Raw genomic sequence first — 57,671 nt, 5'->3', positions numbered from 1 at the left:
ACATTTTAATGAACGTTGAATGTAACCAAACTACGCTTAATGAATTAGAAGAATTATTCCGTTACAACGATGCTATTCTTCGTAACGTTATTATTCGTCGTGAAAACGCAATCACTGAAGAGTCTTTATTGGCTAAGAGTGCTGAAGAAAAACGTGCGCGTAAAGCTCAACGTGAAGAAGCACAACAAGCTCAAGACTCTGCTGAAGCATAAGGAGAACATCAATGGCACGTTTCTACCGTCGTCGTAAGTTCTGCCGCTTTACAGCTGAGAACGTTACATATATCGACTATAAAGATATCGATACTTTAAAACAGTACATCACTGAAAACGGCAAGATTGTTCCTAGCCGTATTACAGGTACTAAAGCTCGTTACCAACGTCAATTAGCTCTTGCTATCAAACAAGCTCGCTACTTAGCGTTGATTCCTTACACTGACAATCATAAGTGAGGTTGAGCTGTGGATATTATCTTATTACAACGCATTAAGAACCTTGGCAAATTAGGTGATAAAGTTTCAGTTAAAGCTGGTTACGGCCGCAACTACTTAATCCCTCAAGGTAAAGCAGTTGCTGCTACTGAAGCTAACACTGCTGCATTTGAAGCTCGTCGTGCTGAACTTGAGAAGCAAGAAGCTGAAGTACTAGCTGCTGCTCAAGCACGTGCTGACCAATTGAACGAAGTAAATATCGTAATCACTGCGAAAGCTGGTGACGAAGGTAAACTATTTGGTTCTATCGGTACTCGTGACATCGCTGACGCGTTGACAAATGCTGGTCTTGAAGTTGACCGTGCTGAAGTTCGTTTACCGAACGGTGCACTTCGTCACACTGGCGAATTCAACATCGCAATCCAATTGCACCATGATGTTGTTGCTGAAGTTCTCGTTACTATCGTATCTGAGTAATTTTATGCAAAGAAAAAGAGCATGCATCTGCATGCTCTTTTTTTATCCCTAATAATTATAAAATTTTATTTAGCAAGCTGAAATTTGGACTTAGTTTTTCATTTGTTATCGATATTATTTGTTGCACTGTCTTGATTGTGCATTTTGCATTAAGATAAGTCTCCCCTTTTCATTTTCGTAATTATTGTAAATCAAGGTTTTATATGTCTCAGGCGACTGCCAAAAAAAATACGAATAACACTGAGTTAGATTTGCTAAAGAGCGAATCTTCAGCACTCAAAGAGTTTCGTACGCCTCCGCACAATCTTGCTATTGAACAGGCTGTTCTTGCCGCACTCATGACAGTAGCTGAGTCATTCGAACAGGTCAGCGATATATTAACCGAGAATGATTTTTACGCGACTCGACATAAATATATTTTTAGAGCAATTGAAAAACTTTCTAAAGAAAGTTCACCTTATGATGCCGTATTGGTCAATGATTGGTTAATCAAACAGAACCTGCTTGATGCGATTGGTGGTGAAGAATATTTAATGCAATTGATGGCGGATTCTCCATCAAGCTTTTATAACCTTGAAACTTATGCCAATAAAATACGTGAATTTGCAACTTTGAGAAATATGATCAAAGTTGGTAATGAAATTCTACAAAATGCTTATGACACGAAAGGCCGAGAAGTCAGTGAAATTTTAGATTTAGCAGAGACCAGTATCTTTTCTTTGGCTGAACAACACAATAACAATGCTAAAGCTCAAGGACCAAAAGCAATTAATACCGTTGTCGCAGATGTATTCGATAAACTCAACGAATTATCACAACTTGATGGGAATATTACAGGTCTTACCACAGGATTTGTGGAGCTTGATAATAAAACATCAGGTATGCAAGCTGGAGATATGATCGTCGTTGCTGCCCGTCCATCAATGGGTAAAACAACTTTCGCAATGAATTTAGTCGAAAGTGTGCTATTCAATTGCAACCTTCCTGCTCTCGTATTCTCCATGGAGATGCCTGCTGACTCTATTGCCATGCGTTTAATTTCCTCGTTTGGTAAAGTGCATCAAGGACATTTGCGATCTGGCAAATTAGATGGCGAAGAATGGAACAAGGTCACAGGAACGATTCTTCAACTGCAAGAGAAGCATCTCTATATTGATGATTCTTCTGCCCTTCCACCGACTGAAATGCGCGCACGTGCAAGACGTATAGCCAAACAACACGGTGGTAAACTGGGTTGCATCATGGTCGATTACCTGCAGTTAATGAAAGTACCAGGTATGGGTGATAACCGTGTGGGTGAAATTGGTGAAATTTCTCGAAGCTTGAAAGCATTGGCGAAAGAGATGCATTGCCCTGTGATTGCACTTTCGCAGCTTAACCGCTCACTCGAAAACCGTCCAAATAAACGTCCTGTGATGTCAGACTTACGTGAATCAGGAGCAATTGAGCAGGATGCCGATTTGATCATGTTCATTTACCGTGATGAGGTATATAACAAAGAATCTAAAGAGGCAGGAACTGCCGAAATCATTATCGGTAAACAACGTAATGGTCCAATTGGTACCGTTCGACTCGCTTTTGAAGGTCAATATACGCGTTTCAGTAATCTATCACCTGAATATTATGCGCAAAACCAAGAAGAAGAGTAATTTTGCTTTGATAAATTCGTAGTTGAGAACCCACGAATTGATCTGACCACAATTATCTTTTTTTATTTTAAAAGATTTAACCTTTCCACATGCCTCTAGGAGTAAATTAGAGTGCGCCAAGCAACGGTTTGTATTGACACACACGCATTGCAATACAATTTAAATCGCGTGAAACAAATTGCACCAAACTCTAAAGTTGTAAGTATGGTGAAGGCAAATGCTTATGGTCATGGCGTTTCAGACTGTTTAGCCGCATTGAGCCAGTCTGATGCTTTTGGCGTTGCATGTTTAGAAGAAGCACTTGAAATACGTGAATTAGGTTTTAAACAATCTATCACATTAATTGAAGGTGTTTTTTCTGAAGATGAAATGCAAATTGCGATTGACCAACATATTGAAGTAATCGTTCATCATCATCAACAACTGCAGTGGTTGTTGCAAGTTAAAGATGCTTATATCGCCCGAAATCTAAAAGTATGGGTTAAACTAAATAGCGGAATGAACCGCTTAGGCTTCAAAATTGATGTAATCAAATCGATTATTCATCAATTAAAAAATGAAGGTTTTACCTGTGTACTTGCAATGCATTTTGCTAATGCAGATGTTGATCACCCTTTAAATGAACAACAAATATCTCAATTTCTTGAAGTAAAACAAGATTGTGCACCAATTTTAGCTTCGTGTTGTAATTCAGCAGCAATTTATAAATACCCTGAATTGCATTTTGACTATGTTCGTCCTGGTATTATGCTGTACGGCGCAACGCCATTTGCAGATCGTGGCGTCCACGCTCTAGATTTAAAACCTGTCATGACATTCAGTGCTGAGATTATTGCACTTAATGCCATTCAATCAGGTGAAGCTGTAGGTTATGGCTCAACCTTTGTTGCACAGCGACCTATGCAATTAGCAATTGTCTCGATCGGATATGGTGATGGGTATCCAAGAACTTTTATTCGTGAGAATTCGGTTTCACTAGATGGTCAATTAACCCCAGTGATTGGCAGAGTTGCCATGGATATGATTGCCATAGATGTCACTGATCTCAACGCGAAAATTGGTGATCCAGTAGAATTATGGGGTAAACATCGTTTAGTGGATGATGTTGCTGAAGCGAATGGTACGATTGGTTATGAGTTGTTATGTCGATTAAGCCAACGTCCGAAGCGTCTCAAAATGTAATGAGCAAATTAAATCAACGTAATGCTAAACAGCATTACGTTGTAGTTCATTAAAATCCGTATCCTGAGCGCGTGTCAAAAATCGAATTAAATAATCAGCTTGATCTTGTGTAAACTGTGTAGGCGTAAATTGACTAAATCCCATATCTATTAAAGCCTGCTTCACTGGACTTTGTCGTCCTACAAACTTCATAGACCATTCTTGAAATTGTTTTTTTTCAATATTTTTTCGCTGGAATAGGCGAATTTGATGATGGCGTTTATCCTTGTGAAGCTTTTGCAACAATATATCTAGTGTGGTTTCATCACCCTCTAGACATTGAAAATAGTGCCCATCTGCATAATATAGCGCTCCAGAAATTTTATGCTCAAAATTGAAATGACGGGCTTCATTCAAGATTTCACGAACATCAATCAATAAGCGACTTGCATCTGCAGTCGACACACTCGCATAACTGAACTGTTGCATTGCTTCCCCTAATTTTTATAGTAATGATTTAATATTCAATGCAACTCAATTTAATCTAAACTCAATCATAAAGCAAAATTATTGCCAATAGTCTTCTGTTGGCCGTGGCAAACCGTTCAATCCTTGACGCAAAGTATCTGACCAAAGTTTACTAATTGATGAGAAATATGGATCATCATCATGAATACGTTTAGACAATGGAATTGCAAAACTATCTTTTTTATAAATACATGCATCTAGTGGTAAGCCCACAGAAACATTAGATCTAAGGGTTGAATCAAATGAAATTAAACCGCATCTTAATGCTTCATCTAATTCAGTATTGTAATTTAATGCACGATCTAAAATTGGTTTACCGTATTTACTTTCCCCAATCTGAAAAAAGGGCGTATCTGACGTCGCATTGATAAAATTACCCTGAGGATAAATATTATATAACTGAATATCCTCCCCTTGAATTTGACCAGAAAGTAAAATCGTACAGTGATAATTACTTTGCTCTAGTTGATCAGTAGTCACATCCATAATGACACGCTTTAAAGTATGACCAACCAATTCAGCCATCTCGAACATGCTATTCACACTATACAAATTAGGTTCGTGTTTTAAATCTAGCTGATTCTGTAAATGTCCTATAACGGCTTGTGTCGTCGCCAAATTACCCGCAGTTTGTATACTGATAAAACGCTCACCCTCAACACCGAAAAGATAGAGTTTACGAAAGACAGAGATATGATCTACACCTGCATTTGTTCGCGTGTCACTGATACAAATTAAGCCATCACGTAAACGCATAGCACAACAATAGGTCATTGAAATCTCTCTTCTAAATTTTGTTCTAACACGGTAATACCTGAACGATGGTCGTCATACTCTCCACGCCACCAGCCTCTCGCACACCTCTGATAGGTGCAACGTCCCAATAATCACGCCCTAATGCAATATAAATGTGTGAACTTGGCGTATAGAGCTGATTGCTAACATCAAATGTATACCAAACTCCATCTATATAAGCTTCAGCCCAAGCATGGCTCGCCAAATGACTCATTTCTGGAACGTAAAGATATCCAGAAACATAACGCGCAGGAATATTTAACTCTCTACACATACCTACAAATACATGAGTATGATCCTGACATACCCCTTGTTGATGATGGAATGCATCTATTGCCGTAGTATTCACTTGAGTAGAATCTGAAATATATGGCATATGCTCAAGCAATGCATAACTTAAATGTTTTAATTCATCACGAGTCTTTTTACTCACATGCTGAGCTGCAAAAGCTTTCATTTCAGCATCACATTGAGTCGCTGGGGTAATTTGTAGAAAAATACCGACTGGCACTTCTGACTCAATAGCTTGTTCTGAAACTGTATCGATTTCAATAATGCCCTGCGCCATAATACTTAAATTTTGATATGCATAGCGTTGAGTCGAAGTGATCCAAATATTATTAAAGGCATCTTTTGCTTCGACCGTATGACCAGGAATACTCACTGACCAAGCATCTACTTTTTGGTGAGCATTACATTGAGGACACATTCGTATATATTGGATACTATTTTTTGCCGTTTCCGTATATTGATAATGGGTTTGATGATTAATCATCAATTTCATGCATCCACCTCAAATAAACATTGCACCTGATCATTCAATTGGTAAAAGCTATTAGCATTTGGATGCGCTAAAAGATGTTGCCAAGCCTCATCTAAGCTGTCCCATCCTTTAGACTTCAACAGTTCAATCACAACACTTAAAGAATTGATTGTAGAATTAACATCCTGATTCAATCTTATTTCACGATCAAGATTTTCGAAATATTGTCCTAGACTAAAAAACAGAAAAATGTCTTCATTTTCAGCTTCTAGAATATCGCTACACTCATCAACAACAGTACAAATTAATCCTGCATTTTGTGTCGCTGTATCCACCATCTGTTTTAATTCTGAATAAGCCTGAACTGACAATACACCACGTAAATCTTGAATATTATTTTTCACATATTCAAATTGTTGAAAAAAAGAAGCTGGCTGATCATTACTCAGAATCAGCTCATTGAGCGAACACGCATTAAAAGCAGGTAAGCAAAAAGCATGGGCATACTGCAATGCTTGAACATCATCTTGAAATGGAAACTGACCACATAAATGTTGAATACGAGATAAATAACGGCCAACCCAGTAAATATTTTGCGCATTGCTGTTTAATATAATCATGACAAGCTCCTGGTTGTATATTTATGAATGTAGCGGATCTATAACCCACGTATCTTTAATGCCACCACCCTGTGACGAATTTACAACTAATGACCCTTCTTGCATCGCAACTCGGGTTAAACCTCCCGGCACGATTTCTGTACGATACGGTGAACTTAAAATAAACGGTCTTAAATCAATATGGCGTTCAGCGATGCCGAATTCAGTTAAAGTGGGAGCGACTGAAAGCGCTAAAGTTGGTTGTGCAATGTAAGCATGCGGCTGTGCAATTAACTTTAATCTAAATTGTTCAATTTCTTGTTCGGTCGCTTTAGGACCAATTAACATGCCATAACCGCCTGAACCTTGCGCCTCTTTAACCACTAACTTTTCTAAATTACAAAGTACATAATCGAGTTCTTCACGTTCACGACATTGGTAAGTCGGTACGTTATTTAAAATTGGCTTCTGGTTTAGATAGTAATTAATCATTTTATCGACATAAGGATAGATTGATTTGTCATCTGCTACCCCCGTGCCAGGCGCATTCGCAATCACGACATTGTGTTGTAAGTAAGCAGACATTAGGCCAGGTACACCTAATGTACTGTCTGGCATAAAACACAATGGATCAAGAAATCCATCATCTAGGCGTCGGTAAATTATATCGACTTGTTTTTTACCCCAAACGGTTTTGGCATAGACCTTAGCATTTTCAACGAATAAATCCTGACCTGTAACTAGAGGAACATCCATCTCACGTGCGAGGAAACAATGCTCATAATATGCACTGTTATATCGGCCGGGTGTAAGCACCACGATAAATGGTTTATCTACTTCAGCATTTTCCTCGAGTATTTGTCTTAAAAGTTGAGGATATTGCTCTACACCTTGTAAATTTGATGACTTACAAAGTTCGGGCATCATTTTTTCACTAATTTTTCGACTTTCCAACATATAAGACACGCCTGATGGTGTTCTTAAATTGTCTTCTAGTACGAAGAAGTCACCTTGCTGATCACGAATAATGTCGATTCCGCTAATTTGACTATAAACTTTACCTTTCAATGAATGTTTATACATCAATGGTTGGTATGCCTCATGAGTGAGCACTTGCAGCTCAGGCACTAAACCATCTTTTAAAATCGCCTGATTATGGTAAATATCATCTAAAAAAAAGTTCAATGCTTGCACCCTTTGTGCACAGCCTTGCTCTATTTTGTGCCATTGTTGTTTGGCAATTACACGTGGAATTAAGTCATAAGGAATAATACGATCTGTACCCTCAGCACCACCATAGACTGTAAATGTAATGCCCTGATAGAGGAAATGTTCCTTCGCTTGATGATTTAATGATTTCAGCTCATCCAAGCTTCTTTCACATAACCAATTTTCGATTTTGCTAGATGCCTCTAAGCCAATCGTTTTATCATCTAAAAGTTCATTATAAAATTCAGATTTAAGTTGATCGAACAAGTACGCAGTGCTGTTTTGTTTAACTTCGATCTGCATAGATTTTTCAAAAGCTTCGACGGTATGATCAGCCTTAAAATTTGCGAGAATTGAAGTGGTATCTTTTTCCTCTTTTAGCATACATACCTCTTAATTGTTATCAATTGTAAACAAAATTAAGCAATTTCAATGCCAAAAATTTACCTATTCATCTATTAATGCCCCATTTTTGAAGCATTCACAACGAAAAATGGCCTAAAGATGTATCGAAATATAGTCAATAGCTTCACTTTCCATGCTTGCTTATCTCTTAAAGATTTTTTATTGTGTGTTTGAAAAATATTTTCTCTTTATTCATTAGTTGATTATGTCCTCTCAAGAAAAAGAAACATCGAATAGCTTATATCGACAGTGGCAAATTCTTTCACGTTTAACCACTGGCAAATGGATGGGTACACGAGAGTTGCAAGAGACCCTGCAAAGAGAAGGTATTGAAATCAGTTTAAGAACCATTCAACGTGATTTAAATCAAATTTCTCAAAGATTTCCTATTGAGAGTAATAAAACTGTACCACAAGGTTGGCGTTGGCGATCAGATGCCCCAATTCAAAGCTTGCCGCATATGACCAGCTCACAAGCGGTCACCTTTATGATGGTTGAAGAGCATTTGAAGCATTTGCTTCCTCCAAGTTTAATTGAGGAGATGAACCCTTGGTTCGAGCTTGCAAAACGCAGCTTATCTACACAAAACAACGTACGTCAGTGGATTAACCGTGTCCGTATTGTCCCTGCAAGCCAGCCCTTGATCCCTCCTGTTGTAGAGAAACATGCGCAGCAAGCCATTTATGAAGGTCTATTACAAGATAAACAGATCGAATGCATATATCGTGCGCGTGGACCTGAAAGTGAAGAACGTGGTTATACCTTAAACCCGCTCGCATTGGTTCAAAAGGGTTCAATCATTTATTTGATTTGTACTCGACATGACAAATCAGAAGTTCAAACCTTTGCTTTACATCGCTTTAAATCTGCAAAAGTTCTAGAACAACGCGCCTTACACCCTGTTGACTTTGATATTGATGCTTACATTGAATCTGGTGCGCTCGGCTTTAGAGTTGATTTCAATAAACCCACTGAGCTCGTTCCACTCGAACTCTTTATGAATAAAGCTGATGCACTTTACTTTTCCGAAAGCCAACTCAGTAAAGATCAATCCATTACACAAGTATCCGATGATCTCTTTAAAGTGGTGGCTAATGTGCCATTTACTTCACAATTGGTTTGGTGGCTCAGAAGCTTCGGCAAAAAAATCATTCGTATAGAACCGCTCGATGTATTTAACGCCGTTCATGAAATTGAAAATTAAAAAAGAGCCAAATTGGCTCTGAAGATTTTTTATTATCATATTTTCAGTATTGCGCTGATTTCTTATTGTGTTGAGTTTAAATACGTGAACTAAACTCCCCTTTAGCCCACGTACACTTTTCAATGTCGTTGGATTATGATTTACATCGTGCAGCATGCAATTTCATAACCATTATAACGAATACGCTTCATCGTCATGGCCTTTCCTCTTTGTTGTGAACGTAGAATCAATATAACGACATCAACTTGGATTGAGAAATAATCATAATTTCTTTATTAATCTCTATTCTTGTTAAACGTAAATAATAAATTATTTATCTTATTTATGAATAAATCGTTATATGAGGATCAAAAAACCCGCATCAAGCGGGTTTTTTGGACTGCAACAGGCTTAAGCAGATTTTTTAGTTTGTGCATTCTTACGAATCGTAATCATCACCAATTGAACAGCAGCAGGTGTAACGCCCGGAATACGACTTGCTTGAGCGAGAGTTTCAGGGCGAACTTCTTTGAGTTTCAAAGTAATTTCACGAGATAAACCAGATACCACGTCATAATTAAAATCAGCTGGAATCTTAGTCTCTTCTAAGCGCTTCATTTGCGCAACATCCTGATGCTGACGGTTGATATAACCTTCGTATTTCACCGCAATCTCAATTTGGTCACCCACTTGAGCAGAAACATCAGAACCAGTAAGTTCCGCAATTTGAGCAAAAGTAATGTTTGGACGTTTCAATAAATCAATTGCTGAACATTCTTTAGAAAGATCCGCACCTGTCATTTCAACGAATTTTTTACCCATTGGATTGTTTGGTGCAGCCCAAAGATGTTGCAAACGACCTGTTTCACGCTCAACCGCTTCCATTTTTTCACAATATGCTGCCCAACGCTCGTCATCCACAAGACCCATTTCACGACCGATTGGCGTCAAACGTTGGTCTGCGTTATCTTCACGAAGCATCAAACGGTATTCCGCACGTGAGGTAAACATACGGTACGGTTCTTTCGTACCTAAAGTGATTAAGTCATCAACCAATACACCCATGTACGCTTCATCACGCTTCGGTGTCCATTGCTCTTGATCCCACGCACGGCGTGCAGCGTTCAGGCCTGCAAGTAATCCTTGTGCACCTGCTTCTTCATAACCAGTCGTACCGTTGATTTGACCAGCGAAGTACAAGTTATTAATCGCTTTAGTTTCTAAAGTAAATTTCAACGCTTGTGGATTGAAATAATCATACTCAATGGCATAACCCGGACGAAGAATGTGCGCATTTTCCATACCACGGATTGAGCGTACTAACTCGAACTGCACATCAAACGGTAAAGATGTAGAAATACCATTTGGATAAAGTTCATGTGTATCTAGGCCTTCAGGCTCTAAGAATACTTGATGAGAATCTTTATCGGCAAATTTATGAATTTTATCTTCGATTGACGGACAGTAACGTGGACCTACACCTTCAATCACACCAGTATACATCGGTGAACGGTCTAGGCCGCCACGGATAATCTCATGTGTTTTTTCATTGGTATGCGTGATGTAGCAGTTGACTTGCTCTGGGTGCATAGATGCATCACCCATAAATGACATCGTTGGTGATGGGAAGTCACCCGGCTGTGGTGTCATGACAGAGAAATCTACAGAACGTGCATCAATACGTGGTGGCGTACCTGTTTTTAAACGACCGACTGGCAATTGAAGCTCACGTAAACGGTGCGCTAAAGAAATTGAAGGTGGATCACCTGCACGACCGCCGCTTGATTTCTCAAGACCAACATGAATCACGCCACCCAAGAATGTCCCAGCGGTTAACACGACTGTTTTCGCATCAAAGCGAATCCCCATTTGTGTTACCACACCTTTAACGGTATCGCCGTCAACAATGAGGTCATCTGCTGCTTGTTGGAAAATATCAAGATTGGCTTGGTTTTCTAATGTTTCGCGAATAGCCGCTTTATAACGTACACGGTCAGCCTGCGCACGCGTTGCACGAACTGCAGCACCTTTACGTGAGTTCAGAATACGGAACTGAATACCACCCTTGTCTGCTGCGAGTGCCATCGCACCACCTAAGGCATCAATTTCGCGAACGAGGTGTGATTTACCAATACCACCAATCGCTGGGTTACAGCTCATCTGCCCTAAAGTCTCAATATTATGAGTTAAGAGTAAAGTCTGTCGACCCATACGTGCCGCAGCAAGCGCTGCTTCTGTACCAGCGTGTCCGCCACCGATAACAATGACATCGTAAACTTTAGGATAATGCATAGTGGTATATGAGGAGATAAAAATAATGACAGAAAATTATAGCAAATTTTGTTTGCCTTGAGACAATCGAGAACAATTTAATTCTAATTTTTTTGAAGTCCAATAATATAAACCATATTGATATTAAAATTTATAAATTTTGCAGATTTAAGTGATTTTTTAACAATTTAGAAAATTTATTTACAGCATTGCCCTTCCATTGATTTGACTATTTTTTCAACATATTCCTGTCATATTTTTTAACAAGAGTATACGAACATGAAAGTCCAGTTATTTACGATGTCAATGTTATGTTGTTTGGGTCTAAGCGTAAGTAGTATGAGTATTGCGAATGACAAAGTTGATAATGCCTATAATGCCAAACAATTCCAAAGCGTATGTAAGGGTAAAAGCGAAGGCGATGCTGTCAGCTTCCCGTATAAAGGAATCATTTGGAATGGTACTTGCCAAACTCAATTTTTCCCTACCCAAAGTAAAGATTTGAAAGGCAATGAAGAGCAGCTTAATTCAGCTTGTAAGTCTGATGCAGCGAGTGTTTCCGTGAATATTGAAGGTCAAGAATATAAAGGCAAATGTGCACTCGGATATGCGCCACCGATGCCAAAAGCGTCTTAACCTATTTTTTTAAATTCGACCGTTTATGCAACCAATTGAAAAATTGGTTGCTTTTATTTATTGATAACGATAAAACCAAATTAAAAATAACGATCTATTTATAAATAACACAACAAAATTCAGGATGAATTTATGGACACAGGGATCCTTACAATTTTTTTACCTTTAGCACTTGCAATTGTGATGGCGGGTTTAGGACTTGAACTCACTGTTCAAGATTTTCTACGCGTTCGTAAACACCCTAAAGCAGTGCTCATCGCATTATTTTCCCAACTCGTCATTTTGGTTGGCGTTGCATTTATTATATGTAAAATACTCAATCTATCGCCTTACTTGGCTGTCGGCTTAGTGTTGCTTGCTGCCTCACCTGGGGGGGCGACAGCCAATCTGTTTAGCTATTTATATAAAGGTGATGTTGCCCTCAACATCACCTTGACTGCGATTAATGCCATTATTGCTGCAGTGACCTTGCCGCTTATCGTGAATTTTGCAATCACACATTTCATTCAGGATTCAACTCAAATTGGTCTACAATTTAGTAAAATTTTACAAGTGTTCGCCATTATTCTTATTCCAGTTGCCCTCGGTATGTTTGTGCGCTACAAATTTCCAAATGTTGCAACTAAACTAGAAAAACCTGTGCGTATTTTTGCCGTTGTATTCTTAGTGTTAATTATTGTCGGTGCAGTACTTTCTGAACGTGCCAACATTATGAATTATCTTGCTCAAATTGGTTTGGCAACAGCGTTATTTTGTATCGCAAGTCTTAGCGTTGGTTATTTTCTACCACGCTTCTTTGGTGTACCGAGCTTTCAAGCAAGAGCGTGTGCTTTTGAAATTGGTATCCATAACAGTACTTTGGCCATGGCGATTGCAATCACGATAATGAATAGCAGCGAAATTGCGATGCCAGCAGCTGTTTATTCAATCTTTATGTATATCTTCGCTGCTATTTTCGGCATGTTGCTGAATCGTTTTGCACCATTAGACCATCCGGCTGAGTTAACTCGAAACCACTCATAAATTAACTGATATTAATTGAGTTAACCAACTCATCTTAAAGGCACTGTAATCTTGCCTTTATTTATGCTTCAGGTTTTATCTGCATTCTTAAAGCGAATACAGTACAATGCTAACTCTCGTATTGCATATTTAGGTTTTTTTACTGTGAAGTGGTTACAAATCCATATTACTGTCGATCAAGCACAAGTTGATTTTACTGAAACATTATTATTATCTCTTGGTGCAGTCAGTGTGACGCTAGATGATGCAGAAGATCAAGCGTTATTAGAACCACTTCCAGGTGAGACTCCGCTTTGGAACAAAGTCATCGTAACGGGTATTTACGCTCAAGAAGATGATGAAGAAATCGATGTCGTCGCACTAGAAACTTTCATTAAAGACCAGATGCCTGAAGCGCCTTTACGTTCTGAGTTTATCGAAGATCAAGAGTGGGAACGCACTTGGATGGATGCATATGAGCCAATTCAAATTGGTGAAAAATATTGGATCGTACCTGAGTGGATGGAAGCACCTGAAGCGGATGCGGTCAATATTAAATTAGATCCAGGATTAGCTTTTGGTACGGGTAATCATGCTTCAACATTCCTCTGCCTACAATGGTTGGGTAAAACCGATGTAAAAGACAAAATCGTCATCGATTACGGTTGTGGTTCTGGCATTCTAGGTGTTGCTGCCCTATTGCTTGGTGCAAAAAAAGTATATGCGACGGATATTGATCCTCAAGCTGTACTCGCTACACAACAAAATGCTGAATTAAATGGCGTGCTCGAAAATTTATATGTCGGCTTACCTGAAGAATTTAATCAAGCACTTGGTGAGCAAAAGGCAGATGTATTTGTCGCAAATATTCTTGCTGGCCCACTGATGGCGCTTGCTGAGGAGTTTTCAACACTCATTCAACCTGAAGGTGAATTCGCACTAGCCGGTATTATTGAAGAGCAAGTTGATGATGTTTCTCGTGTTTATGCTGATTTTTTTGATATATTAGACAAAGAAAAGCGTGATGAAAATTGGTACCGTCTTTCTGGGAAACGCCATAAATAAGTAGAGCTTAATTTAAGATATGAGTGATAAACAAACCCGCTGCCCAAATTGCTCCACAATTTACAAGGTATCAGTCACCCAGTTAACTGTTGCCGAGGGTATGGTTTGTTGTCCTAAATGTTCTGCTGAGTTTAATGCGCTTCTACATCTATTCAATCCTCAACCGAAAGTGATTGAACCTTTAATCACAGAAGCCCAAGACAGTACAGCACCATCTGAAGATGTGATTGAACCTAAACAAGAACAACACCTATTGGATATTTTCGATCGTAAAGTTGCAAATTCAAACATAACTTTGCGTACGTATTTAAATAACTTAAATACGTTCAATCATGATCCGATTACCAACTACCCTTCTTTAAATCTTTCATCATCAATCCATGCCAATAGCCAATCGAAACCAAGAACTAGGCTTTATATTGCGACATGGGCGATCGTAAATACAATTTTAGCGTTATTACTGGTTTTTCAATTTTTATGGTTTAACCCAAATGTATTGCAACGCTCACCTGCGCTAAATCAAGCATTTATATCAGCATGTAACTTATTTAATTGTGACACGCTTGATGAACGCTATACCCATATAAAAGTACAAGACCTCAATATTGAGTCAACATCAGCGATCTCCACTGTTTTTTCAGGTCACTTGGTGAACCAATATAGCAAAGGGCTAAAACTGCCTCTGTTGAAAATAAGCATTTTTCAACAAGGTAAATTGATTTCATCCTCTATTAAAGCACCCAATGAATATTTAATAGAAAGTTTGCATGGAATTACACGAATTCCTCAAGACAGTCCATTTGGTTTCAAATTTAGTATAAATTTTTCTCAATCTGAGTTTGACAATTATAAATTGGAAGTTATACGACCATAAGATCAAAAAAAACGATAAAAAAATTAAAAAAAATGTAGTTTTCTTGCTCACTTTTTCATAGACAATGGTATGATACGCGCCACGAAAGCTTTGTACCGCAAACTCCTCGCAATTTCTCAAAATAAATACAGTTCTGTTCATGTGCTTAATTTTTTTATTCAGCGCATCAGGGATGTTTTTTGTTTTATGTGGAACCGTAACAAATATTAAACTATTGTTACGCTTATTTTTCACTCAATTGCTCTAGTTGTGGCAAGCTAATTGTTCTTGTTTTAGAGTCGACCGTTTTAGGACCTAAAACGGAGCTCGTTTTTTTTATTTTGACCACAAAATCACTTTTACCCTAAGTGATTATTGATTCTCGGATTAACTCGCATGAATAGCAAATCTCCTATTTTTACTGCACAATCTGATGTCGCTCTTCGTATTCACGTAGATCGCGCAGTTCGCCATTATTTTGCACAATTGCAAGGCGAGCAACCATCTCAAGTTTATGACATGGTTTTAGCAGAAATGGAGAAACCTCTTTTATCTGTAGTGTTAGAATATACACGTGGCAACCAGACTCGCGCTGCTGAGATTCTAGGCCTTAACCGTGGTACTTTACGTAAAAAGTTGAAAGCTCACGGTTTAATGAGTGAATAAATGATAAAATGCTTGCGGCTTCCGCGGGCATTTTTTTTACCTGCTATTTAGCTTTTTTGTTTTAATTCTTGATAACTGTGACTAAATCATGACTATTAAACGCGCATTAATCTCTGTTTCTGATAAAACAGGCATTGTTGAATTTGCCCAAGACCTTGTTGCTCTAGGGGTAGAAATTTTATCTACTGGCGGTACTTATAAGTTGTTACGTGACAACAATATTGCTGTAGTCGAAGTTTCAGAGCACACTGGTTTCCCAGAGATGATGGACGGACGTGTAAAAACACTTCATCCGAAAATCCACGGTGGTATCTTGGCTCGTCGTGGTCTAGATGAAGCTGTGATGGCTGAACACAACATCGATGCGATCGATTTAGTTGTGGTAAACCTTTATCCATTTGCTGCAACTGTTGCAAAACCTAACTGCTCACTTGCTGATGCAATCGAAAATATCGACATCGGTGGTCCAACGATGGTTCGTGCTGCTGCGAAAAACCATGCAGCTGTTGGTATCGTTGTAAATGCATCTGACTATGCGACTGTAGTTGCTGAGCTTAAAGCTGAAGGCTTACTTTCTTATGCAACTCGTTTTGACTTAGCAGTTAAAGCATTTGAACATACTGCTCAGTACGACGGTATGATCGCATCTTACTTAGGCGCTCGCGTTGGTAAAGAAGAAGGTCAAGCTGATCAATTTGCACGTACATTCAATACGCAATTAAATAAAGCACAAGATTTACGTTACGGTGAAAACCCACACCAATCTGCTGCATTCTATGTTGACCCTGCTGCAACTGAAGCATCTGTTTCTACTGCTAAACAGTTACAAGGTAAAGAACTCTCTTATAACAACATCGCGGACACTGACGCAGCTTTAGAGTGTGTTAAATCATTCGCTAAACCTGCATGTGTAATCGTAAAACACGCAAACCCATGTGGCGTTGCAGTCTCTTTAGAAGGCATTAAAGCTGCATATGATTTAGCTTATGCAACTGACCCAGAATCTGCATTCGGTGGCATCATTGCATTCAACCGTGAATTAGACGTTGCAACTGCACAAGCTATTGTTGATCGTCAATTTGTTGAAGTGATCATTGCACCAAGCGTTGCTGAAGGCGTATTAGAAGTTACTGGTGCGAAGAAAAACGTACGTGTACTTGTATGTGGCGAATTACCAGCAATTGACGAACGTGCTCCACAAATGGACTACAAACGTGTAAACGGCGGTTTACTCGTTCAAGATCAAGACTTAGGTATGATTACTAAAGATGATCTTAAAGTTGTGACAAAACGTGCCCCAACTGAACAAGAAATTGATGACATGATCTTTGCTTGGAAAGTTGCGAAATACGTTAAATCAAACGCGATTGTTTATGCTAAAAACCGTCAAACGATTGGTGTGGGCGCAGGTCAAATGAGCCGCGTAAACTCTGCTCGTATTGCTGCGATCAAAGCTGAACATGCAGGCTTAGTCGTTGAAGGTGCAGTAATGGCATCTGACGCATTCTTCCCATTCCGTGATGGTATTGATAACGCTGCTAAAGCAGGTATCAAATGTATCATCCAACCGGGTGGTTCAATGCGAGATGAAGAAACGATTGCTGCTGCTGACGAAGCAGGTATTGCAATGGTGTTCACTGGCATGCGTCATTTCCGTCATTAATTAATGGTTCGTGTCATGATGACTTCTCATAAGTCACCTATAACACTGATAAGAGATTTTTAATCTTGCCTAAAGTCCTCTTCTATTCATTTAGTTGAGGACTTTATGTCATTTTCGATTCATGGAGTATGAACCGATGAATATTTTAGTTTTGGGTAATGGCGGTCGTGAACATGCGTTAGCATGGAAAATCGCTCAAGATGAAAAAGTAGCTAAAGTTTTCGTTGCACCGGGTAATGCGGGCACAGCAACTGAACCAAAATGTGAAAATGTAGCACTTAACATTTTAGATAACCCTGCCATTATCGACTTTGCAAAAAATAATGCCGTGGACCTGATTGTTGTCGGTCCTGAAGCACCGCTTGTAAATGGTGTAGTCGATGCTTGTCGCGCTGCAGGTGTGAAAATTTGGGGTCCTACCCAATTTGCAGCGCAATTAGAAGGCTCTAAAGCATTTGCGAAGCACTTCCTGAAACGTCACAACATCCCAACGGCTTTCTATGACGTGTTCACAGAAGTCGATGCTGCTAAGGCATTTGTTGAGAAAAATGGTGCGCCGATCGTGATCAAAGCTGATGGTCTTGCTGCTGGTAAAGGCGTGATCGTTGCGATGACCAATCAAGAAGCATTCGATGCAATTGATGACATGCTTGCAGGCAACAAATTTGGTGATGCCGGTTCACGCGTTGTCATCGAAGAGTTCTTGGCAGGTGAAGAAGCATCTTTCATTTGTATGATTGATGGCGACAACATTTTACCTATGGCTACGTCACAAGATCATAAACGTATCTTTGAAGGTGACCAAGGTCCTAACACGGGCGGTATGGGTGCTTACTCTCCTGCTCCTGTGGTAACGGCTGAAGTTTTTGAAAAAACCATGAATGAAGTGATGCGTCCTACTGTTGAAGGTATGAAAAAAGACGGTCACGTTTATACAGGTTTCTTGTACGCAGGCTTGATGATTGATGAACAAGGTCAACCTAAAGTAATCGAGTTTAACTGTCGTTTTGGTGACCCTGAAACTCAACCGATTATGATGCGTTTAAAATCATCTTTAGTTGATTTAGTTGAAGCAGGTATTGAAGGTAAACTTCCTGCAGAAGCTGAATGGGATGAGCGTAAAACGGTTGGTATCGTACTTGCGTCACGTGGCTACCCTGAAACGTCTAGCAATGGCGATGTGATTTCTGGTTTAGATACGGAAATGGCAGATGCGAAAGTGTTCCATGCAGGTACGAAAGCCAATGAGAATGGTGACATCGTCACTGCTGGTGGTCGTGTACTTTGCGTGACTGCACTTGGCAAAACCATTGGTGAAGCACAAGCAAAAGCTTTAGAGCTTTGCCAAAAAGTAACGTTTGACGGCGTTCAATACCGTAAAGATATTGGTTACCGCGCGATTGCTCGTGAAAATGCTTAATACAGTTTAAGTATTAAAAACCCCGCTTTGTGCGGGGTTTTTAATTAATTTCTTAAAGTTCAATTGATGTTTTATCATCTAATTCATCAAGATAATGATTGACTGATTTTCTAAAATCTAATGGTTTAGCAATATATGGAATTGGGGCATTAGAACCACCAGTTCCTCTAACAATAATTGAACCAAAATTAAATATGCGACCTAGGATACCTTGATCTACACCAAGACTCTCTACACGATTGATTTTAAGTTCAATTGTATTACGGCGAATTAACCCAGTTTTAGCAATAATCCTTCTATTCGTTATAGCTAGCTCTGTGGTCCATACGTTAATAATAGCTACTAAAATAAAAATTAGACCAATTCCAGCCATAGGTAACAATAATACCCCTATAATAATATAGCCAATTTGAGACATCCAAGACACATGTGCCCTTTCTAATATTTTTTCGTCTCTAGCTAGATTAGACTCAATGTAACTACCCATCACTACCTCATAATTATAAATTGTGCTTAATATTAGGATTTATTGAAAATATTTATATTGCTTGCAACAATATCTAACATTCCAATTCATTTCAACAAATACACAATAATTAATAAATAGTTAAATCATAATCTAAAGTAGTCCTTAAACCCTTAGAAACAGCTTTTCCTTATTCCTGATTTACTTTAGGATGCAGCTTTACCATCATCTTAGAATATCCACGAACAAAATTAGACTGAACAATCTCAGGTGTTTCAAGCACTTCAATTCTGTCATAACGTTTGAGAATCTCCTCCCAAAGAATAGTCAATTGCATCTCAGCCAAACGACTACCCATACAGCGATGAATTCCATAACCAAATGATAGATGTTTTTTCACATTTTCACGATCAATACGAAATTCATCCGCATTTTCAAACACAGTTTCATCACGGTTAGCAGACGCATACCACATAACAACTTTGTCACCTTTGCGGATATACTGACCTTTATAAATTAGATCTTGAGTCGCTACACGGCGCATATACGCCAATGGTGTCTGCCAACGAATAATCTCACTAACCATATTAGGCAACAGATCAGGATTATTCTTCAGCTTGTCTAATTCCTGAGGGAACAAATGCATTGCATAAACCCCGCCCGACATCGAGTTACGAGTCGTATCATTCCCGCCTACGATTAATAATGCCAAATTCCCCAGAAACTCTAATGGCCGCTGAATCAGATCCTTTGTTTCATCACTCCGAATAAGCATACTCATCAAGTCAAAGCTTGAAGCCTCACCTGCTTCTATACGTGCAGCCTTATCATGCCAAAGTTGTGACAAATCTCTCACCATCTCTTTTAGACCATCAAAAGTATTTTCAATGGTCATCGTGCCGCCTGTCGTACCTGGGGATGAAGATGCAATTTCAGACCAATAGACCAATTTACGGCGTTCTTCGTAAGGGAAATCTAGCAATGTTGCCAACATTCTTGAGGTCAGCTCAATTGAAACTCGATCTACAAAGTCGAAAGCTTCATTTAAAGGCAAGTGATCAAGTACGTCTTGGGTACGTGTCCGAATCAAGCTTTCCATGTCTTTTAAGTTTTTAGGTACAAAAACCCCCTGCACAGCTTTACGCTGAATATCATGCTTCGGTGGATCCATCGCAATAAACATTTCAAGCTCTAAACCTTGCGGTTGCTCACCCAACATAATGATCGGTTCTGAAGAGAAGAGCTGATGATTTTTATCAACGTACATGACATCTTCGTACTGTGTCATCGACCAAAAAGGACCAAATAAACTGTTTGATTGATAATGTATCGGCGCATCTTTCCGTAATCGCTTAAAAGTATCCTTCCATACACCTTGCTTGTATAAAAAAGGGCTACTGACATCAAGCTCTTGTAAGGGGCAAACTTTTGGATCTGGAAGTTGAATTTCTTCAATTTGATCAAAATCAGGATTCTTGAATAGGCTACTTTTTAATTTATGGTATACATGGGCAGCTTTGATATGATTTTCTAAGGGAATATAGCGAGCGCTAAAATTCACCAAATCTACTCGAACAGCATTCATTTTCTTGACTAAATTATTCATGACAATGTGTCCTATGTGATCTCATCTTTAAATTTATATTCAGCCTTTATTCCATTAAGCTGATGATCTAAGTTTGAGCATAGAATTTTAAAAATACACAATCAGGTCATTTTTTGACATTAATAAGTCATTTTTTGACATTCTTTTTATTCAAATTAGCAGCTCTAATGAGGCTAGATTTAAGAAAGATCAATATCACGCTATCTGGACTTGAGTATGATTTCTAAAGGAATAGAACATAGCAATCAGGACGATAATGCAATTCGGGCATTGATTCCCTGCGCCTATGTCAGAATTATTGCGCAACAATTGGGAGGTGGGCTGCGTGTATTCCCAACTTTATTGAATGGCACATCACTGACTGCTGAATTTATTCAACAAGAAGATTCTCGGATTTCAGCATCTGATTTTATTCGTATATTTGAAAATGCATTGAACATGACAGATGTTCCCGATTTCGGTTTAGAACTTGGGCATCGCCTTAAACCCACAACTCATGGCGCAATGGGCTTTTTGATGCACAGTTGCCCAAACCTTTATGCTGCACTTGAAGCTATTCAACATTATCTACCTACCCGAATTGGATTTGCAGAAGTCATTCTCGAAAAGCGTGATCAGCAGATGAATTGTAAAATTCACTTTAATATCGATTGCTCCACCCTTGTATATCAAAGCATGATCGAGTCTTGCATGGTGGTATTTAAAGAGTGTGCTGAATTTATTTTAGGTAAGCCATTAACTGAGGCGAAGTTGCTTTTTAGCTATCCTAAACCTGCTTACCATGCTGCTTATACAGAAATTTTTCAATGTGATTTCGCATTTTCACAATCTTTTGATGGCATTCAGATACCTTTATCTGTGTGTAAAATCCCGAATGCTTCAGCAAGTCAGGAGAACTATCTGATTGCAAAAAAACAATGTGAAAATGTACTTAAGGATCTTCTTACACCCCAAAATACTTATCAATTTCGTGTCAAAAAAATACTGATTGAGCATTTATCAGATCCCAAAAATGAATCCGAGATTGCCGCTTCATTATTCATGAGCAAACGAACCTTAGCTCGTCATTTAGAAAAAGAAGGTTTAACCTTTAAAGAGGTCAAAGATCAGGTACTTGCACAACAAAGTGCTTATTTTCTTGAGCATACGCAACTCACGATTGAAACAATTGGTATGCTTCTTAATTATCACGATGCCTCAAATTTCAGACGAGCATTCAAGCGTTGGTTTGGTATGCCACCTAGCCAATATCGGCAGAAATACAATAATGATCTTACTAAGCAAATTTCTAAATTAAATTAAATCCATATTTTTCATATTGATATATTAAATCATTATAAGGTGTTCGGCTGATAACGGGTCTTTCTAATTTTAAACACTCAAATTATAAGTATGATATTTAAAGTTTATTTATACATTCTCATAAATTGTATATGACGCTTTATGCTAAGCTAGTTCATTAACATCACTATATTGAATAAAAAAAAATTGTTATCATCAACCAACTTTTTTGTTATCAATGCTTAAATAATTGATAGCTAAATACTGAATTATCTCTAACAGATGAATAGCTTGAAGTGCTCTTGAAACAAGGACAGTTCATTTCACTATTCACCTCACTGCATATGTAAGTTGAAGATCGTTTCAACATACTCAGGAAATATCATGAAGAAAATTCTTGGTTTAGTTTTGGGCCTATCAGTGGGTATCGCTGGATGCTCAAAACAAGATGCTCCAGAAACCGCTGCAAACAAAACGAATAAAGATTCAGTTCAAACCATTACAATCGCTTCTACAGGTTCTGATGCAGATATCTGGAAGTTCATCGCAAAATTGCCAGAAACTGAAGCTGCAGGTTTAAAGTTAGATGTTAAAAACTTTACTGATTATGTTTCAATGAACACTGCGGTAGCCAATAAAGAGATTGATATCAATGCCTTCCAATCATATGCATATATGGTTGCATACAATGATGCCAATACTCAAAAAATTGCGCCATTATCTACGACTTATCTTGAGCCAATGGGGATTTACTCAAGCAAAGTTAAAAATTTAAATGATTTCAAAACAGGTTCGACCATTGCAATTCCAAACGATGGTGCTAATGAATCACGTGCCCTTTTATTATTGCAATCTGCTGGTTTAGTAAAGTTAAAACCTCAATTTGACAATGTCAAAGGCACAACTTCTGATGTAACTGAGAATCCTAAACAGATCACCATCAAACCGATTCAAATGGCAACTGCGGTACGTGTGAAAGATGAAGTGGATGCCATTGTATTAGGCAATACCTTAGCAATGGAAGGTGGTTTGAACGTATTAAAAGATGCGATCTACTACGAGCCAATCGATCAAAGTACAAAAATGAATGTGAATGTACTGGCTGTAGCTGAAGGCCGTCAGAATGATACTGTATTGCAAAAGGTAGGTCAGCTATATCATACAGATGCAGTTAAGCAATATGTGAAAGAAAACTTTGGTGGCACTAAGGTTAATGTTGATAAACCAACAACATATCTCACAGAAGCTCAATAATTCTAGACTTCTGTATTTTTAACAGGCAAATTTAATTTGCCTGTTTTTCATTTTTAATAGTTCTTGACGTTATGATTGAATTTAAAAATATTAGTAAACATTATCAGCTCAAAGGCCAAACTATTCACGCCTTAGACAATATTAATCTGACGATACCAGATGGAAGTATCTTCGGAATTATAGGCTATAGTGGTGCAGGTAAAAGTACACTGATCCGTTTGATCAATTTACTAGAAAGACCCAATCAAGGTCAAATGATCATCCACGGTCAAGATTTCACTGCTTTGAGCGCTTCAAAATTACGTCAAGAACGCGCCAATATTGGTATGATTTTCCAACATTTCAATTTATTGCAAACCAAAACCGTTGCAGCCAATATTGAAATGCCAATGAAACTCCTTGGCTGGAGTAAAGCTGAGCGTCTAAAACGCTTAGATGAGCTACTTGAGTTTATCGATTTAAAACATAAACGCGATGCTTTTCCAGATGAGCTTTCTGGTGGTCAAAAACAGCGTGTAGGTATCGCTCGGGCACTTGCCAATCATCCAAAAATTCTACTCTGTGACGAAGCAACATCAGCGCTTGATCCTCAAACGACAAAGTCTGTACTTGCCCTTTTGAAAAAAATCAATCAAGAGCAAGGAATCACCATTGTTATGGTTACGCATGAAATGGATGTTATTGAGTCGATTTGCGACTTTGTTGCAGTTATGGAAGAAGGCAAAGTGATTGAACACGGCAGTACTCTCGATATCTTTAGTCAACCTCAACACCCGACGACCAAAACATTTATTCAAACTGTTTTACAGCAGCAATTACCTATCAATATTTTAAATAACTTAGAAAATCAAAATCACCACAGTATTTATAGCTTGCAGTTCTTAGGTACTTCGGCCCAAGAAACTGTTGTGCAAGCTGCCATTAAACGATTTGATATTAGTCTCAATATTTTATTTGCCAACATGACCGAAATTAATGGCGCTGTGATTGGGCAAATGTTTGTGCAATTACTGGGTGATCCAGACATTATTCAAGAAACCATCAGCTTTTTCCAACAACATGGCGTTAAAGTTGAGCAATCAGGAGTACGTGCATGAGAGATATGATTGTTCAATGGCTAACAGAAATTACTGAACCTTTTTGGAAAAGCTCGCTTTCAATTGATCAATTTGTGACAGCCCTACAAGAAACCTTCCATATGGTTTTCTTTGCAATGCTATTCGGTACGATTTGGGGTTTAATTCAAGGAATAACCCTACTTGTTACACGACCAAACGGGATTTTAGCCAATCGTGTGATTTACTATGGATTAAACCCTATTGTGAATGCATTACGTTCCCTCCCGTTTATTATCCTCCTGATCGCGGTTATTCCACTGACAAAAATGATTGTGGGTACTTCTATTGGGACATGGGCAGCTATTGTTCCTTTAACCATTTATGTAGGACCTTATATTGGTCGTTTGGTTGAAACTTCACTCCTTGAAGTTAACGAAGGTATCGTGGAGTCAGCGCAAGCTATGGGCGCAACACCCCTACAAATTATTTTCAAGTTTATTCTGCCTGAGGCACGTAGCTCCCTCATTCTCAATTTAACTACAGCTGCAATCAGCTTAATTGGTGCAACAGCCATGGCTGGCGCGGTCGGTGCAGGCGGCATTGGTGATCTTGCGATCTCCTATGGTTATCAACGCTTTGATACCAGTGTCGTTATACTCACCGTCATTGTGCTTTTAGTACTGGTACAATTGGTGCAAATGACAGGCGAAAAGCTCGCCAAAATGCGATAGTAAATTAAAAAAAAGATCTCAACTGAGATCTTTTTTAATATCAATCCATCCAAAGTGAAGCGATTTTTTCCATTAATTGCGCACGTAACGGCGCAGTCGGATTGCATGGATTACGCTTTGCTTCATGCGTATAAAACGCTTGCCATTCGCGTATCATTTCCAAACTAACACCTTGAGCTTTAAACTGATGGATGTCTTGCTCAGATACACTTTCTAAGCGTGCTTGAGCACCTTCTGGACCTGTTGCCCAACCGATAACCCCTTGCCCAAAACTCGGAAGGCTCATTTGGTTAGGTGTTTGAGGAACCGCTTTACGTTCAATTGTCTCATTGACCTTACAGCTGCTTGGACGCTCGTGTAATTGAGACTTTTGCAGTTGACCAACTTGAGAGTTTTGCATACAACCAACAAGAACAATCGAACTCATCACTGCGCTGATGCAAAAACGCAATCTCACTTTTATCTTCATTTACTTTTTACTCGAAATTTATTGATCAGATCAAATAATCTTAAGCTAACAACATTGCACCTCATCAAATTCGAAATCAATATTTACAATACATCGCTGTTTAAAATTTGGGTGAATTTTACAATTTGATAAGCTTGATCTAGGATGAGATCAAATAAGTCACATGTTTTAGGATCGTTTAGGATGCGTTATCAAGTTCGCGTAATTGATGTTAACAATGCGCTACAAAACTATATATGGATTATTGAAGATACTGAAACCCAAGAAATTGCAGTGGTAGACCCTACAGAAGCCAATTTGGTGGTCAACTATTGTGACTCGAATGGTTTAACACTTAAGCAAATATGGCTTACCCACTGGCATAAAGACCATATTGGTGGTGTTCCAGAGTTAATCGCGGAAAAAAATATTGAAGTTTATGGTCCACGCGAAGAATTATCTAAAATTCCATTTATCAGTTGTCCACTCAATCATGATGATGAATTTTATTTTAATGACTTAAAACTTGACGTCATCGCTGTTCCTGGCCATACCTTAGGTCATATCGCAATATTTGCAGATGAAATCGACAGTTTATTCTGTGGAGATACCTTATTTGCAATGGGATGTGGACGCCTTTTTGAAGGAACGGCTGAACAAATGTATCAATCACTTAACCGACTGTCAGCGCTCCCTCCAAGAACTCAAGTCTACTGTACCCATGAATACACGCTCTCAAATGCACAATTCGCTTTACAAGTAGAACCTGAGAATAAGGCATTGCAAGAACGATTTGAGCAAGTTCAGAAACTTCGAGATCAAAATCAAATAACCTTACCTTCCACCATTGAAATTGAACTTGAGACCAATCCTTTCTTGCGCGTCAACAGTGCTGAAGAATTTAAACGTATTCGGGAAATGAAAGATAATTTCTAAATTTAGCATTATCTGTTCAAATTACAGGGGTTTATTACTGAGCGATATTCGCTCAGTTTTTAAACCCTTCAGACAATACATTCTCTTCTTTATCTTAAAGCTTTAACAACATGATCAAATTCTGTCTTTTAATTGCATGAAATATATACATTTCTATAGAATTAAAATATATTTACATTAATTTAGGTTCAAACCCTTTAAAAACAACATCATTAACCTTATTAATATTTCATTAGTCAAAGGAGTTGTCTCATGAAGAAAGTGGTCAAAGCAAAAAATTTAATTGCATTCAGAATTTGGTTAGAAAAATTAGGTTATTCCGTTCGAAATTTAAAGGATAACCAAGGCTTCACTTTCAGTTTTAAAAAAGAATATGGTTTAGTGACATGTGACTTATCTGGAAATACGTTGGCAATGCAATTAGGTGAAGAATTCGAGGATCACTTAAAAGCTTAATCTCACCTTAATTCAACGGAATGAATACTAAATAGATCATCTAAATATTAACATCGCCTCTTTGTAGGCGATTTTTTTTTATATTTATATATTTCAGTCTGTATTGATATAAAAATATAGGCAATAAAAAAGCAAGGTATCAAACCTTGCCTTAATATGGTGGGGACGGAGAGACTCGAACTCTCACACCTTGCGGCGCTGGAACCTAAATCCAGTGCGTCTACCAATTTCGCCACGTCCCCTTTGAATACTCAATTATATTACTGAGCTTCATAAAACTTGGCAGAGGATCAAGGATTCGAACCTTGACGAACGGTTTTGGAGACCGTCATGCTACCATTACACCAATCCTCTATTTCACTTACTTCGGTCACTCCACCTAGTAAATTACTTGGTGGGGACGGAGAGACTCGAACTCTCACACCTTGCGGCGCTGGAACCTAAATCCAGTGCGTCTACCAATTTCGCCACGTCCCCGATGGCTGTGTATATTATAGAGATCATTATCTCATGACAAGCCCTTTTTTTGAAAAACCTTATTGTTTGACTAAATATAAAACAATTATCCATTTTACTGGTTTTTCTTTAAACAAATTCGCTTAATAACTGTTTTAATTGATAAATATTGTTCAATCTTTGTGATTTATTTTTCATCAACATCTGCTGGAGTACTGGTGTTAAGTCAGAAAAAGGCCTTATAATTTCAACTTTTAATTGCTGACAATGCCATTTTGCCCAATCTATATAGCTTTTTTTACGGATTGAGTACTGATTTAACCATTCTAACCAAATAATACCGAGTGCATATATATCTGATGCTTGTGATTTTGACTCACCATGAAACAACTCAGGCGCCATATACCTTGGTGTTCCATGCGTAGAAACTTGAGGATGGCACTCAAAGTGAAACATCTGTTCAAAATCAATTAATTTGGGTTGACCATTGAATATTCTAAAATGTTCTCTTTTGAGATCTGCATGGACCAATCCTTGCTCATGAATCGATAGTAATGCATCTAGACTATGTAATAATAAATTGACCACATTTGAAAACTCATTGTGTGGGAAGGTCTGCATTTGAATATAGACAGAATTTTCTACTTCAAATAACGGCGCCGCATTTTCTATCAGAATCAATGATGAAGAATCATGTTTTGATATACGTGTATTGAATCTACTGTTTTCGTCATACACGATCTCAAACGGCACTAAGATCTTTGAAGAGCGAGTACTGAGTGATTGGTAGTGTTTTATCTCATTGTCGAACCACTGCTCATGCTGTGAACTGATACCCTGCTGTTGTCGCTTAACCCAATAAGTTTGGTCATCTATTTCGATACAATAAATTAGACGACCATACTGCTGACTTTGTTGAGAATTAACTGGTTGCCTGAGCAGAGGCTGAATGGTTTGCCACTGTAGATTGTTTTTCAAGAGATTCATTTTGCTGTTTCAGTTGCGTCAGCATATCCAAACAATGTTCAATGGTTTTTCCTATACGCGCATGTGTTTCAATACTGGACAGTTTTGACCAAGTTGCCCGTTCCCCTTCTCTTTGAAGGACTTTAAACAAATGAGGTCGCGGATTTTGTAACATATAATGATAATGTCGCAGACTATAATTACCTACAATATTTAAATCCCCATAATAACGCTGATCAACAATACCATAACCGTGATCCAATAGTCGTCTAATCGTCGGCACACTGCCCATTCGGTCACGAGTGAAATTCATGACATCCATCGCAATCGTTTTACCATGTTTACGCACTAAACGTTGCGGCCAGCTGAGCAGATCTGTTCTAAAACGTTCCGCATCACTTTGCATGAATGGCACAATATGTGGATTCACCTGACTGGCAATGGTGTAATTAATATTGTAAAGACGAGCCATTTTCTCTTGTGGAAAATCACTTCTCACACTGCCATCCACCCAACGAATACTTGCCAAGTATGGTGTATGCACTCCATCATAACGCTTACTGGTCAGTCGAACTGGAGGAAATAAGATGGGAACGGCACATGATGCCAAAACTGCACTCCACACCAGTAAATCTGGTGCAGTATATTTGTTCATGATACGAGCATCTTCCTGAGCGACATCATAAGGTGCGACACTGATATTGATATCAAGCCCAGACTTTTCATACGCTTCTTGAAACGTTAAGTCCCCTAAATTTTCCACTAAAAATTTCTTAAGATATCGCACATCTGCAATACCACCATTTCCTCTAAGCAACTCTTTGAAACTTCTAAAATGGAATGCTTCACTATAAAAGCTCTCTCCTGTCAGCAGCTGATCAATATCTTTTTGATCAGAAACGCCTAACATCGCCGTCATCAACGCACCAGCACTCGAACCTGATAAAACTTTCGGCATCAAATCTTGTTCCATCAGCGCCTTACACACGCCTGTATGAAACAATCCTAATGAGGCCCCACCAGAAAACATCATTGCTGGTTGACCATAGGTCAGTTGACAATTTTTAAAAAAATCAAATTTTTCTTGATGCGTCAAACCCGAACATTCATCTGAAGCGATATAAATTAAACTCTGTGAAACCTCTTCAATATAGTCCTCAATAAGTTTTTTAGTGCCAATATATGTTTGTGTGAACAGCATAGGATGACCAATATTAGCGACATCATGACTCAGGCCTTCTCGCAAAATATAGATAAGATCAATTACACGATGATTCAGCTTGTAACGGCGTAAGAGATTTAAACGATGCGATATAATTTCAGCATCAAAATAGGGTGAAGTATTATCAAACTTCCATTCCTGAGCGCCCGTCTCCTCATCCAGCTTTAAGGCAATGTCTTTCCACTCTTCATAGCTCTCCGCACGTTCAAGCTCATGTTGCATTTTTTTAATTCGATACGCTTGATGCGGATTAATTTGACTACGAGTGCCTAAAATCATTGAGCTAGTCCTTTGATTTTTATTAGTTCAATTAGTTTTGTTCAGTTTTTAAACTATGCAAAAAAAGCACAAAATAATCAACTTAATAAAATTTATTTCTTGTATCGACCAGTCATCATAGATTTATCCCTTAGATCAGTTCACATCGCTGTCGTCATCATGTAGATTAAACTTGATTTTATTGAATTGTATTTCACGAATACCTATGGCGACTCTAGAACTACCAGATCAACTGTTAACAAAAATTTCTCAACTTATTGACCAACTTAATCGCACATTATCTGAACCGAGTCAGGAAATTGATTTCTCAGCACTAGGATACAAATGGCAAAATAAACGGCTGATCCCCATTCAAAAACCTAAAATAATTCATCTTGATGATTTAAAAGGTATCGAAAAACAAAAAGAAAAAATACTGCAAAACACTGAACAATTTTTACAAGGCTTACCTGCAAACGATATTTTATTGACAGGATCTCGTGGAACCGGAAAATCATCTATTGTGAGATCTTTACTGTCTAAATATGCTGACCGTGGTTTACGCATCATTGAAATTGAGCGTGATGATCTGTCAGACCTACCAGAAATACAAAAAATTATTGAAGGTCGTTCTGAAAAATTTATCGTCTATTGCGATGACTTAGCCTTTAATGCTGAAGACGAAAATTATCGTAGCTTAAAAAGTGTGTTAGATGGTTCACTAGAGTCAGGTTCTGGCAACTTTATTATTTATGCGACCAGTAACCGCCGCCACCTACTCCCAGAATTTATGCATGAAAACACCCCGATTACTAAAGTGGACGTGCCTCAATATACTGAATTACATCCGCAAGAAGCGATCGAAGAAAAAATCTCATTGTCTGATCGTTTTGGTCTTTGGCTTTCATTCTACCCAATGGATCAAAATCTTTATTTAGAGATTGTAGAGCACTACTTAAAAAAATCTGATATTGAAATGACACCTGAAGTACGTGCTGAAGCGCTACGTTGGTGCCAAGCCAGAGGTCAACGCTCAGGTCGTTCTGCATTCCAATTTTCAAAACATTGGATCGGCTCTACTCAATTAAAGCGTGATTAAGCATTTACATCAGCTTCTGCAATAAGAAACTAAGATGGAATGACGTCTTAGTTTCTCGACTTTCACTCTTTAATCTAAGTAATTAGCTTTTATTACGATAAAAGTTAATAAATTATTCATGAATAATTATAAAGATAAAATTAACAATTTAACTCATTGCTCTCTATCGATATCAAAAAATTTTAAATAAAAAAATCTCAAATATTACTTTAAGCTATTAATTTAAATAAAATTTATTAACTAAATAAGAATTAAAAAAAATAATTTAAATTTAAAACAATATAACATAACAACCATTTTTTGTTTTTCGAAAAAATTAATGTAACCCAAACTTAACAATTCAAAAATAGTATGAGGGACGCAAATAATTATAGAAAAAGGGTGCATCCATGCTTCAAATTAAAAAATATAGTAACCAACATACACAATTCCCAGAAGTTCAAAATATATTAAAAACGCTTCATCAAGCGATCTTCATGACACCAGAGGGTTGTGATTTGAATGACATTGCGCAAGCCTATGCCCCCGATGATGCTGCAAGCAAACGGGTTTTGATCTATTTTGATGAAGAAAAACCTGTTGGTTTTTTATGTATGCAACGTTATGAAATTAAAAAGAATGACAAGACAATGAATGTTTTTCGCGGTCAAGCCGGTCTTCTTAGCACTTATCGGAAATCAAATCTGTTAAAATTCCAATATATTTATTTCATTATTTCTCAAATGCTCCGCCATCCAGCACCATCATATTTTTTTGCTGTGTGTTTACATCCCTCAAGTTATCGTGCAATTACACGATATGCTTTCAAAAAAAATACATGGCCTACTCGCCTAAACCTCGATAACAATACAGAAATGCAAGACCTTTGCACCCTATTCTCTCAGCAATTCAATTATCAACTTTCAAAATCTGGCCATGTTTTTATTTATAACGATGGTCTTGGAGGAACACGCGGTTGTAAGCACGAACACGATAATATGAATGAGGATGCTGCATTTTTTTTGAATCACAATGCCGGATATATCAATGGTGATGGCATGTTAGTGATTGCGAAAATCACTGTCTTTGAGGTGTTTTACCGTTTAACTTGTCATACTTTGGGTAAAATGAATCGCAATAAATATATTCAATGGACAAAACAGCGACAACAATAGTCCCGCTTTAAACGCATCTAGCACATATTGCTCACCACAATGTTGCTTAATCATCGGTAAGAATGCATCACAGGACAGTACACCTGTGGTGCTAATTGCTGCTTGTGGTTGATGTCTTCCAAAAAGCTGTAGAAAAATGATGGAAATCAATCCTCGGATCATATCCACAATTAAGGCTTGAACTGCCAATAAGGGATTTAGTTTTTGTGAAATCATCGCAGCAGACAGACTTGCCCAACCGAATCCAGAAAGCAATACAGCACTTTCCTTCCAAATTATCAGCATAAAGCAGGCAAATATTGTATTTGCCAATACCATTATGATTGGGAGTTTAAAATCATGCCATTGCAATGTTTTGATGTTAGAGGCTGATATAAAAACTCCGATCAAAAATAGAATAATGTAGATAAGCACGTTTTGAATACTTAAAGCTATTTGCTCATCTATTAAATCCATTCGATAAGTGAAGATCCCTCCCACAAACACCAAACTAAGCAAAAGATACACTGTCAATATTTTAATGATGTCCTTAATTTGGATTGTGCCTCGTTTACTGTTTTCCTGCTGTTTCTTCTTATAAAATAGAGAACTAAACCAGTAAGTAAATACGCATACCCCGATTCCAAGAAAAACTAACTTGTTCAAAACAGCTTTAGGATTTTCTAATGCGAGTAGGTTTGGTGCTGCGTAAACAGTGCAAAAAAATATAAATAAAATCAGGGCTAAAAAAAATACTTGTTCAATGTACTTTTTGGGATGAAATTTGCGACCATATAGATAGCCAAAAATGATGATGATAAGATCCAATCAGACTTCCAAAATTATTTTTATACGTATCGCTTAGATTAATCCATAGATATAAAATTAATATGACAAAATGTTTCTTATAGAGCATCGTCATGTCTCATCACTTTTGGCGGCTAGATTTTAAGTTTAAAACTTAATTTCGCCCCGCTATCGTCCATAGTCTAATTCGTTGTTTTGATTTCTCGTACAGTTTAATTTCAATCTTTCGGCGTGTTTAGCGCATCTCTTTAAAACAAATAATCACATTTTTAAAATATCACTCACAATTCTATAATCGTTTTTCATTTCAGATCACCTAATATATTTTTTAAAAGTACAAAAGAGAACGTGATGGCTTACAATCATAACGACCTTGATACCATCCCACATAGAAGCACTCGTGTTTATTCTCAAAGTTTTGACTACTCTTTGGACTTTAAAAAAATTAATTTCAGAGAGAGACCGGAACTCTATCGAATTGGTCGTGGTGAACAGGGTGTATTACTCGTCGAACCTTACAAATCTGAAATTCTGCCCTTTTGGAAATTTGCAGATGAAGATAAAGCTAGAGAGAGTTCTAATAAGATTTATCAACTCTTTCTTGAATATTTAGCAGTCGATGATTTTGTCGGTGCAGATATGTCTCGTAAATTTTTACAAATGGGTTATACCCGAGCGAGACGTTATGCAAACCATAAAGGTGGAAAAAAATATAAAGGTCCTGTACCTAATGACAAAAAAGGTTTAAGTGGTGCTCACGGGCGTGAAGAGCTACCACGCCAACAAGAAGACCCTATTAAGGCTGCAGCAGCACGAATTTTTAAATTGAAATGGGATGAAGCTAAACAGCATTCCCACTATATTGCATTAAAAGAACAATTTAAAAACTCAATTGCGAGTCAATAAATACATTCTCACATCATTTATAATACAAATAAAATTATTTGTTTAGTTTTTATTTACAATAAAAAAATAGACAGTACAATAAAGTTTGCCAAAAAATGATCACCATTTTTTGCATTTAAAGATAAATAAATCACAAATAATGAGCATGCGCCATGATAACTAAATTTTTAAAATTGGGTTTAATCCTCTCGATGACCACTTTAATAACGACAACTTTTGCCCAACAACATACCGTTTCATTGGGTTATGCTCAGTCTGAAATTGAAAATGCGTTTGATATTCGTGGTGTTCACGCTCAATATCGCTATGAACTCGAGACTCCTTTAAGCGTTATGGCAACAATGTCGTATCAAACTGGTGATGAAACTTGGATTGAACCAGGTGAACGCCAAGATACAGATGTAAAGCATTTTTCTTTGCTAGCAGGCCCTGCATATCGTCTCAATGAAAATTTCAGTGTTTATGGTGTTGTCGGGATCGCGCATTCAAAAGTTGAAAGTTCATATCGCGCCTTGAACATATACGAAAACATGGATCTAAGTGAAACAGCATTTGCATATGGTGTTGGTATTAATATTAACCCTGCTCCGCAATATGCGATCAATATCGGTTATGAAGGCACTAAAGTTGATGGGGCTAAATTTGATGGGTTCAACATCAGCGCAGGTTATCGTTTCTAATTCAGTTTGAATACATAGAGAATTAAAAAAGAGGCTTTTTGCCTCTTTTTTGTCAAAATCATTGGATAATGTTTATACATTATTTGGATAGCTATAAATAGACGAATCCTATATAGCTAGAGTAAGTCTTATTATTCTACTTAGGATGTTTCATGCAAAAAAGAAAACTTGGACAAACTGATTTATTCATCTCACCCATCGTATTCGGAGGAAATGTATTCGGTTGGACGGTTGATGAAAAACAAAGTTTCAAAATTTTAGATGCACTGTATGAGCGTGGATTTAACACCATTGATACAGCAGACTTCTATTCCATTTGGGCACCAGGCAATCATGGTGGCGAGTCAGAAACAATCATTGGTAATTGGTTAAAACAAAATCCAAGTAAACGTGAAGACATCGTGCTATTTACTAAAGTCGGTTTAGATATGGGGATTCCCGGCCATCAAGGTTTATCTGAACGATGGATTATGCAAGCAGTTGAAGACTCACTTAGTCGTTTAAAAACAGATTATCTTGATCTTTATTTTGCACACTGGCCTGATGAAAACACACCTCATGAGGAAACATTATCAGTATTTTCAAAGCTCAAAGATCAAGGAAAAATTCGCGCCTATGGCACTTCTAATTTTTCAGCTGATCAATTAGACGCTTCTATTCAAGCTGCACAAAAGATTGGTGTGCAACATTATCAGGTTCTTCAACCTGAATATAATCTTTACGATCGCGATGTATTCGAACAAACACTGCAACCCATTTGTGAACGCCATCAAATTGGTGTAGTAAGTTTTTATAGTCTGGCTAGTGGATTTCTATCTGGGAAATATTCGTCATTAGACAATATTCAAGGGCGTCAACGTGCAGATACGCTTGTAAAATATTTTGATGAGCGAGGCTTAAACCTTTTAGATAAGCTCAGAGAAGTGGCATCGCGCCACAATGCGGCACCTGCTGAGGTAGCTTTGGCTTGGTTACTTGCGCAAAAGCATATTTCAGCACCAATCGCCAGTGCAACAAACCTTGAACAAATTACCCAATTTTCAAATGCAGTGAATCTTCAACTCTCACCAGAAGACATGCAAATTCTTTCAATAGTGTAAATATAAAAAAAGAGGCTATAAGCCTCTTTTTTCTCGTGACCAAACATCTATGCTTCAGTAGGTTTTTTGAGTTCCGTCATCGGCCAACGTGGCGTCGTTGTCACGGCTAAGCCATCATGCTGTCCTGCTTTTAAGCGTTGATATCCAGCAAAAGCAATCATGGCGCCATTATCCGTACATAAAGCTGGTTCAGCATAATATACTTGAGCTTTTATTTTAGCTAAATCTGCTTCAAGACGTTCACGAAGACGCTTATTGGCACTCACACCACCAGCAATGACCAAACGCTTAAGACCAGTTTGCTTTAATGCTTTAACTGATTTTTTGACCAATGTATCAACAATAGCCTCTTGAAAACTCGCAGCAATATCAGCGTCTCGGTTTTCATCACCTAATTTTTTCATTTGTACAGAAACCGCTGTTTTTAAGCCACTAAATGAAAATTCCAAACCTTGATGCAACATAGGACGTGGAAATTCAAAAGCAGTGGCATCACCATGTTCAGCAAGTTTAGAGATATTTGGACCACCTGGATAAGGCAGCCCCATCATTTTAGCAACTTTATCGAATGCTTCACCCGCTGCATCATCGATTGACTCACCTAAGATTTCATAATGTCCAATATCATATGCCGCCATTAATTGTGTATGCCCACCCGAGACTAACAAGGCGACAAACGGAAATTCCGGTGGAGTGGCTGATAAGAGAGGCGCCAACATATGCCCTTCCATATGATGCACACCAATGGCTGGTTTATTTAACGCAAATGCAAGCGTACGACCAAACAATGCTCCGGTCATGAGTGCACCCATTAGGCCTGGACCACGTGTATAAGCCACTGCATCAATCTCAGATTTTTTGATTTGACTTTCTTCAAGCAATTGATTGATTAAAGGAATTAATTTACGAACATGATCGCGTGACGCCAATTCGGGTACCACTCCACCATATTCAGCATGCAATTTAATCTGACTATATAACACCTGTCCTCTTAAGCCGACTTCGCTGTCATAGAGTGCGAGACCAGTTTCATCACACGACGTTTCTAAGCCTAAAACGATCATTAAATTGCCTTTAACCCATTTCAAAATATTGCTAAAGCTATTATAGACTTGTGATATGAGATGTAAATGAGTAAAATACTGACCTTCACTTGTGACTCAGCGCAATTCGGTGCTTAGTCTTATCCATAAACTAGAGGATTCTTCATGCCACAAGTTAAATTGAAAGAAGGCGAACCAGTAGACGTAGCTATCCGTCGTTTCAAACGTTCATGCGAAAAAGCGGGTGTTTTAGCTGACGTTCGTAAACGTGAATTCTACGAGAAACCAACTCAAGAACGTAAGCGCAAAAAAGCTGCTGCTGTTAAACGCTACCAAAAGAAATTGGCGCGTGAATCAGTACGTACTACTCGCCTTTACTAAGATTAATTTGTGATTGACTGCTCGGATATATAAATGACTACTTTAAAAAACCAAATTACTGACGTTTTGAAAGCAACAATGCGTGCTAAAGAAATGGATAAGTTAACGGTGATTCGTAGTCTCCAAGCAGCAATTAAGCAAATCGAAGTCGATGAACGCGTAGAACTAGATGATAGTCGAGTTCTCGCGGTCATTGAAAAACAAATCAAGCAACGTAAAGAATCGATTAAAGCTTTTGAAAGCGCTAATCGACAAGACTTAGCTAGTAAGGAACAAGCCGAGGTTGAGGTTTTATCTCAATTTCTACCAGCAGCTATGACTGAGGAAGAACTTGATTCAATTATTGCGCAAACGATTGCTGCGCAACAAGCTACTAGCATGAAAGATATGGGTAAGGTGATGAATTCTCTACGTCCGATCATAGCCGGACGTGCCGATCCTGCACAAGTTTCGAGTAAAATTAAAGCTCAACTTTCTTAAGTTTTCGTATTATGTTTGATTTGGTCTATTTAATAATGGCATTAAATAGTCCAGTCTAAATCACATATCCCCGATTTTATTACAACAATACTTTTTAGTTTTTCACTTTCTGATTATTTAAGCTCACATTGAATATTATATCTTTGTAAAATCTGCATTTCTTTAGATCGCTTCACTTTCTCAACAACATCCTGTTTACTCATTCTAGAGTAGGAAAGTGGTAAATCCTTTCGATATTTATCCACCACTCGATAAAAGCCATCGACATAAGTTCCAACAATGACACAATATCTTTGAGTCTGATCAACGCTAAAATGTGTTGTATTTGGTGCTAGCATTTTTAGAAAATGCCTCATATCGGCATTATATTTTTGTGATACAACTTCAATTTCTTGTGTAAATTTAACAGGAAGTGTTTCCGCATGAGTGAACACACCTACCCCAAACAACATCATAAAAAATAGTGGCAATTTCATTATTAGATTCAATCACATAATTTAAAATATTTATTCATTCATCATTCTAAAACAATCTAACCATTAAGAATGAATAGTTTCAATAAAGTTAGGTTTGTATTCCTGGAAAAACTCTTCATAAGGTGGCGGTATTTTCCCTTCAACCGCAGAACCGAGCCTTAAACGTATAATGCCTGGTAAATCAAGCCGATGTGAATATAAAGGACTTCCACATTCACCACAAAATACTCTTGCCTTTAACTCGGTATGAAAATAAGACTTAAGCACATCTTCACCAGAAATTAACTCGAAGTTTTCAAGCGGGATCGGGCTATTCCATGCAGCAAAACCGCCTTGAGCCAACTGACAGTGCTTGCAATAGCACAAGATACTTTTCTCAAGATCACCATGATAAATATATTGCACCTTCCCACATAAGCATTGACCTTTTATCATTTAAACCTCTTATAATTTTTGTTGACGCTCATCCTGCATCATCCGCAGTCTTTGATTGATGACTGCACTCATAGAGTTATTTTCCTTGGCTAAACGCTGAGCATGAATGAGTGAGCGAATCGCATTCTCTTCCGCTCCCTTCCAATATTCAACTTCAGCCCGATATCGCAATACATTTACAGTACGTAAAGGATTTTTAATATCTAAATTTGCCGCTTGTTGTCGAATGAACCATGCTTGCGTATCACGATTATTGATTTGGATAAATTTATTCGCCAACCTTTCAGCAGCAACAAAATTTCCCTGTCTAATATAAATTTCAGCTAATTTATAACTTAAAGCACGATTTTCAGGTGTTATTCGTTGGCGCACCAATATCGTTTCCTGCGCAGAATCAAATTGATTGGTCGCCAAGTAGATATCTGCTTGAATAAGCGCGATAAGCTGATGGTTTGGCTGGACTTTCTTAGCAAGCTTAATTTCTTTTTGTGCTAGATCAAAATCACCACGCTTTAAATAAAAAGCAGACAGTGCAATTCTTCCAGCCAATGCATTTGCTCTCACCACTCCCTTTAACTGTTCCTCGTTGGTTTGATTGGTCACAACTGCGGTATACCACTTGATCTGATCAAACTCAGAGAGTGTGTTGCTATACGGAACTTTAGGAAGTTGATCTGCTCGTAATCGAGCCTCGCTCATACGCTGAGTAGTCAAAGGATGTGTTAACCAAAAATCAGGAAGATAACTAATTTTTGGAGTCGCACGATTCATGGTTTCAAAAAACTCAGACATACTGTACGGGTTATATCCGGCACGATACATCAATTGCATTCCAATACGGTCTGCTTCACGCTCTTGATTACGGCTATAACTTAACTGTCGATCCACCAATGCGGCTTGAGTTCCCATCATCAGTGCAGCACCTGCATTACCATCAGCTTGTGATGCAATTGCAGCACCCACTATGATACCAGCGAGTGCAAGCAATCCCTGCCCTTTAAAAGCCTCTTGAGAACGGCTGTAGTGTCTTTGCGAGACGTGTGCCACCTCATGAGCAACCACACCCGCAACTTCATCCATATTCTTTGCCGACGTAATTAATCCACTATTCAATGCAAATAAACCGCCAGGTACAGCAAAGGCATTAATTTGTGGATCGTTTACAATCACCAAGGCAATTGGTTGACCTAACTGTGTTTGCGCAATAATTTTTCGGAATACAGCCATAAATTGATCTTCCAACCAAACATTGTTTAACACTGGAAGTTGTTGCTGCACTTGACGATAGACTTTTTCACCGATCATTTTTTCTTTTTGTTGATCGATAAATCCAACACCACTATTAATATCAGGCACTTCAAATTGAATTTTATTGGCATTGTAGAGTTCATCAGCCGCGGCTGAAAAACTCGAACTCGCTATCAATAAAGCCAAAATGATCTTCTTCAAACCTGTATTCCTAAACGTGTACTCCATCGACTATAACACTGAATAATGTGAAGATTAATGATGAACTGTTACGTTTATTATCACGCTCAAAAGACTTTATTTATTCACAATATATTGAGGCTCATCCCCATCTAAGGCTTTTACCAGATTATCATAAGCAAGATTTGCCATTTTCATTCTGGTTTCTGCTGTCGCCGAACCTACATGCGGCAATGTCACGACATTTTCCAATTGAAACAACCGTGATTCTTGAAGCGGCTCTTTCTGATAAACATCTAAACCAGCAGCAAAAATTTTGTGCTTTTCTAGCGCCTCAATCAAGGCCGACTCATCAACAACTGATCCTCTGGCAATATTCACAAACACAGCATGTTTTTGCATTTTCTCAAATTGAGCTTGACCGATCAGCGCTTTCGATTGCTCATTTAAATCGACTGCCATGACGATAAAATCAGACGTTGAAAGTAAGGTATCAAGATCACAATATTTCGCCTTTAAAGGCTCAGCTCGCTCTATACATGGTTTTCGATTATGGTATTGAATATTCATATTAAATCCATAAAAACCACGTCGAGCTATCGCAGCACCGATATGACCTAAGCCAATGATACCTAGCGTTTTCCCATAAACATCTTGACCAAATTGTGCAACACCAGCGGTACGCGTCCAATGTCCATGCTTTGTCCAAGAATCTAAATGTGTCACTTTACGAGCCGCACTCATCAATAAGGTAAAAGCCAAATCAGCAGTCGTCTCTGTCAACACATGAGGCGTATTGGTCAACCAAATACCCTGTTGTTTTAAATATTCAACGTCGTAATTATCATAGCCCACACTGACAGACGAAATGATTTTAAGTTTTTTTGCGGTCTTTAAGTTGTCTTGATTTAAACGACGCCCAGCGCCTATCATCCCATCTGCATCTGCAACTTCTCTTAAAAGTTGTTCATTAATGTCACCCTGTTTCGGATTTATCTGAACAACCAGATATTTCGATTCTAATTGACTTAATATTTTTGGATCTATCTGACTAAATACCACAACCTTTTTTTTCATAAAACTCCCTCTTTAGATCCAGTATCGATTTAATTTTTAATTAAGTTCCACAAGCGACGCTTTAACAATGGCTGCTCAATCATGTCTTGTAAACTTGCTATCTGCATATGCTGTGTCGTCGAAATATGCGGCAAATGCCCTAAGCTCAATATCTTTTTATCAACAGATAATGCATCGATAAAACCCTGTATAAATACTTCAGCACCTCTTCCATCTTGGAATTGTGCGAAATTAAATGGCCATTTTAAATCGTAAAACTGTGAACTCACACTACGCTGGATATTCACCCATAAGTTTTCTTGTTCTGTGGTGAGCGCTGTAGCATCTAGCAGAATAATATGTGTTTTAGTGATCATCGCTTGAATTTCAAAAGCATCGATTACAAGCGGTTGACGCTCAACAGCCTCATCTTGAGACTGTTTGTCATTTTCCACAGACTCTCGAGGAAGCTGCACACCGTCTGGATTACTTTTTAACTGAAGCGAAGAATCATCTTTATTTAGCTGTTCAACTTGTGAAGCTGGTTTTGTGATGAACTGTTCTGATTGAGCTTGCGCAAATTCAGGAAAAGATACATCTATTGGATGATTTTCTTCAACCTGATCGCGATATAAGGAAGGTTTGTAATGACGTGTTTGTGCCGTATTTTGTGGAATCCATATATCGATTCCCATCACAGCTAAGAGGCTTCTTTGATGCTCTAACATATTCACATTCATTACAGATGGACTGGCATGAGGGCTGGGTATTCTACCCACTTTTTTAATCTTTTACTGAACTTTTAATCCGCAAACAATCATAACTTAATTTCATTTCTGACGCATTAACATCCTTGCAGCTTTTAAATTCAGAATGCATTGATAGCTAAACAATAATGACGCTGTTTTTCTTATGCATTTGATCCACAATTTCATCACTTTCAAATCCAAGTCGCCAATATAATAATTCAAGTACATCCAACTCATCTTGTGTAATAATTCGATCATTCCATAAACATAATTCAGCAACACCCAAAATACTCAACCGATCTCTCAACAACAATCCAGCAATATCATTAAGAATTTCACCTAAGTCGATAGGTTCATCTGAAATTTCTTCATAAAACTCAATTTCATCACGAGTTAAAATTCGTTCTAAGATTTGGGTTCTAACTTCAAGCTGATTAGCAGTATTTAACTGCTGAACATGTAATAACGCATCTATTAGCCTAACAATTTGCGGCTTAGCATCCTCAATTGAGGTTGGACGATGTATTGGCAATAAATCCAGTTGAGACTTCACCTTTTCAATCAGTAAAGCATCCAAAAGCCCAATTTCACCATCTTCTTGAATAATTTTAGCCAATTTAGTAATGAACTGACGTGCACTTGTAGCAGGCATATTTCCCAATTGCCTACATGCCTCATGAAAAATTTGAATATGCACTCGTCCATCTATATTTAACAGTGAGTCGACAATTGCACGACTCACAGGTGCATCAGAAGGAATAAATTCACGGTATTGCCGAATCATTAAAATCGCAACCATCACTTCACGCGCACCAGTCGAAGTTTGCAAAGCCCTTTGAATGAGTTCTGGACGTTTCATCTGCTGTCTAACTTCACTATTTAAGGGTTTGATGGCATCCTTAATTGCAAAGCTGATCGGTGATAATCTTAATAATGGAAGTGGCTGTGGTGACATCCATGGATTATATTCTTCAGCAATAGATTCCTCTAAAGAACGCATTAAACTAAATAGTGGTTGATTGCGTAATTTTTGTAAATTTTCTAATTGAATATCCTCAAGTAAATTCGGATTTAATTCATATATACGATCTTGAATACAAGGTTGGATATTCAACCAACTTTGAGGACTAAGTGAGTTAGCAAAGCACATATGAGAAATAGCTTCAGAATATTCACTATGAATCTGTGATCCTGCGTGATGAACATAGATTCTCAATAAGGTTTGAATATTAGCATTACTACTCAATAATCGTCTTGTCATTGCATCGTTATACAATGTTCGACTACCCAAAGTAATATATTTCATCAGACGCGTAATAAAGACGCCTAAACTACCAATTAACCATATGACTCCACCGATCGCCACAAAAGTTGTTTCCAAACTATCTCTCAATTGACCCCGATTACGTCGAAATCCCTGCTTCGCGATTTTACTGCCCCATTGGCTAAAGGTAATTAACCCACTGTATAAAATTTTAAGACGAGTATTTTCTCGAGTTTCACCCGATAAAATTTTATGGAATTCATGACCCAACAATCCATAAAGCTCTAACTCATCAAGATTTTGTAGCGCCCCCCAAGTCAGAATAATCACAGTATCTTTGGGATGAAAACCCGCAGTCAGTGCATTAACCCCTATTTCATCGGGTAAGACATAGAGTGTAGGTGTATCAATTGAGAATCGATGTGCTAATTTTTCAGCAAGCCTAAGCGCTGTACTTTCTTCTGGAGTACTTTCAATAAAAGTGAGTTGTCGTGCTTTCAATTGTTTTGCGAGCGTATGACCACCAGAGCGGAAGACATAAAACTCATAAACGACAGAACCACCAATAATGCTAATCAATAGCACCATCATATATGGACTGAGAAAATGCCACCAAATGGACTCAGAAGGATCAATATAATGAACCAACAATCCGAGCGTCGTGTTTAAAATGATAATTGCGAGCACAATAACAATTAAACATACGCTTAATGACCACAGCATATTTTTGTTTTTAATTAAGTAACCACTCACATCTTTCAATGTAAAATTTCCTCATTACATTGTCTTGTGATCATAAATTAAAAAAGCGGGAAATACCCGCTTTTTCAAATAGAAAACTATAAATTAATTTTCTTTAATACCACTCAGATCAACTGAGGCTGCATCAATATTTAGATCGATATAACCATCTTTGGTTTTCTTGGCAGAGTCATTACGCTTGCGCTCTAAACCATCGAGATACGACTCATCAATGTTACCCGCAACGTAAATACCGTCAAATACTGAGCAGTCAAAGTCAGTTAACTCAGGTACTTTTTTCGTACGAACAGCTTGCTTTAAATCTTCCAAATCTTGGAAAATCAAACGATCAGCACCAATCATTTCACGAATTTCTTCAACATCACGATTTGAAGCAATTAATTCGTTTTTAACTGGCATATCAATACCGTAGACATTCGGGTATTTCACCATTGGTGCAGCAGATGCAAAGAAAACTTTTTTAGCACCAGCATCACGTGCCATTTGAATAATCTCATTACACGTTGTACCACGCACAATCGAGTCATCTACAAGCAAAACGTTCTTATCTTTAAACTCCAATTCAACTGGATTTAGCTTTTGACGTACAGACTTTTTACGCAGCTGCTGACCCGGCATAATGAAGGTACGACCGATATAACGGTTTTTCATGAAACCTTCACGGAACTTCACACCGAGTGCATTGGCAAGTTCTAAAGCAGATGTACGCGAAGTATCTGGAATAGGTATAACAACATCAATGTCATGCTCCTCACTCCATTCACGCAGGATTTTCTGCGCCAACTTCTCACCCATTTTCAAACGTGCTTTGTATACCGAAATTCCGTCAATGATAGCATCTGGACGAGCAAAATAAACATACTCAAAAATACATGGGCTATGGTGTGGGTTAGCCGCACATTGCTTCGTGAATAGATTACCAGCATCATCAATAAAGATTGCTTCACCTGGCATCACATCACGTTCAACTTTAAAACCAAGCGCTGTTAAAGCAACTGATTCGGAAGCAAGGATATATTCAACACCATCCTCGGTATCACGCGATCCCAAAATTAAAGGTCGAATGCCATTTGGATCACGAAAACCAACTAAACCATGACCAGTGATCATTGCAACAACAGCATAACCACCTTTACAACGCTCATGCACACGAGTGACTACATGGAAAATATCATCCGCAGTCGGTGTAAGTTTGCCGCGTTTTTGTAATTCATGTGCAAAAACGTTTAATAACACTTCTGAATCTGAATCAGTATTCATGTGACGTAAATCTGTTTTAAACAGATCATCATGAATCTCGTCAGCATTGGTTAAATTACCATTGTGCGCTAAAGTAATACCATAAGGAGAGTTTACGTAAAATGGTTGTGCTTCAGCGCTACTCGATGAGCCAGCTGTTGGATATCGGACATGACCAATTCCGTAATTACCTAACAATGCACGCATATGACGTGTATGAAATACATCACGCACCATGCCATTGTCTTTTCTCAAAAAGAGACGACCATTATGGCATGTCACAATCCCTGCAGCATCTTGTCCACGATGTTGTAACATCGTTAATGCATCAAACAACATTTGGTTAACAGGTGATTTACCAGCTATACCAACAACTCCACACATAGCAACCTCGCAGACAAGCTAGGATTAATAAAAAGGATTATTCGTTGAATGAGATGACGAATCATCTTGTTCAGAAGATGATTGACGAGAAGAATCTGATGATTGATTCGACTCTTCTAATTTCATATGACTTAAAGCTTTTGACGCTGTCTCTTTGGTGTACTCAGTCGCTAAAGGCGCGTAAGGCAATAAAGTTTGAATAAACTTAGATTGTTTCCAATGTGGAGAGCTCTCTACAAATGAACCAATCCCTTGCATAGTAATGAGGACGATTAAGAGACCTTTCAAGGTGCCAAATGCACCACCTGCCAATCGATTTAATGGACCAAGCTTTAAGCTTTTCAGCAACCGATTTAATATTGCAGTGACGATCCAAGTCAAAACAACAATAATCAGAACAATAAAAGCAAATGCCGCTATTTTTTGAACCACAGGATCTTGACTGAGTGCGGACATTGAAGGCGCAATTTGACCCGCAAATTTTGCACCCATAATGAGTGCAAAAATCCATCCTACCAAGTTCGCAAAGGCTTTAACGAATCCTTGACGCAAACCGTTAAGCCCTCCAATGAGCAGAATAATCAGTATAAAGATATCGATGGTATTCATAGATTAGGTCATAGCTTGTACGCAATCTTTAATCAGTTTTGGCCCTGTATAAATTAGACCACTATAAATTTGAACCAATTGCGCACCCGATTGCTGTTTAGTCGCGGCTTGATCACCACTAAGAATACCACCAACACCAATCAATGGGATTTGACCTTGAAGTAATTTTGAAAATGCAGATAGACATTGTGTACTTTTTTCAAATACAGGCGCACCAGATAAACCACCTGCTTCATCACCATGCGCTAAATTTTCTACACCCTCACGTGACAAAGTCGTATTGGTCACAATCAGACCATCAATTTTAAATTGAATTAATTGAGATGCAATAAATTCAATATCTGACTCAGTTAAATCTGGGGCAACCTTTAATACCAGTGGAACATAATGTTGATATTGTTCAGCAAGTTCAAGTTGACGATTTTTTAAAGTTTCAAGAAGTTCTGTTAATGCATGTCCACTTTGTAAACTACGTAAGTTCTTGGTATTCGGAGATGAAATATTAACAGTAATATAAGATGCGTAATTATAAACTTTTTCTAAACAAATGAGATAATCAGTTACAGCATCTTCAACTGCTGTATCGGCGTTCTTACCGATATTGATGCCTAATACACCTTTATAATTTGCTGCCTTAACATTCTCAATCAGCTGATCTACACCATCATTATTAAAACCCATACGATTAATAATCGCTTGAGCCTCTGGAAGGCGGAATAAACGCGGTTGAGGATTTCCAGATTGAGGTCGAGGGGTAATGGTTCCAATTTCGATAAAACCAAAACCTAAACTCGCAAGTGCATCAATATATGCACCATTTTTATCTAAACCTGCAGCCAAACCAACTGGGTTTGGAAATTGAATACCCATACAAGTCACTGGCTTTGGGTCTATTTTTTGACGCATTATGCCAAACTTATATGTCGATTTAAGCATTGATAATGTCAAATCATGTGCACGCTCAGGCGCCAATGAAAATAGAAATGGACGAGCAAGCGAATATAACATATCTCAAAAACTGCGGTTTTTTAAGTTGCCACATTATAGGCTGAGTATGCCCAAAACGCTATGCCTGTCATAGGTTTATTTTCACCACTTACTGTACTGATGCTGTTAATTTAATCGCAGCTCCAGACTTAATAAGTTCCAATTTTTCAACACTTAAACCCATTTGAACCAATTGGGTAAGAAAATTTGCGAGGATCGCGTAGTTTTCATGCTCAGCACTGATCATCAATTTATTATCGCTTGGTTGTGTGACCACAGATAATCCTGCTTGTTGTGCCACACGCAGAATTTTATCCGAAGGTGTTAGGCTTAAATCTGTTGAAGATTTCATTGTCACCACATTGGATTGCATCCACACCAATGTGTCTTTCAGTTCATTCAATCTTTTTTGCTGATTATCTGCTGCTTCATGCATTTTCCACAAAGCAGAACCAATCAATGCGACGACAACGATAATCGTTGCAGCGATGACAAGTACACGCTCACGTACACTCAATGACGATAAATAGTCATCAATCTTTTCAAATAATTGATCAAATTGATTTTGAAATTTTTCTAAAGTTTTCATTATTGTACTTTCACCAAACCAACGACCATTTTATCCTGAGTTTGCACATTCCCAAGTTCAGCTTTGAAGCCTTGCTGATTCATTTGCTGAATTAGATTTTGTAATTTTTCGGATGAGTCCGCCACCAAATCCATACTTAAACCAGATGCTTCATAAGAAACACGATTTGCGATAATTTGATGTTGCATTAAAATCGGACCTACACGGCTGATTAACTGTAAGACCTCAGTATTTGCAGGTTTACTCATCCGCAAATTACTTTCAAATTGGCTTCGCAAATTTTGCTCATTGAGACGACTATTGGGTCCAAACCAAGATTGATATTGCTCTACCGCAACCAAAGCCGTTTGATCAGATACTTTTTTTAACTTTACCCAACGCACTAAATCATAACTGAATTGCACTACAAGCAAGCCCACAAGCAGTGCTGCACATGCTTTCCAATAGCCTGAGATTCCACCCTCTGTGTTTTTTGCTTTAGGCAAAACATTGAATGGATGATTCTTTAATTTTTTTTCAGCTTTAAATACATAATTAAAGCTTTCCCGCTCATTTTGTTCCGTTGCATGAATCAAACTCATCATCTGATCATCATTTAACCGATCATGCAAAATATGTATAGGCTTTGGCAATAGATCCAAAAACAATGCTAAATCATCAATCGCAAAACCTTGATTTGATCCTGTTCTCGCCAATAAATGCCCATAAATATTGGCTAAAATAGTTTGCCCCTGTTCTGGCACTGGTAAGACCAAAAAATCGGGTAATAGCGCAACCACTTTCACCGGAATCAAGTTCAGAGCATGTTGCATTGTCTGGACTTGGTATTGACTGATCCCCATTACTGACAATTGATCTGGTGCCTCAAATTGAGTAAGCACTTTCATCTGATCAATGGAGTGAATGGTATATTCTTCAAGTAAATATTTAGCGCCTTCGCTTCCAATTTGCTTGAATTGAGCTTTGGGCATATTCTGTTGAATAATTTGCACATCATGGCTTGAAAAGAATACAACAGCTTCTTGTCCATGATACGGTTGAGTATCTTGAATTAACTCTTCTAGCGTTGTTGATGAATTCCAATTTTCACCATTTGACCAGAGCCAAACCCCATTCGACACTGGCATCCATAAATACAACATTAATTTTATTCTGCCGTTTTATTCATTAAACACTTATGGTTATTAAGCTGACGGTACAAAATGTTTTAATTTTGTGGAAAGTCCCGCAGCAATGACTGTCTGATCATAAATCCGCGCTTCAGCAAGCGAAAAAGGATTAAAAAATTCAGACGTAATAATTTCTTCAATATATGCCACAACATTCATATGACATACAACCACAATATTCTCAAAAGGTAGTTGAGATAACCACTCAACTGCAACTTTAGCATCATCGTCAGGTTTAATTTTATCACATACTAAAACTTCAACATTTGGAAAGAATTGCTGTATATGTTTTAAAGTTTCCTGCGCCCTGAGCAAAGTACTCACTACAAATATATCAGGTGCTACTACGTCTTTTAAAAATTGCGCAGTTTGTTCAGCTTGAATATGACCCCGCTCAGTCAGTGGTCGTTTCGAGTCATTACCATTAATTGGTGAAGCGGCTTCACCATGACGAACTAAAGTGAGTTGCATTTGTTTTCCCTAAACCATGTCTCATCCATCATATCTAAACATTATGACAATGATGATAAACCATTCATTAATCTTAAACTTTATGATGCGGCAATACGAATTCAACATCACTTCGATGACCATTTTTCATCAAAGATAATGCAATATGTAATGGTGGTGCACCTTCATAAATCACTTCATAAAGTGCTGTGGTGATTGGCATATAGACATCAAGCTCTTTGGCTCTTGCATTCACTTGCACTATGGTATTAATCCCTTCAGCTGTTTGACCCAGTTGCGTCGTTGCCTGCTCTAAGGTTTTACCTGAACCTAAAGCAAATCCAACTTGATAATTTCGACTTAAAGGACTATTACACGTTGCGAATAAATCGCCAACACCAGACAAACCTAAGAATGTCAGTGGATTTGCACCTAGCTGTACAGCGAAGCGACTCATTTCCGCCAACGCACGTGTCAAAATCATACTTTTGGTATTTTCGCCAACGTTGTAGGCTGCAGCCATCCCCATTGCGACAGCATAGATATTTTTAAGTGCACCTCCAAGCTCCACGCCATGTACATCATCGCTTCCAAATACACGAAATAGTGCACTGTGTAATGCTTGCTGCACTGCATATCTCACCAATTCAGAATGGCTGGCAATCACTGTTCCAGCAGGCATTCCTGACATAATTTCTTTCGCTAAATTTGGGCCCGAAAGGACGCCATAAGGTACTTCTGGAAGCTCTTCACGAATAATATCACTCATGAAACTAAAGGTTTTAGCTTCGATCCCTTTAGTCAGAGATACAACTGCCTGAGCGGTGATAAAGGGCTTAATCTGTTTGAGTACATCTCGGAATGAATGGCTCGGAATAGCGACCAAAATAATGTCTCGATCTCGAACAGCCTTTTCAAGATTGGATTCTGCTTTTAATGCTGGCTCAAGGTTGTAATCCGGCAAATATCTTGAATTAACATGTGTTCGATTGATTTCATTCGCAATTTCCTCATCACGAATCCAAATCATGGTGTCACAACCATTTCGCACTGCCGTATTCGCCATGGCTGTACCAAAACTACCACCACCAAGAATCGTAACACGCAAGGCTGTTTTATGATCAATTGCAACTGGCTCGACCAAATCTGAAAACTTTAATTCCGACATTCTTTTAAATCCTAAACATTCTTTTTCTAATCGTTAAATTTGCAAAGTTGCAATTACGGCTGCCAAAAACTGACGAATGCATCTGTTTCAATCTCAGTGCGTGGTGCAATCGCCTTAAAAGCAGTCCCTACATAAATGATACCTGAAATTAAATCATGCGTTTGTAGCCCTAACTTTCTTTTAAATAGATCTGACTCCACAACAGCACCACTGCGCCACATGGTATTGAAACCCTGAGCTTGTAAACTGAGCAAAAGATTTTGTATTGCAGCGCCTGAACTTAAAGTTTGCTCAAAATATGGAACTTTCGCATGATCATGAAATCGTGTTACAGCGATAATCAGCATAGGTGCACGCATAGGATGATGACGTACGCGTTCAATTTGAATTGAATCAGTTTCACCAAGGTCTGCTACTGCTTCACTGAGTAAAACACCAAATGCTTCACGTTGATCTCCTTTCACAACAATAAATTGCGTCGGTTTCAGACGATGATGATCGGGTGCGGTTAAAGCGGCTTTAAAAGCTAATTCTAATTGTTCTGCGTTAGGATGAGGTTCTACCAAATGACCAACGGATTGACGCTGATGAATATTGTCATGCACTACTTGAGAAAATTGATCTGACATTTGAAGACTAATCTTTAAACTAACACTATGTACTTAAGCTTAGCATAAACATTGAAAACTACTCTACAGTTATACTTATACACAATGCATCCAGCATGATTACAATCAAACAGAAATCAGGTATTTCACTTCAAAATCGATACAAAACATGCTTAATTCTTTGGAATTTAAGCCCTAGCATACATGACAGAGCTCTAAACTTTATATTGCAAATGCTAAAGGAAAAATAAAATGAAAAAATTAATGACATTGGCTTCATTAGCGACTACGACAATTCTCCTGAGTGCTTGTGCATCAACACCGACTGAAACACTTGCCATTCAAAAACCAAACAATCAATATGAGGTGTCAGGATTAGGCAAAACCCAAGTTCTTGCAAAAAATAATGCAATTTCTGCCGCGAACAAAACTTGCGGTAAGAATTCTGCACCTGTCCTAATTGACGAAAAAACTGAATATAACGGCGCTCTAAAAGGTGTTGTAGATGAACAGACTGGTAAACTCATAACAGCCGCTTCATCAGTACTTGGCTCTGTAATCGGTACTAAAAATACAATCGAAAAAGATACCGACTACCAAACAACAATCACCTTCAGCTGTAATACAGCCCGCTAAATTTTCCTATAAAAAAAGTCCCTTTGAAGGGACTTTTTTATTGAGCAATTAGCAATAACCATCTAAACGTGTTAATGGAATCTTTTGACCAATCGCTTTTTCGATCTCAGGTAAATAAAAAGCATCATCTTCTGACAAGAAACTGATACTCACACCTCTTGTTCCTGCTCGACCTGTACGCCCTATACGGTGTACATAATCATCAGACTGCTCAGGTAGAGTAAAATTAATCACGTGTGACACACCATCCACATGAATACCTCGACCAGCCACATCTGTTGCGATCATAATGTTGTGTTTGCCATTTTTAAATTGATCCAACATCTTTAAACGTTTATCTTGCGCGATTTCACCAGATAACATCACTACCTTGTAACCATCATGCTTAAGATGATCATACAGCTTACGGACCTGATCACGGCGATTTGCAAATATCATGACTTTTTCAATGGGCTCATCACGCAATATTTCTTGCAGCAATTTGTATTTATCTGATTTCCCAACCACATAAACACGTTGCTCTACGTCAGCATTGGTTTTTTTCTCAGGCTCAATTTCGACAGTAACAGGTTCAAATAACCATTGTTGAGCAAGATTGAGTACATCATAACTAAACGTAGCAGAGAACATTAAGGTTTGACGTTGTTCTTTGCGTGGAGAGAATCGCACAATGCGTTTAACAGAAGGAATAAATCCCATATCCAGTAAACGATCTGCCTCATCAATGACTAAAAATTCAATTTGATCCAACCAAATTTCTTTTTGTTCAGTAAAATCAATCAAACGACCTGGTGTCGCGACAAGAATATCTACGAAATTTTCATCCAGTTGTTTTTTTTGCTTATCGAAGTCTACGCCACCCACCAAAGTCACAACATTTAAGTCGGTAAACTTAGTCAGATCACGTGCATCGTTTTCAATTTGAATCGCAAGCTCACGCGTTGGTGCCATAATTAGAGCTCGGGGTTCACCACGATAACGCTGTGTTTGTATCGGATTGTTCAATAAATCATTAATAACACTAATTAAGAATGCTGCAGTTTTTCCTGTGCCTGTTTGTGCACGTCCAATTGCATCATGCCCTGCCAACGTATATTTCAATACTTTCTGTTGAATGGGGGTCATTTCATTAAACCCTAAAGCATCAATCGCTTGCTTAAGTTGCGGATGTAAATTAAGGGTTTCGAAACCTGATGACATATAAAGGGCTCTACAATCAATATTTGATAATGGTCTATAGTATAAACAAAAAACGCCCCAATTTATCAAAATTGGAGCGCAACCTAATTTTCAGTGAAAAGTAGGATTAGTCTAAAGGCTGAACTTCTTCAGCTTGAAAACCTTTTTGACCTTGTACAACGCTGAATTCTACGCGTTGACCGTCACGAAGTGAACGGTGGCCTTCACCTTGAATAGCACGGAAATGAACGAATACGTCATCACCGCCTGCGCGTTGAATAAAGCCAAAACCTTTAGTATCGTTAAACCACTTAACAACGCCTTGTTCGCGAGCTGTCATAAGTTAATCCTCAGTTGGTAAGAAAAGGGACCACCCGGTGTTGCAAACAGCAGAGCAAACAAATTTTAAAACATTTTTTATTTCAAAGCTTGTAATCATTCTGTAAAACTATTAACAAAATCCCGGTTATATCCATTATAAATAAGGCTTAGAGAACAAATTTCTCTACGCAATCCTTAAGTACGCATTGAGCTTAACATGGGTACAACACAATTAATAGAAAAATTTTAGCTAATTATCTAACTGAAACTTGTATATTAATCACACAAATTTAGTGCAAAAATTGCACTTTATTTGAACAGTTCATCTAAATCATTTAATTTTATTCTTAAGTCACACTTTTGCTAGAATAATGACCCACTTTATTATTCAATCTCGTGTTTTACTATGTCTCAAGTGTTAATCGATGCGATGGGGAAACCTTGCCCTTTACCTTTACTGCTACTTAAGAAATCGATGAAACAAAATAGTGCACCTCAGCAATTTTTATTAAAAGCTTCAGATCCGAACAGTCAAATCGATATTCAACGTTATTGTCAGCTACATAAATTGACATGCGCATTTAAACAAGTTTCGGATTCTGAATTTCATTACGTGATTGAATCTTAGGTGTTTTCATCTAAATTAATCATGGATAAATATTGTATTTAAATTTACATTTCACTACCCAAATTCGCTTAATTCTGTATGCTATAAGGATTAAGATGAATGTAATTGGTTTTTTAAACTATTTTCCTATAAGGAGTACTCATGACTGACAGCAGCAATCAATTGATGCCCCTGTCATTGTCTGCGCCCGGGGTCAATTTAGGTGCTTACATTAGTACTGTAAACCAGATCCCTATTTTGACAGCTGAACAAGAAAAAGAGTTAGCTGAACGTTATTTTTATGACCAAGATCTAGACGCAGCTAAAATGCTGGTGATGTCCCACCTTCGTTTTGTTGTGCATATTGCCCGCAGTTACGCAGGTTACGGCTTACCTCAAGGCGATTTAATCCAAGAAGGTAATTTAGGCTTGATGAAAGCTGTAAAACGCTTCGATCCTAATATGGGAGTACGCTTAGTTTCTTTTGCAGTACATTGGATTAAAGCTGAAATCCACGAATATGTGATTCGTAACTGGCGTATTGTTAAAATTGCGACAACTAAAGCTCAACGTAAACTGTTCTTCAACTTAAGAAGCTTAAAAAAATCGAGCAAGAAATTAACGCTCGAGGAAGCGCAATCTATTGCGGCTGATTTAAATGTAACAGCTGAACAAGTTCTTGAAATGGAAGGCCGTTTAACAGCTTATGACGCAGCCTTCGAAGCTCAATCCGATGAAGATGATGAAAGCTCAGTTCATGTCGCTCCTGCGCTTTACTTAGAGGATAATCGTTATGATCCTGCTCGTTTAGCAGAGGAAGAAGATTATGAATCTCAGAGCACCTCTGCTTTACATGAAGCAATGGATCAGCTGGATGATCGTTCACGCAATATTTTACAGCGCCGCTGGTTAGATGATGATAAGTCTACGTTGCATGAACTAGCAGCCGAATATAATGTTTCCGCTGAACGTATTCGCCAGCTTGAAAAAAATGCCATGGACAAGATCAAGATCGCCATGTCATCAAATTAATACGATTACAAAAAAAGAGCTATAAGCTCTTTTTTTGTATTTCACGATATGCAAATTTAAAAAAATCCTACGTCATGTATGCTATCGTATGACGCAATTTTTGATTGGGAATAACCTGATGTGGATCTCAATATCAGCCATTAATTTAGCGCTTGCCGTAATGCTGGGTGCTTTCGGCGCTCATGGCCTTAAAGCTCGTGCAACCGAAGCCCAACTGACATGGTGGCAGACTTCAACTGATTATTTCTTTTATCATGCAATAGGATTATTAATACTCGCACTCATACCGAAAATAATTCCAAACTTTTCAACTCAATTCAGTTTTATCTTCATCCAGTTCGGTATCATTTTATTTTGTGGATCTCTATATCTCATGGCTTTAGGACTCCCACGCGGGTTGGGTGCAATTACACCTCTTGGTGGAGCATTGATGATTATTGGCTGGCTACTTTTAGCATGGCAATCATTCAAAATTCAGCATTAAATTGAAGGTCATCCAATGAATATATTTTTAAATGGCGAGTCGATTCAAACGCAATGCCAAAACTTATTAGAACTGGTTCAAGAATTATCGCTAGAAGGTAAACGATTTGCTGTTGAAAAAAATGAAATGATCATTTCAAAAAGCAAACTGGCAGATACCCCTATTTCAGATGCTGACCGTATAGAAATAATTCATGCTGTTGGCGGTGGTTAACTCGGAGTAAATATGGAAGATAGTCCGTTGATCATAGGATCACGTTCATTTAGTTCACGACTATTAGTGGGCACTGGAAAATATAAGGATATGCAGGAAACTGACTTAGCCATCCAAGCCAGTGGTGCTGAGATCGTTACTGTTGCAATCCGTCGCGTAAACATTGGTCAAAATCCAGATCAACCTAACCTGCTCTCAGTGATTCCACCGGAAAAATACACCATTCTTCCCAATACAGCTGGTTGCTTTGATGCCAATAGTGCCATTCGCACTTGTATGCTCGCACGTGAACTTTTAGATGGTCACAATTTAGTCAAGCTTGAAGTATTAGGTGATGAAAAAACGCTTTATCCTAATATTACTGAAACCTTAAAAGCTGCAAGAACATTGATCGATGATGGTTTTGAAATCATGGTTTATACCTCTGATGATCCTATCGTCGCGCAAGAACTTGAGAGTATGGGCTGTGTCGCTATTATGCCTTTGGGGAGTTTAATTGGTTCTGGTTTAGGTATTCTTAATCCACATACCATTTCTATCATCAAAGAAAATGCCAAAGTCCCTGTCTTGGTGGATGCTGGGGTTGGTACAGCTAGTGATGCTGCTATTGCGATGGAATTAGGTTGTGATGGCGTACTCATGAACACTGCGATTGCTGCTGCACAGAATCCGATTCTAATGGCTTCTGCCATGAAAAAAGCTGTTGAAGCTGGACGCGAGGCTTATCTTGCTGGTCGTATGCCACGCAAACGTATGGCAAATGCAAGCTCTCCAGAAACTGGATACTTTTTTAAATAAAAAAAACCCACTTTTTAAAGTGGGTTTTTTCTTAACTCACTCGACGATACAAAGGATCATCCAATCCGTCAATTTTGATAAAGTTAGGTAAAACTTTTATTCTTTCAATCCAAGCGCGTACATTTGGATAAGGCTCTAGAGAAATATCACCCATCGGTGCTAACGCGACATAGACAAACACTGCGATATCCGCAATAGTTGGTCTATTATTCGCTAACCATTCACGGTCTTTGAGCACACCATCTAAAATAGCCAAAGATTTGTGACCACGTATTTTCGCCTCTTTAAATGTTTGCTCGGTACTTTCTAATCCCAAACCATTGTATGGACCTTTGAAAGACAATATCGCGCGTGCCGTGAAAACCCCTAATTGCACCCAACTGGCAGCAAAGGCAAGCCAATCTACAATTTTAGCTTGTTTACTAAATCTTCAGACCACCATGTGTTTTATCTAAATATTTACCTGCTAAATACACCAAAATTGCGGCAGAATCAGTTAAAACAATATCGCCATCTACTAATGCTGGCACTTCGCCTTTAGGATTAATTTTTAAAAATTTCTCACTATGCTGTTCATCACTGAAATAATCTAGTTCTACAATTTCAAGATCCACTTTCAATAATGCTGCTAACAGACGTACTTTATAACTGTTACCTGATTCGTTGTAAGAATATAATTTCAAACTCATTTTTTAGTCCAACAATTTAAATACAAAATATAAATATCAGATTTAAATCAGCAACTTAAATAATGTTTAGTTCAAAAAATATCATGAATAACGATATCTTATTTTATGAATTACCACTGAATCTGAAACGAATGATGATGAAAAATTTGTCTTTTTAATGCTCTCTATTTCTGAAAAATATTTGTGAAATTTCTTTGAAAATTTTAGAGTAAAAAAGAGCCTTTCGGCTCTTTCTCGAAACAAACGGAACGAAACCTTACCTGTTAAGGAATCAATCCTTCATCTCGCATCGCAATCTGTACAGACTGACGCTCTGCAACTTTATTGCGTATATGAATAATATTTTTATAAGGACTCAAGTCATGTTCAATATGATTAGACCAATTGGTGAGTACAAATAAGTACGCATCTGCAGGTCCAAAATTATCATCTACCAAATAATCATTAGTAGATTCACCAATTGTTTTATCAATGAATGTCAGTAAACGATCAACTTCGGCATACGCTTTTTGTTTAGCATCGTCAGTGAGTGGTGCACCAAAAAACACTGCATAAGCATCGTGTAATTCAGAATTTAGATAACCAAGCCACTCCAGTACTTTTGCTCGACCTAATCCAGAAGGTGGAATTAAATCTTGAGCAGGATCATGCTGTGCCAAAAATGGTAAAATTGCGACATTTTCCGTTAAAATTAAGCCAGGATTAATTTCTAGCGCCGGCACATAGCCTTTAGGATTAATTGCGAAGTAATCTTCGCCTTTTTCAGTGGTATGAGTTTTAAGATCAACACGAACCAA

General features: G+C 38.1%; 64 protein-coding genes and 3 tRNA genes (2 of these 67 cut by a window edge). 32 read left to right on the top strand and 35 right to left on the bottom strand.

Translation table 11 applies throughout. The features are described 5' to 3' along the window. From rpsF to alr, 5 genes are all read left to right on the top strand, one after another. On the top strand, positions 1-212 hold the 3' portion of the coding sequence (rpsF, locus tag AC1M87_RS03720; RefSeq protein WP_035267614.1) for a 30S ribosomal protein S6. Its footprint begins 175 nt before the window's first position; the window shows 212 of its 387 coding nt (coding positions 176-387); its start codon lies off the left edge, out of view; its stop codon occupies positions 210-212. Positions 213-223: 11 nt separating this feature from the next. After that, positions 224-451, top strand: a complete 228-nt coding sequence (gene rpsR / locus AC1M87_RS03715) for a 30S ribosomal protein S18 (protein ID WP_004719336.1) — start codon at positions 224-226, stop codon at positions 449-451. A 9-nt stretch (positions 452-460) separates the two neighbouring features. Beyond that, positions 461-907, top strand: a complete 447-nt coding sequence (gene rplI, locus AC1M87_RS03710) for a 50S ribosomal protein L9 (protein ID WP_035267617.1) — start codon at positions 461-463, stop codon at positions 905-907. Between the two features lie 203 nt (positions 908-1,110). Then, on the top strand, positions 1,111-2,556 hold the full coding sequence (gene dnaB / locus AC1M87_RS03705; RefSeq protein ID WP_035267619.1) for a replicative DNA helicase: 1,446 nt from the start codon (positions 1,111-1,113) through the stop codon (positions 2,554-2,556). A gap of 111 nt (positions 2,557-2,667) precedes the next feature. Continuing rightward, positions 2,668-3,738, top strand: coding sequence for an alanine racemase (gene alr / locus AC1M87_RS03700; RefSeq protein WP_481592978.1), 1,071 nt, complete (start codon positions 2,668-2,670; stop codon positions 3,736-3,738). A gap of 24 nt (positions 3,739-3,762) precedes the next feature. Here the strand turns inward: alr and AC1M87_RS03695 are convergent, their stop codons facing one another. The 5 genes from AC1M87_RS03695 to AC1M87_RS03675 form a co-directional block, all read right to left on the bottom strand. Then, the gene (locus AC1M87_RS03695; protein ID WP_092766172.1) at positions 3,763-4,206 is read right to left on the bottom strand and encodes a BLUF domain-containing protein; all 444 of its coding nucleotides are present in this window, start codon (positions 4,204-4,206) and stop codon (positions 3,763-3,765) included. 78 nt (positions 4,207-4,284) lie between these two features. Continuing rightward, positions 4,285-5,019: a proteasome-type protease gene (locus AC1M87_RS03690; protein ID WP_035267625.1), complete on the bottom strand. Its 735-nt coding sequence runs from the start codon at positions 5,017-5,019 to the stop codon at positions 4,285-4,287. A gap of 25 nt (positions 5,020-5,044) precedes the next feature. Next, entirely contained in the window at positions 5,045-5,824 is a 780-nt protein-coding gene (locus tag AC1M87_RS03685) for a transglutaminase family protein (protein WP_092766171.1), read from the bottom strand. Beyond that, positions 5,821-6,423, bottom strand: coding sequence for an alpha-E domain-containing protein (locus AC1M87_RS03680; protein ID WP_092766170.1), 603 nt, complete (start codon positions 6,421-6,423; stop codon positions 5,821-5,823). Before AC1M87_RS03680 ends, AC1M87_RS03685 begins: the two co-directional genes overlap by 4 nt. Positions 6,424-6,444: 21 nt before the next feature. Beyond that, on the bottom strand, positions 6,445-7,995 hold the full coding sequence (locus AC1M87_RS03675) for a circularly permuted type 2 ATP-grasp protein (RefSeq protein ID WP_481592977.1): 1,551 nt from the start codon (positions 7,993-7,995) through the stop codon (positions 6,445-6,447). A gap of 226 nt (positions 7,996-8,221) precedes the next feature. On the opposite strand from AC1M87_RS03675, the gene AC1M87_RS03670 reads away from it, so the two are divergent. Further along, complete coding sequence (locus AC1M87_RS03670) at positions 8,222-9,220, top strand: helix-turn-helix transcriptional regulator (protein ID WP_481592976.1); 999 nt, start codon at positions 8,222-8,224, stop codon at positions 9,218-9,220. Positions 9,221-9,610: 390 nt separating this feature from the next. On the opposite strand, the gene mnmG is transcribed toward AC1M87_RS03670, so the two are convergent. Further along, positions 9,611-11,491, bottom strand: a complete 1,881-nt coding sequence (gene mnmG / locus AC1M87_RS03665) for a tRNA uridine-5-carboxymethylaminomethyl(34) synthesis enzyme MnmG (protein WP_035267630.1) — start codon at positions 11,489-11,491, stop codon at positions 9,611-9,613. 258 nt (positions 11,492-11,749) lie between these two features. Here mnmG and AC1M87_RS03660 point away from each other — a divergent pair, with 258 nt between their 5' ends. The 7 genes from AC1M87_RS03660 to purD all read left to right on the top strand — a co-directional run bounded on the left by AC1M87_RS03660 (position 11,750) and on the right by purD (position 18,775). After that, complete coding sequence (locus tag AC1M87_RS03660) at positions 11,750-12,106, top strand: hypothetical protein (protein ID WP_035267631.1); 357 nt, start codon at positions 11,750-11,752, stop codon at positions 12,104-12,106. A 132-nt stretch (positions 12,107-12,238) separates the two neighbouring features. Beyond that, entirely contained in the window at positions 12,239-13,129 is an 891-nt protein-coding gene (locus tag AC1M87_RS03655; RefSeq protein WP_481586981.1) for a bile acid:sodium symporter family protein, read from the top strand. A gap of 144 nt (positions 13,130-13,273) precedes the next feature. Beyond that, the gene (prmA, locus tag AC1M87_RS03650) at positions 13,274-14,173 is read left to right on the top strand and encodes a 50S ribosomal protein L11 methyltransferase (RefSeq protein ID WP_481593019.1); all 900 of its coding nucleotides are present in this window, start codon (positions 13,274-13,276) and stop codon (positions 14,171-14,173) included. A 19-nt stretch (positions 14,174-14,192) separates the two neighbouring features. Next, the gene (locus AC1M87_RS03645) at positions 14,193-15,047 is read left to right on the top strand and encodes a DUF3426 domain-containing protein (RefSeq protein ID WP_481592975.1); all 855 of its coding nucleotides are present in this window, start codon (positions 14,193-14,195) and stop codon (positions 15,045-15,047) included. Positions 15,048-15,422: 375 nt separating this feature from the next. Further along, positions 15,423-15,692, top strand: coding sequence for a DNA-binding transcriptional regulator Fis (fis, locus tag AC1M87_RS03640; RefSeq protein ID WP_001086304.1), 270 nt, complete (start codon positions 15,423-15,425; stop codon positions 15,690-15,692). An 88-nt stretch (positions 15,693-15,780) separates the two neighbouring features. Beyond that, complete coding sequence (purH, locus tag AC1M87_RS03635; protein WP_481592974.1) at positions 15,781-17,355, top strand: bifunctional phosphoribosylaminoimidazolecarboxamide formyltransferase/IMP cyclohydrolase; 1,575 nt, start codon at positions 15,781-15,783, stop codon at positions 17,353-17,355. A 136-nt stretch (positions 17,356-17,491) separates the two neighbouring features. Continuing rightward, on the top strand, positions 17,492-18,775 hold the full coding sequence (gene purD, locus AC1M87_RS03630) for a phosphoribosylamine--glycine ligase (protein ID WP_481592973.1): 1,284 nt from the start codon (positions 17,492-17,494) through the stop codon (positions 18,773-18,775). Between the two features lie 52 nt (positions 18,776-18,827). Here the strand turns inward: purD and AC1M87_RS03625 are convergent, their stop codons facing one another. After that, the gene (locus AC1M87_RS03625) at positions 18,828-19,262 is read right to left on the bottom strand and encodes a PH domain-containing protein (RefSeq protein ID WP_092766163.1); all 435 of its coding nucleotides are present in this window, start codon (positions 19,260-19,262) and stop codon (positions 18,828-18,830) included. A gap of 169 nt (positions 19,263-19,431) precedes the next feature. Then, positions 19,432-20,847, bottom strand: coding sequence for a cytochrome P450 (locus AC1M87_RS03620; RefSeq protein WP_481592972.1), 1,416 nt, complete (start codon positions 20,845-20,847; stop codon positions 19,432-19,434). A 216-nt stretch (positions 20,848-21,063) separates the two neighbouring features. On the opposite strand from AC1M87_RS03620, the gene AC1M87_RS03615 reads away from it, so the two are divergent. The 4 genes from AC1M87_RS03615 (at position 21,064) to AC1M87_RS03600 (ending at position 25,171) form a co-directional block, all read left to right on the top strand. After that, entirely contained in the window at positions 21,064-22,149 is a 1,086-nt protein-coding gene (locus AC1M87_RS03615; RefSeq protein WP_481592971.1) for an AraC family transcriptional regulator, read from the top strand. Positions 22,150-22,512: 363 nt separating this feature from the next. Continuing rightward, on the top strand, positions 22,513-23,382 hold the full coding sequence (locus AC1M87_RS03610) for a MetQ/NlpA family ABC transporter substrate-binding protein (RefSeq protein WP_481592970.1): 870 nt from the start codon (positions 22,513-22,515) through the stop codon (positions 23,380-23,382). Between the two features lie 71 nt (positions 23,383-23,453). After that, on the top strand, positions 23,454-24,479 hold the full coding sequence (locus tag AC1M87_RS03605; RefSeq protein WP_481592969.1) for a methionine ABC transporter ATP-binding protein: 1,026 nt from the start codon (positions 23,454-23,456) through the stop codon (positions 24,477-24,479). Beyond that, positions 24,476-25,171, top strand: a complete 696-nt coding sequence (locus AC1M87_RS03600) for a methionine ABC transporter permease (protein WP_035267644.1) — start codon at positions 24,476-24,478, stop codon at positions 25,169-25,171. The genes AC1M87_RS03605 and AC1M87_RS03600 overlap by 4 nt, the downstream gene beginning before the upstream one ends. Before the next feature lie 40 nt (positions 25,172-25,211). On the opposite strand, the gene AC1M87_RS03595 is transcribed toward AC1M87_RS03600, so the two are convergent. Next, entirely contained in the window at positions 25,212-25,628 is a 417-nt protein-coding gene (locus AC1M87_RS03595) for a DUF4951 domain-containing protein (RefSeq protein WP_481592968.1), read from the bottom strand. Between the two features lie 195 nt (positions 25,629-25,823). Between AC1M87_RS03595 and gloB the strand changes: the two genes are divergently transcribed. After that, a complete protein-coding gene (gloB, locus tag AC1M87_RS03590) occupies positions 25,824-26,555 on the top strand; it encodes a hydroxyacylglutathione hydrolase (RefSeq protein WP_481591199.1) in 732 nt (243 codons plus the stop codon). A gap of 252 nt (positions 26,556-26,807) precedes the next feature. Further along, entirely contained in the window at positions 26,808-27,011 is a 204-nt protein-coding gene (locus AC1M87_RS03585) for a hypothetical protein (RefSeq protein WP_035267651.1), read from the top strand. A gap of 157 nt (positions 27,012-27,168) precedes the next feature. Here AC1M87_RS03585 and AC1M87_RS03580 read toward each other — a convergent pair. The 5 genes from AC1M87_RS03580 to AC1M87_RS03560 all read right to left on the bottom strand — a co-directional run bounded on the left by AC1M87_RS03580 (position 27,169) and on the right by AC1M87_RS03560 (position 29,934). Beyond that, positions 27,169-27,253, bottom strand: a tRNA-Leu gene (locus tag AC1M87_RS03580). A 38-nt stretch (positions 27,254-27,291) separates the two neighbouring features. Beyond that, positions 27,292-27,365, bottom strand: a tRNA-Trp gene (locus tag AC1M87_RS03575). A gap of 38 nt (positions 27,366-27,403) precedes the next feature. Next, positions 27,404-27,488: transfer RNA gene (locus AC1M87_RS03570), tRNA-Leu, on the bottom strand. A 108-nt stretch (positions 27,489-27,596) separates the two neighbouring features. Beyond that, the gene (locus tag AC1M87_RS03565; RefSeq protein WP_481592967.1) at positions 27,597-28,445 is read right to left on the bottom strand and encodes a protein kinase domain-containing protein; all 849 of its coding nucleotides are present in this window, start codon (positions 28,443-28,445) and stop codon (positions 27,597-27,599) included. Then, a complete protein-coding gene (locus AC1M87_RS03560; protein WP_481586970.1) occupies positions 28,390-29,934 on the bottom strand; it encodes a DUF3336 domain-containing protein in 1,545 nt (514 codons plus the stop codon). The genes AC1M87_RS03565 and AC1M87_RS03560 overlap by 56 nt, the downstream gene beginning before the upstream one ends. A gap of 205 nt (positions 29,935-30,139) precedes the next feature. Between AC1M87_RS03560 and AC1M87_RS03555 the strand changes: the two genes are divergently transcribed. Both AC1M87_RS03555 and AC1M87_RS03550 read left to right on the top strand, forming a co-directional pair. After that, positions 30,140-31,012: an ATP-binding protein gene (locus AC1M87_RS03555; RefSeq protein ID WP_481592966.1), complete on the top strand. Its 873-nt coding sequence runs from the start codon at positions 30,140-30,142 to the stop codon at positions 31,010-31,012. A gap of 389 nt (positions 31,013-31,401) precedes the next feature. Then, positions 31,402-32,166 (top strand): hypothetical protein, encoded by a 765-nt coding sequence (locus tag AC1M87_RS03550; RefSeq protein ID WP_481588408.1) that lies wholly within the window; start codon positions 31,402-31,404, stop codon positions 32,164-32,166. Here AC1M87_RS03550 and AC1M87_RS03545 read toward each other — a convergent pair. Further along, a complete protein-coding gene (locus AC1M87_RS03545) occupies positions 32,095-32,973 on the bottom strand; it encodes a LysO family transporter (protein ID WP_481592965.1) in 879 nt (292 codons plus the stop codon). The two genes, AC1M87_RS03550 and AC1M87_RS03545, sit on opposite strands and share 72 nt — an antisense overlap. A 330-nt stretch (positions 32,974-33,303) precedes the next feature. Between AC1M87_RS03545 and AC1M87_RS03540 the strand changes: the two genes are divergently transcribed. From AC1M87_RS03540 to AC1M87_RS03530, 3 genes are all read left to right on the top strand, one after another. After that, entirely contained in the window at positions 33,304-33,858 is a 555-nt protein-coding gene (locus AC1M87_RS03540) for a DUF4385 domain-containing protein (protein ID WP_481592964.1), read from the top strand. A 191-nt stretch (positions 33,859-34,049) separates the two neighbouring features. Further along, positions 34,050-34,538, top strand: coding sequence for an Ail/Lom family outer membrane beta-barrel protein (locus AC1M87_RS03535; RefSeq protein WP_481592963.1), 489 nt, complete (start codon positions 34,050-34,052; stop codon positions 34,536-34,538). Positions 34,539-34,690: 152 nt separating this feature from the next. After that, a complete protein-coding gene (locus tag AC1M87_RS03530; RefSeq protein ID WP_481588411.1) occupies positions 34,691-35,638 on the top strand; it encodes an aldo/keto reductase in 948 nt (315 codons plus the stop codon). A 47-nt stretch (positions 35,639-35,685) separates the two neighbouring features. On the opposite strand, the gene tsaD is transcribed toward AC1M87_RS03530, so the two are convergent. Next, on the bottom strand, positions 35,686-36,702 hold the full coding sequence (gene tsaD, locus AC1M87_RS03525) for a tRNA (adenosine(37)-N6)-threonylcarbamoyltransferase complex transferase subunit TsaD (RefSeq protein ID WP_035268741.1): 1,017 nt from the start codon (positions 36,700-36,702) through the stop codon (positions 35,686-35,688). 144 nt (positions 36,703-36,846) lie between these two features. Here tsaD and rpsU point away from each other — a divergent pair, with 144 nt between their 5' ends. Both rpsU and AC1M87_RS03515 read left to right on the top strand, forming a co-directional pair. Further along, on the top strand, positions 36,847-37,062 hold the full coding sequence (gene rpsU, locus AC1M87_RS03520; protein WP_001136722.1) for a 30S ribosomal protein S21: 216 nt from the start codon (positions 36,847-36,849) through the stop codon (positions 37,060-37,062). Between the two features lie 33 nt (positions 37,063-37,095). Then, positions 37,096-37,542 (top strand): GatB/YqeY domain-containing protein, encoded by a 447-nt coding sequence (locus tag AC1M87_RS03515; protein WP_035268744.1) that lies wholly within the window; start codon positions 37,096-37,098, stop codon positions 37,540-37,542. 113 nt (positions 37,543-37,655) lie between these two features. Here AC1M87_RS03515 and AC1M87_RS03510 read toward each other — a convergent pair whose 3' ends face one another. The 14 genes from AC1M87_RS03510 to AC1M87_RS03445 all read right to left on the bottom strand — a co-directional run bounded on the left by AC1M87_RS03510 (position 37,656) and on the right by AC1M87_RS03445 (position 50,936). Next, entirely contained in the window at positions 37,656-38,018 is a 363-nt protein-coding gene (locus AC1M87_RS03510) for a hypothetical protein (protein ID WP_481592962.1), read from the bottom strand. Between the two features lie 63 nt (positions 38,019-38,081). Further along, positions 38,082-38,453, bottom strand: a complete 372-nt coding sequence (locus AC1M87_RS03505; protein ID WP_481592961.1) for a GFA family protein — start codon at positions 38,451-38,453, stop codon at positions 38,082-38,084. A 9-nt stretch (positions 38,454-38,462) separates the two neighbouring features. Continuing rightward, complete coding sequence (locus AC1M87_RS03500; RefSeq protein WP_481592960.1) at positions 38,463-39,902, bottom strand: M48 family metalloprotease; 1,440 nt, start codon at positions 39,900-39,902, stop codon at positions 38,463-38,465. Between the two features lie 96 nt (positions 39,903-39,998). Next, positions 39,999-40,958, bottom strand: a complete 960-nt coding sequence (locus tag AC1M87_RS03495) for a 2-hydroxyacid dehydrogenase (RefSeq protein ID WP_481592959.1) — start codon at positions 40,956-40,958, stop codon at positions 39,999-40,001. 29 nt (positions 40,959-40,987) lie between these two features. After that, positions 40,988-41,716 (bottom strand): hypothetical protein, encoded by a 729-nt coding sequence (locus tag AC1M87_RS03490; protein ID WP_481592958.1) that lies wholly within the window; start codon positions 41,714-41,716, stop codon positions 40,988-40,990. A gap of 106 nt (positions 41,717-41,822) precedes the next feature. Continuing rightward, positions 41,823-43,712: a M48 family metalloprotease gene (locus AC1M87_RS03485; RefSeq protein WP_481592957.1), complete on the bottom strand. Its 1,890-nt coding sequence runs from the start codon at positions 43,710-43,712 to the stop codon at positions 41,823-41,825. Positions 43,713-43,796: 84 nt separating this feature from the next. Further along, positions 43,797-45,335, bottom strand: a complete 1,539-nt coding sequence (gene purF / locus AC1M87_RS03480) for an amidophosphoribosyltransferase (protein ID WP_481592956.1) — start codon at positions 45,333-45,335, stop codon at positions 43,797-43,799. A gap of 24 nt (positions 45,336-45,359) precedes the next feature. Then, positions 45,360-45,944, bottom strand: coding sequence for a CvpA family protein (locus tag AC1M87_RS03475; RefSeq protein WP_481592955.1), 585 nt, complete (start codon positions 45,942-45,944; stop codon positions 45,360-45,362). A 3-nt stretch (positions 45,945-45,947) separates the two neighbouring features. Continuing rightward, positions 45,948-46,952, bottom strand: coding sequence for a quinone-dependent dihydroorotate dehydrogenase (locus AC1M87_RS03470; RefSeq protein WP_092766145.1), 1,005 nt, complete (start codon positions 46,950-46,952; stop codon positions 45,948-45,950). An 88-nt stretch (positions 46,953-47,040) separates the two neighbouring features. Beyond that, positions 47,041-47,520 carry a type II secretion system protein GspM gene (gene gspM / locus AC1M87_RS03465; protein WP_481592954.1) on the bottom strand — a complete coding sequence of 160 codons (480 nt, stop codon included), beginning with the start codon at positions 47,518-47,520 and terminating at the stop codon, positions 47,041-47,043. Then, entirely contained in the window at positions 47,520-48,662 is a 1,143-nt protein-coding gene (gene gspL, locus AC1M87_RS03460; protein ID WP_481592953.1) for a type II secretion system protein GspL, read from the bottom strand. The genes gspM and gspL overlap by 1 nt, the downstream gene beginning before the upstream one ends. Positions 48,663-48,704: 42 nt before the next feature. Continuing rightward, positions 48,705-49,160, bottom strand: a complete 456-nt coding sequence (locus AC1M87_RS03455; RefSeq protein ID WP_481592952.1) for a phosphoglycerate mutase family protein — start codon at positions 49,158-49,160, stop codon at positions 48,705-48,707. A 73-nt stretch (positions 49,161-49,233) separates the two neighbouring features. Then, a complete protein-coding gene (locus tag AC1M87_RS03450; protein WP_481592951.1) occupies positions 49,234-50,307 on the bottom strand; it encodes an NAD(P)H-dependent glycerol-3-phosphate dehydrogenase in 1,074 nt (357 codons plus the stop codon). A 53-nt stretch (positions 50,308-50,360) separates the two neighbouring features. After that, the gene (locus AC1M87_RS03445) at positions 50,361-50,936 is read right to left on the bottom strand and encodes a nitroreductase family protein (RefSeq protein ID WP_481592950.1); all 576 of its coding nucleotides are present in this window, start codon (positions 50,934-50,936) and stop codon (positions 50,361-50,363) included. A gap of 231 nt (positions 50,937-51,167) precedes the next feature. On the opposite strand from AC1M87_RS03445, the gene AC1M87_RS03440 reads away from it, so the two are divergent. Then, the gene (locus AC1M87_RS03440; RefSeq protein WP_481592949.1) at positions 51,168-51,551 is read left to right on the top strand and encodes a hypothetical protein; all 384 of its coding nucleotides are present in this window, start codon (positions 51,168-51,170) and stop codon (positions 51,549-51,551) included. A gap of 48 nt (positions 51,552-51,599) precedes the next feature. On the opposite strand, the gene rhlB is transcribed toward AC1M87_RS03440, so the two are convergent. Both rhlB and AC1M87_RS03430 read right to left on the bottom strand, forming a co-directional pair. Next, on the bottom strand, positions 51,600-52,751 hold the full coding sequence (rhlB, locus tag AC1M87_RS03435; protein WP_035265921.1) for an ATP-dependent RNA helicase RhlB: 1,152 nt from the start codon (positions 52,749-52,751) through the stop codon (positions 51,600-51,602). Between the two features lie 106 nt (positions 52,752-52,857). Next, positions 52,858-53,070: a cold-shock protein gene (locus tag AC1M87_RS03430; RefSeq protein ID WP_004824348.1), complete on the bottom strand. Its 213-nt coding sequence runs from the start codon at positions 53,068-53,070 to the stop codon at positions 52,858-52,860. Positions 53,071-53,457: 387 nt separating this feature from the next. Here AC1M87_RS03430 and AC1M87_RS03425 point away from each other — a divergent pair, with 387 nt between their 5' ends. The 5 genes from AC1M87_RS03425 (at position 53,458) to AC1M87_RS03405 (ending at position 56,185) form a co-directional block, all read left to right on the top strand. After that, positions 53,458-53,679, top strand: a complete 222-nt coding sequence (locus AC1M87_RS03425) for a sulfurtransferase TusA family protein (RefSeq protein ID WP_035265917.1) — start codon at positions 53,458-53,460, stop codon at positions 53,677-53,679. Positions 53,680-53,820: 141 nt separating this feature from the next. Beyond that, positions 53,821-54,690, top strand: coding sequence for an RNA polymerase sigma factor RpoH (gene rpoH / locus AC1M87_RS03420; protein ID WP_035265916.1), 870 nt, complete (start codon positions 53,821-53,823; stop codon positions 54,688-54,690). Positions 54,691-54,808: 118 nt separating this feature from the next. Further along, a complete protein-coding gene (locus AC1M87_RS03415) occupies positions 54,809-55,174 on the top strand; it encodes a DUF423 domain-containing protein (RefSeq protein ID WP_481593018.1) in 366 nt (121 codons plus the stop codon). A gap of 15 nt (positions 55,175-55,189) precedes the next feature. Beyond that, positions 55,190-55,387, top strand: a complete 198-nt coding sequence (gene thiS, locus AC1M87_RS03410) for a sulfur carrier protein ThiS (protein ID WP_035265912.1) — start codon at positions 55,190-55,192, stop codon at positions 55,385-55,387. A 12-nt stretch (positions 55,388-55,399) separates the two neighbouring features. Beyond that, a complete protein-coding gene (locus tag AC1M87_RS03405; protein ID WP_092766137.1) occupies positions 55,400-56,185 on the top strand; it encodes a thiazole synthase in 786 nt (261 codons plus the stop codon). 31 nt (positions 56,186-56,216) lie between these two features. Here AC1M87_RS03405 and AC1M87_RS03400 read toward each other — a convergent pair whose 3' ends face one another. The 3 genes from AC1M87_RS03400 to AC1M87_RS03390 all read right to left on the bottom strand — a co-directional run. After that, on the bottom strand, positions 56,217-56,561 hold the full coding sequence (locus AC1M87_RS03400; protein WP_481592948.1) for a glutathione binding-like protein: 345 nt from the start codon (positions 56,559-56,561) through the stop codon (positions 56,217-56,219). A gap of 46 nt (positions 56,562-56,607) precedes the next feature. Then, the gene (locus tag AC1M87_RS03395; RefSeq protein ID WP_481592947.1) at positions 56,608-56,874 is read right to left on the bottom strand and encodes a glutathione S-transferase family protein; all 267 of its coding nucleotides are present in this window, start codon (positions 56,872-56,874) and stop codon (positions 56,608-56,610) included. Positions 56,875-57,137: 263 nt separating this feature from the next. After that, on the bottom strand, positions 57,138-57,671 hold the 3' portion of the coding sequence (locus AC1M87_RS03390) for a glutathione binding-like protein (RefSeq protein WP_481592946.1). The gene runs 78 nt beyond the window's last position; only the last 534 of its 612 coding nucleotides appear in the window; its start codon lies beyond the right edge, outside the window; its stop codon occupies positions 57,138-57,140.

The organism is Acinetobacter sp. 24-47-62, from assembly GCF_056779765.1.
The sequence above is the reverse complement of the archived record's forward strand: the minus strand, read 5'-3'. Positions and strand labels throughout refer to the sequence as shown.

Coding starts and splice junctions, on each gene's coding strand:
- rpsR (WP_004719336.1), top strand. CDS start 224: ATGGCACGTTTCTACCGTCGTCGTAAGTTCTGCCGCTTTACAGCTGAG.
- dnaB (WP_035267619.1), top strand. CDS start 1,111: ATGTCTCAGGCGACTGCCAAAAAAAATACGAATAACACTGAGTTAGAT.
- AC1M87_RS03695 (WP_092766172.1), bottom strand. CDS start 4,206: ATGCAACAGTTCAGTTATGCGAGTGTGTCGACTGCAGATGCAAGTCGC.
- AC1M87_RS03690 (WP_035267625.1), bottom strand. CDS start 5,019: ATGACCTATTGTTGTGCTATGCGTTTACGTGATGGCTTAATTTGTATC.
- AC1M87_RS03685 (WP_092766171.1), bottom strand. CDS start 5,824: ATGAAATTGATGATTAATCATCAAACCCATTATCAATATACGGAAACG.
- AC1M87_RS03680 (WP_092766170.1), bottom strand. CDS start 6,423: ATGATTATATTAAACAGCAATGCGCAAAATATTTACTGGGTTGGCCGT.
- AC1M87_RS03675 (WP_481592977.1), bottom strand. CDS start 7,995: ATGCTAAAAGAGGAAAAAGATACCACTTCAATTCTCGCAAATTTTAAG.
- AC1M87_RS03670 (WP_481592976.1), top strand. CDS start 8,222: ATGTCCTCTCAAGAAAAAGAAACATCGAATAGCTTATATCGACAGTGG.
- mnmG (WP_035267630.1), bottom strand. CDS start 11,491: ATGCATTATCCTAAAGTTTACGATGTCATTGTTATCGGTGGCGGACAC.
- AC1M87_RS03660 (WP_035267631.1), top strand. CDS start 11,750: ATGAAAGTCCAGTTATTTACGATGTCAATGTTATGTTGTTTGGGTCTA.
- AC1M87_RS03655 (WP_481586981.1), top strand. CDS start 12,239: ATGGACACAGGGATCCTTACAATTTTTTTACCTTTAGCACTTGCAATT.
- AC1M87_RS03645 (WP_481592975.1), top strand. CDS start 14,193: ATGAGTGATAAACAAACCCGCTGCCCAAATTGCTCCACAATTTACAAG.
- fis (WP_001086304.1), top strand. CDS start 15,423: ATGAATAGCAAATCTCCTATTTTTACTGCACAATCTGATGTCGCTCTT.
- purH (WP_481592974.1), top strand. CDS start 15,781: ATGACTATTAAACGCGCATTAATCTCTGTTTCTGATAAAACAGGCATT.
- purD (WP_481592973.1), top strand. CDS start 17,492: ATGAATATTTTAGTTTTGGGTAATGGCGGTCGTGAACATGCGTTAGCA.
- AC1M87_RS03625 (WP_092766163.1), bottom strand. CDS start 19,262: ATGGGTAGTTACATTGAGTCTAATCTAGCTAGAGACGAAAAAATATTA.
- AC1M87_RS03620 (WP_481592972.1), bottom strand. CDS start 20,847: ATGAATAATTTAGTCAAGAAAATGAATGCTGTTCGAGTAGATTTGGTG.
- AC1M87_RS03615 (WP_481592971.1), top strand. CDS start 21,064: ATGATTTCTAAAGGAATAGAACATAGCAATCAGGACGATAATGCAATT.
- AC1M87_RS03610 (WP_481592970.1), top strand. CDS start 22,513: ATGAAGAAAATTCTTGGTTTAGTTTTGGGCCTATCAGTGGGTATCGCT.
- AC1M87_RS03605 (WP_481592969.1), top strand. CDS start 23,454: ATGATTGAATTTAAAAATATTAGTAAACATTATCAGCTCAAAGGCCAA.
- AC1M87_RS03600 (WP_035267644.1), top strand. CDS start 24,476: ATGAGAGATATGATTGTTCAATGGCTAACAGAAATTACTGAACCTTTT.
- gloB (WP_481591199.1), top strand. CDS start 25,824: ATGCGTTATCAAGTTCGCGTAATTGATGTTAACAATGCGCTACAAAAC.
- AC1M87_RS03585 (WP_035267651.1), top strand. CDS start 26,808: ATGAAGAAAGTGGTCAAAGCAAAAAATTTAATTGCATTCAGAATTTGG.
- AC1M87_RS03560 (WP_481586970.1), bottom strand. CDS start 29,934: ATGATTTTAGGCACTCGTAGTCAAATTAATCCGCATCAAGCGTATCGA.
- AC1M87_RS03555 (WP_481592966.1), top strand. CDS start 30,140: ATGGCGACTCTAGAACTACCAGATCAACTGTTAACAAAAATTTCTCAA.
- AC1M87_RS03550 (WP_481588408.1), top strand. CDS start 31,402: ATGCTTCAAATTAAAAAATATAGTAACCAACATACACAATTCCCAGAA.
- AC1M87_RS03540 (WP_481592964.1), top strand. CDS start 33,304: ATGGCTTACAATCATAACGACCTTGATACCATCCCACATAGAAGCACT.
- AC1M87_RS03535 (WP_481592963.1), top strand. CDS start 34,050: ATGACCACTTTAATAACGACAACTTTTGCCCAACAACATACCGTTTCA.
- AC1M87_RS03530 (WP_481588411.1), top strand. CDS start 34,691: ATGCAAAAAAGAAAACTTGGACAAACTGATTTATTCATCTCACCCATC.
- tsaD (WP_035268741.1), bottom strand. CDS start 36,702: ATGATCGTTTTAGGCTTAGAAACGTCGTGTGATGAAACTGGTCTCGCA.
- rpsU (WP_001136722.1), top strand. CDS start 36,847: ATGCCACAAGTTAAATTGAAAGAAGGCGAACCAGTAGACGTAGCTATC.
- AC1M87_RS03515 (WP_035268744.1), top strand. CDS start 37,096: ATGACTACTTTAAAAAACCAAATTACTGACGTTTTGAAAGCAACAATG.
- AC1M87_RS03510 (WP_481592962.1), bottom strand. CDS start 38,018: ATGAAATTGCCACTATTTTTTATGATGTTGTTTGGGGTAGGTGTGTTC.
- AC1M87_RS03505 (WP_481592961.1), bottom strand. CDS start 38,453: ATGATAAAAGGTCAATGCTTATGTGGGAAGGTGCAATATATTTATCAT.
- AC1M87_RS03495 (WP_481592959.1), bottom strand. CDS start 40,958: ATGAAAAAAAAGGTTGTGGTATTTAGTCAGATAGATCCAAAAATATTA.
- purF (WP_481592956.1), bottom strand. CDS start 45,335: ATGTGTGGAGTTGTTGGTATAGCTGGTAAATCACCTGTTAACCAAATG.
- AC1M87_RS03475 (WP_481592955.1), bottom strand. CDS start 45,944: ATGAATACCATCGATATCTTTATACTGATTATTCTGCTCATTGGAGGG.
- AC1M87_RS03470 (WP_092766145.1), bottom strand. CDS start 46,952: ATGTTATATTCGCTTGCTCGTCCATTTCTATTTTCATTGGCGCCTGAG.
- gspM (WP_481592954.1), bottom strand. CDS start 47,520: ATGAAAACTTTAGAAAAATTTCAAAATCAATTTGATCAATTATTTGAA.
- gspL (WP_481592953.1), bottom strand. CDS start 48,662: ATGTTGTATTTATGGATGCCAGTGTCGAATGGGGTTTGGCTCTGGTCA.
- AC1M87_RS03455 (WP_481592952.1), bottom strand. CDS start 49,160: ATGCAACTCACTTTAGTTCGTCATGGTGAAGCCGCTTCACCAATTAAT.
- AC1M87_RS03450 (WP_481592951.1), bottom strand. CDS start 50,307: ATGTCGGAATTAAAGTTTTCAGATTTGGTCGAGCCAGTTGCAATTGAT.
- AC1M87_RS03445 (WP_481592950.1), bottom strand. CDS start 50,936: ATGTCAGATCAATTTTCTCAAGTAGTGCATGACAATATTCATCAGCGT.
- AC1M87_RS03440 (WP_481592949.1), top strand. CDS start 51,168: ATGAAAAAATTAATGACATTGGCTTCATTAGCGACTACGACAATTCTC.
- rhlB (WP_035265921.1), bottom strand. CDS start 52,751: ATGTCATCAGGTTTCGAAACCCTTAATTTACATCCGCAACTTAAGCAA.
- AC1M87_RS03430 (WP_004824348.1), bottom strand. CDS start 53,070: ATGACAGCTCGCGAACAAGGCGTTGTTAAGTGGTTTAACGATACTAAA.
- AC1M87_RS03425 (WP_035265917.1), top strand. CDS start 53,458: ATGTCTCAAGTGTTAATCGATGCGATGGGGAAACCTTGCCCTTTACCT.
- rpoH (WP_035265916.1), top strand. CDS start 53,821: ATGACTGACAGCAGCAATCAATTGATGCCCCTGTCATTGTCTGCGCCC.
- AC1M87_RS03415 (WP_481593018.1), top strand. CDS start 54,809: ATGTGGATCTCAATATCAGCCATTAATTTAGCGCTTGCCGTAATGCTG.
- thiS (WP_035265912.1), top strand. CDS start 55,190: ATGAATATATTTTTAAATGGCGAGTCGATTCAAACGCAATGCCAAAAC.
- AC1M87_RS03405 (WP_092766137.1), top strand. CDS start 55,400: ATGGAAGATAGTCCGTTGATCATAGGATCACGTTCATTTAGTTCACGA.
- AC1M87_RS03395 (WP_481592947.1), bottom strand. CDS start 56,874: ATGAGTTTGAAATTATATTCTTACAACGAATCAGGTAACAGTTATAAA.